This window comes from Acinetobacter junii CIP 64.5 (genome assembly GCF_000368765.1).
Taxonomy (GTDB): domain Bacteria; phylum Pseudomonadota; class Gammaproteobacteria; order Pseudomonadales; family Moraxellaceae; genus Acinetobacter; species Acinetobacter junii.
Window position 1 is genome coordinate 43,756 of sequence record NZ_KB849653.1, and the last position, 57,671, is coordinate 101,426.

The window sequence follows — 57,671 nt, forward strand, 5'->3', positions numbered from 1 at the left end:
GCTGATCTTAATTTTTGCCCAGAGTGGTGCAGTTTAGCCAGACGTTCAAAATCTTGTCTTAGAATGGGTTTGAGTAATTGATGAAATACGGTATTCTGATGTGACAAAACCTGAGTCCTTTATAGTTAAAGTGTTTGTTTGCACTCATATTTTAACTATTTAGACTCAGTTTTTTTTATTTAGAGCAAACTATGGGACAGTAGTGACCATTAGGTCGCTTTTTAGCTATTGCTACCTCGATAAGACAAGGCTTCTGTTAAATGTGAGCTAGATATAATGTCACTCTCAGCTAAGTCAGCAATCGTTCTTGCAACGCGAAGTACCCGATGATAAGCACGAGCCGATAGATTTAATCTTTGTTGTGCTATTTCAATAATTTTTGCAGATCCCTCGTCTAAACGAGCGTGTTGATCCAAAAGTTGAGGTGAAAGCGCTTGGTTTAAGCATTGCTGTCTTTTGATCTGTTGTTGATATGCTTTTATCACTCGATGACGAACAGTTTCAGAGTTTTCTGAGGGTTTTTGGTCTTGTAGCTCTTGAGCTTGCAAGGGTGGAACATCGATATGCAGATCGATTCGATCCAAAAGTGGACCTGAAATTCGATTTTGATAACGTTGAATACTTTCAGGCGAACACTGACAACGACTATCTTGATTAAATGCATATCCACAAGGGCATGGATTCATTGCAGCGATAAACTGAAAATTTGCAGGGAAGGTCATTTGTCTCGCCGCGCGAGAAATTACGATTTCTTTAGACTCTAAAGGTTGGCGCAGAACTTCAAGCACTTTGCGGTCGAATTCAGGTAATTCATCTAAAAACAAAACGCCGCGATGAGCAAGCGTAATTTCTCCAGGTTTTGGTTGAGAGCCTCCACCAACCAAAGCGATCGCAGATGCTGTATGGTGAGGTGCACGAAAAGGGCGTTGACCGAAATGATGTTGAGCATTTGCTACGGAATAGATACTAGCAACCTCTAAATTTTCTTGAGCATTCAAAGGGGGTAAAATTGAAGGCAGTCGAGATGCAAGTAATGTTTTTCCAGTGCCAGGTGGTCCCTTAAAGAGTAATGAATGACCTCCTGCAGCCGCAATTTCTAATGCGCGGCGAGGACGAAGTTGACCTTTAACATCAGCAAGATCGTATTGATATTGTGATAATGATGAAATAGATCGTTGTGGTGCGGCTTTTATTTGGCTACAGCCCGAAAAATGTGCACATACATCTTGTAAATGTTTGGCAGGATAAACTTGAAAGTCTTCTAGTTGATTTGCCTCGTCCACATTTGATTCAGGAAGAACTAAATGATGCTTAGCTTGCTGACAAGCCATAGCAATAGTTAATGCCCCTGAAGTTGGACGTAAATGACCATCCAAAGCAAGTTCACCAATAAATTCAAATCCTTCCGTACAATTTTCAGGAAGCTGACCTGAAGCGATTAAAATCCCCAATGCAATTGGCAGGTCAAGTCGTGACCCATCTTTGGGCAAGTCTGCAGGTGCTAAATTGATGGTTAAGCGTTTGGTTGGGAAAAGAAAACCACTATTAATTATTGCAGATCGAACGCGATCTTTACTTTCTCGGACGGCTGCTTCAGGTAAACCCACGATGGTTAAAGACGGTAGGCCAGAACTAATATGAACTTCGACCTCGATTTGAGGGGCATGTAGCCCCAATAATCCCCTTGTATAAATTTTTGCAAAAGACATTTTATTATTGTTCCATTGTGGTGCTTTATTTTTAATCATTTAAATGTGCAAGTTGCACTGAAAAGGTGCTTATTTTTTGTTCTGCACCATTTCTTCAAGAGTTTTCATCTGTTGTTGTAACTCAGTAAGACGTTGGTTGGCTAAATTGAGGGCAGTTCTTTGACGATCTAGTTCTTGTTTGGAAACAAGATCGAGTTTCTCGATGCTTTCATTTAATAATGCGCGGAGGTTCTTTTCTAAATCTTTTTTAGGTTGATCAATTTGCTGCAAAATCGCTTGTAAAAGAGTTTCAATCATAATGAGCTCAATGAGTTATGTATATTTGCTGCTCAGTGTAACACTGCTTGTCTGAATCCTCTAGACTTGTTGTTGAACGTTGGATGACTGGAGACTTGTTTTAGCTAAACGTTGGCAAATGAAACTTATTTTCGATTGAATATCTACATCTTCAAGGCTAAATAGGTTATAAAGAAAGCTTGTGCCTGATATTTAAAAATCCCCAACCTTTAAATATTGGCACGAAAATTGAACATAAAACCTTACTGGTGAAAATAAGCCGAAGGAAAACAAACATGAAGCTTGTAACTGCAATTGTAAAACCATTCAAATTAGACGACGTGCGTGAAGCGCTCTCTGATATTGGTGTTCAAGGGATTACCGTAACTGAAGTCAAAGGTTTCGGGCGTCAAAAAGGTCACACAGAATTGTACCGTGGTGCAGAGTATGTGGTTGATTTTTTGCCAAAAGTGAAGATTGAAATTGCGATTAGCGATGAAATGGTTGATGCCGTAATCGAATCAATCACTCGTGTCGCAAGCACTGGAAAAATTGGTGACGGAAAAATCTTTGTTACGAATTTAGAACAAGTCATCCGTATTCGTACTGGTGAAACAGGGCCAGATGCTGTCTAAATTGGCATAAAGTTTGCTGAGTTAGAAATAAGAGAAATAGCTCACAAAATAAGGTTGGGGGACACGAATGAAAAAAATGCTTATGGCGCTCAGTCTATCTGGCGCACTCTTAGGTGGTTCGGCTGTTGTTTGGGCAGAAGAAGCTGCTTCAACACCAGCAACAGAACAAACTGTAGCAGCATCTGATACCGTCGCTGAAACAGTAACGACTGTTGTTGCTGAAACTACCGCTCCTGCAGAGGCTGCTCCAGCACCTGAAGAGACACCAACAGCAGATACAGGTGATACCGCTTGGATCCTTGTTTCAACAGCACTTGTTCTGTTAATGACTATTCCAGGTTTAGCGCTGTTTTATGGTGGTATGGTTCGTAAGAAAAACGTACTCAGTACCATGATGTTCAGCCTTTCAGCTGCAATTCTTGTGAGCTTGATTTGGGTGATTGTTGGTTATTCTCTCGCATTCTCTGGTTCAGGTGCCTATGTTGGTGACTTGGCGAAGGCGATGTTAAATGGCGTTGCTTTTGATGCGCTGAGCGGGACGATTCCTGAAAGCTTATTTGTAATTTTCCAAATGACGTTTGCGATCATCACTGTGGCAATTATCAGTGGTTCTATTGCTGATCGTATGAAATATTCTGCGTTCATGGCATTCATCGCAATCTGGGTCATCCTTGTTTACGCTCCAATTACTCATTGGGTTTGGGCTGCAGACGGCTGGTTATTCAAAGCAGGTGCTTTAGACTTTGCTGGTGGTACTGTTGTACATATCAACGCGGGTGTTGCTGGTCTAGTTGCTGCATACATGTTAGGTAAACGTACAGGTCTTGGTCGTGAATCTATGGCGCCACATAACCTTACTTTAACTGTAATCGGCGCGAGCTTGATTTGGGTAGGTTGGTTCGGTTTCAATGGTGGTAGCGCATTAGGTGCGGGTGCTCGTGCAAGTATGGCAATCTTGGTAACTCAAGTTGCTGCTGCCGCTGCTGCATTCTCTTGGTTACTTGTAGAACGTCTAATCCGTGGTAAAGCTTCTGTTCTTGGTGGTGCATCTGGTGCGGTGGCTGGTCTTGTTGTAATCACTCCTGCTGCTGGTTTCGTTGGTGTAGGTGGTGCATTGATCATGGGTCTGATCGGTGGCGTAGTATGTTTCTGGGGTATTACTGCACTGAAACGCTTACTTAAAGCTGATGATGCTTTGGATGCATTCGGTTTACACGCTGTTGGTGGTATCGTAGGTGCAGTACTGACAGGTATCTTCTACAGTGATGAAATCATTAAAGCTGCTGGTGTTGTACTTGCTCCGACATTCGCTGGCCAACTTTGGGTTCAAATTGAAGGTGTATTAGCAACAATGGTATATAGTGGTGTTGTGACTTTCATTATCCTTAAAGTGATTGATCTTGTGATTGGTATTCGTGTAAGCGCTGATGATGAACGTATGGGTCTTGACCTTAGCCAACATGGCGAACGTATCGAATAATTGATCTTTCGAATATCGATAAAAAAGCAGCCCGTAAGGGCTGTTTTTTTATGTCTATGAAAAAGCGTTTATATACTTTTGGTTGTACTGATGCGCTATTGTGGCTCTCTGTTTAGCAATAGCTGAAACTTTGATACACTTGGTTGACGTGAATAACTAATTGCACAACTATGCATTGTCCATTTTGTAACGCCGCTGATAGTAAAGTTATCGATTCCCGTTTGGCTGCCGAGGGTAGTCAGATTCGTCGCCGTCGTGAGTGCGTGGTGTGTGGTGAGCGTTTTACAACTTTCGAAAGTTATGAAATGGTAATGCCGCGGGTTATTAAATCAGATGCGAAAAGTGAGCCTTTTGATGAAGCAAAACTTCGCCGCTCTCTGATGCACGCTTTGCAGAAGCGACCTGTGACTCAAGAGCAAATTGAGACAGTGCTGAGCGACATTCAATCCCAAATTCGCCGTATCGGTGAACGTGATGTCAAATCTAGAACCATTGGTGAAATTGTCATGCAGGCTTTGTTTGCATTGGATCATGTGGCGTATGTTCGTTTCGCTTCTGTATACCAAGATTTCCAAGATGTAGAGGCATTTCGTCGTCAAATCGAGCAAATGCAACAACGTGAAAACGAAGCTTAAGTTAGGGAAATCATGTCCGATTTAATCCAAGATCATCTTTCTGAAAATCAGTACTGGATGCAACAGGCTATTGATCTAGCACGACGTGGTCAGTATTCGACTAAACCAAATCCCAATGTGGGTTGCGTTATTGTTAAAGATGGAAAAATCATAGGTGAGGGTTTTCATCCCAAAGCAGGTCAGCCACACGCAGAAGTATTTGCACTTCGACAAGCTGGAGAAAATGCCAAAGATGCCACGGCATATGTGACTTTAGAGCCGTGTGCCCATTTTGGTCGGACACCACCTTGCGCTGAAGCCTTAGTAAAAGCTCAAGTCAAAAAGGTTGTCGTTGCTTGTTCTGATCCAAATCCTCTGGTTGCTGGTAAAGGTGTCAAAATCTTGCAAGATGCAGGCATAGAAGTGGAAACTGGGATTTGTGATGAAGAAGCCAAAACTTTAAATTTTGGCTTCTTAAAAGCGATGTCGACAGGTTTACCTTATGTACGTTTGAAAATTGCATCTAGCTTAGATGGGCGGACTGCGATGGCATCAGGTGAGTCGAAATGGATTACTGGAACAGCAGCACGTCAAGATGTACAACATTGGCGAGCCATCTCCGCTGCTGTGATTACAGGTATTCAGACCGTTCTGGCAGATGATTGTGAACTCAATGTCCGTTCCTTAGACGGGATTGATCTCAGCTCGGTTGTACAACCTAAACGAATTATTTTAGATCGTCAGGGACAGTTACCCCTGAGTGCCAAGATTTTACAAAATCCTGAAACCGTCATGGTGATGACACCATTTCGTCAAGAACTTGCCGATTTAGGCGTGATACAATTAGCGCCGCAACCATTGAATCAATTATTGCAAACCCTCACTCAGCAATATCAAATTTATGATGTGTTGGTAGAGGCGGGTGCAACCTTATCAACCGCCTTTTTAGAACAAGGTTTGGTTGATGAAATGATTAGTTATGTTGCACCTACTTTACTTGGTCAATCTGCCCGTCCAATGTTCAACGCTAAGTTTAGCAAAATGGCAGAGCAACTTCGTTTTGAGTTGGTCGATGTAACCCAACTTGGGCAAGATATTCGCCTGAGATTGCTCCCTATCCAAGAGATGATATGAATCCAGAACCATCGGTTTATCACAAACGTCGTCATGCAGCACGTACCACTGACGAGTATCTTTTTCATCAGTTAGTTCCATATCTCGGGAATAAGCGTCGACTTCTACATTTGATTTTAGAAGCGCTTGAGATTACGGGCACTCTGAATAGTAAAAAGAAGAATCCACCGATTTTTGCGGATTTTTTTGCAGGGAGTGGTGTTGTTTCTCGTTTAGCCCGCCAAAATGGGTATCGTGTGATTGCTAATGATTGGGAGCCCTATAGTCATGCACTCAATCATGCCATTTTAGCTTGTGTGGATGCACCAGCTTTCAAAGAGTTGGGTGGTTATCAAAAGGCGATTGATTACTTAAACAGGCTCCCTGAAGTCAAAGGCTGGGTGACCCATAATTTATGCCCGCGCAATGATGATATTTACGATCCTTCCCGTGATCGATTGTTCTTTAAACGCCGCAATGGCATGCGTATAGATGCAATTCGACAACAGATTGCTACATGGCAAGCTCAAGGTGCAATTAATGATGTCGAGATGAGTGCTTTGTTGGCGCCATTACTTTATTCAGCCAGTTTTGTGAGTAATACCAGTGGTGTATTCAAGAGTTTCCATCAAGGGTGGGGGGGGAGAACTCAAACTGCACTAGAACGTATTGAATCTTTATTGTGGCTTACCCCAAGTCGCTTTTGTGAAATTGGTGATAGCAAACGACCTGCTGCTGAAATGTGGTGTGTAGATGCTCAGCATTTAGCAAATCAAATGAGTGGTTTTGAGGTTGATGTTGCTTATCTTGATCCTCCTTACAACCAACATGCTTACAGCAGTAATTATCATGTTTTAAATGCTTTGACTTTGTGGGATCAAGTCGATTTGCCATCACCTGATACAAAGGGCTTCAAGAGTGGTATTGATCGAGCATGGCGTAAAGAGCGTCCTAGCCCTTATAACTCTTCGAAGCATGCCAAAGATGCTTATGAGAAGTTACTTGAAACGATTAATGCACGTTATATTTTGACGAGCTATTCAACTGATGGAAATATCGAGCCTAAAGATTTACTTACAGCGAATTTAAAACGCGGCAAAGTAACACTACTGACGCAAGATGTTCCTCGCTATCGAGTTAGTAAACAGCGCCAATCTGAACGTGCGCGTGTACTTGAATTTATTGTCATTACAGATACTCATGCTAAGTCTGGTCCTCCATTAAGACAACTATTAGGGCAGCTTTATCATTTTGCTGAGCTAGGCGGGGTCGATACAACAGGCAACAGCACGCAACTTGCACTATGGTAGGTTCATGCAGACATCATTTTTTATAAAATGGTGTCTGGGCTTTTATATTTTTTATCTTTTTTAATCATTAGAGCTAATATTTAGATTAAGTTATTGTTTTGTATGTGAGTTATAGAGCACTTTTATAAATTCATATTTAATTGTTAATTTTATAAATAATAATCAAAAACAGAAGCTTATATTATTTTCATTTGAACTTGTTGATTTTGTTGTTTGAAAAATATTTTACTTTTTGGTCTAAAAATAACCTTAAAAATATTGATCATTTTCGAAAATGAATATATTTTGCCGAGCTTGATTTAAGGTCATGCTGATCAGTGGCTATGACCAAGTGAGGTTGTTATGAGTCACTCGGAACCTACTTTATGGGGTCAATGTGTCGCAGAGTTTTTTGCTACTGCAATATTTCTATCATTTGGTATTGGTGTTGTGGCTGCACTTAAGCTTGCAGGAGCAAACTTAGGTTTATGGGAAATTAGTATCGTTTGGGGTTTAGCAGTTGCTCTAGCTGTTTATTTATCAGCGGGTATTTCAGGTGCTCATCTCAATCCTGCGGTTACAATCGCTTTAGCTTTATTTGCTGGGTTTGATAAACGTAAAGTCCCTTTTTATATCATTTCACAAGTCGCTGGTGCAGCCTTGGGTGCATTCCTTGTATATGCTTTATACAGTAACTTATTTCTGGACTATGAGCAGACTCATCATATGCTCCGCGGCAGCGTAGAAAGTTTAGAGTTAGCTGGGATTTTCTCAACCTATCCACATCCGTTGTTGTCGATTGGTCAAGCATTCATGGTGGAAATGTTTATCACTATGCTTTTACTTTGGTTAATTATGGCCATTGGCGATGATACCAATGGTTTACCACGTGGAGCTTTAGCACCTATTTTGGTCGGATTGCTTGTCGCTGTAATCGGTGCTTCTTTTGGCCCATTAACAGGGTTTGCAATGAATCCTGCACGTGATTTCGGTCCTAAATTGGTTGCTTACTTTATGGGCTGGGGACCTATCGCTTTTACTGGTGGTCGTGATATTCCATATTTCATTGTTCCTATTTTTGCACCAATTTTAGGTGCGTGTTTAGGTGTATTGGGCTATAAATTTTTCTTTAGCCAATTCCTAAAACATCAGCAAGTCGAAGTCAAAGAAAAGATGAACTCACAAATTTCTGAGTTTCAATAAACCTCATTGAATTGTTCAAAGGTAGTCAAATGACTACCTTTTTTATCTCTGACGATTTGAACTCTGAGTGGCTTGTTATCTCAAGTTCTTTGCTTTAAGGTATCTCATTGACTATGGCGCGTATTGCATAAAGATAGGTTGAAACTCCCATGTTTACAGGCATTATTGAAAGTTTAGGTAAGGTTGAGAGCTTACAAAGTGTGGGCGGCGATGTTCGTTTACGTATTCAAACTGATCTGGATATGTCGGATGTGCATTTGGGGGATTCGATTGCAACCAATGGTATCTGTTTGACGGTGGTCGAATGGGGCGATAATTGGTATGCGGCTGATGTTTCCCGTGAAAGTTTGAATCGTACGACATTGGGGCAGTGGAAAGTTGGTCAAGCGGTGAATGTCGAAAAGGCAATGCTGCCAACGACTCGTTTTGGTGGGCATATTGTCAGTGGTCATGTTGATGGCTTGGGTGAAATTACTTTAGTCCGCCATGATGCTCGTTCATTGTATTTTGAAGTGACTGCACCTGTTGAATTAGCCAAATATTTGGCAGAAAAGGGTTCTGTGACAGTTGATGGGATCAGTCTGACCATTAACCATTTACGCGGCAATATTTTGAGTTTGAATTTGATCCCGCATACGGCTGAACGTACCAATATTGGAACTTGGCAAGTTGGAAGCAAAGTCAATCTTGAAGTTGATGTATTGGCTCGTTATATCGAAAGATTACTACTCGGTGATAAGGCAGCTGAGCAGAAAACTGAATCAAATATCAGTATGGCATTTTTGGCCGAAAATGGTTTCTTGAAATGATTCAAAAAAGCCCAGTTTGAACTGGGCTTTTTATTATTCTTCATCTGAAAATTGACTATTTTTGAGAATGTATTCTATTTCGTCTTGCGCAATCGCATGTAATTTTGCTCTAAAAACTGTGACCGCTTGTTCAATCATACTTTCAGCTTCTAATTCCAGTCGGACACGCACACTTTCAAGCTCAGATTGTATTTGCTCATCTTTAATGACCATGTGTTGGGCTTGAGCATAATCAATACTTGGCTGTTCTGGATTTACTTGATAACGTTCAGTTTGGTCTGCAATTTCTTGGTCAATATGATGACGTAATGCTGCTAAATGTTCAGTTTGTTGTTCGAACTGACGCTCTTCGTCCGCTTGAAGCTGCGCTGCATATGCTGCTTCAGCAGCTCGTTTTTCTTCAAGCGCCTTTTCTAAAGCCAATTGTTTACGGATTCTTGCTTGTTCGATTAATTCTGCTTTGAGATCAGCATATGCTTTTTCAATTCGTTGTGCAGAATTTCGTTGTGCTTGTTCATCATGATGAACCCAAGTTTGGATGGGTGTTTGGGGCAGGAGTAAATCACAGATGCGAGCTAAATCTTCTTGATACGTTTGGCGAACCGCTTCAGGCGTGTTTAACCAGCGTTTTTTAAAGTCTTGACCTACATTTAATGCCACCTGACACTCCTCGAATGACGCTCTAATTTCGGATTTATAATTTAAATGTTCGAGGTGCTATACCTAAACGACGATACATTTTAAATTTTTCTCGACCGATTTGTTTCGCAATTTCATTATTTTCAATAATTTCGATAATGTGTCGAAATTCTTGAGTTTGTTCAAGTGCATGATTGTTAAAATTAAAGACAATCCAATCATTGGATGATGGTAATTCTTCTGAAATACATACGGCACTATTTTCTAAATGAATCCCATGGGGGATAAAACTTGTTGGATCAAAAGTCCAAAGCTTCTCATCAAGTTCGTTCTGCATTTCTGCATTATCGCAATACCACCACACTTTAGGATGTTGGTTCAAAATTTTTCGGCATAAACGACAAGCACTTTCAACTTGTCGCTCAGTACTATTTTCAAATAGATAAAAACTAATTTGAGCTTGAGTTGACATCTAATTACACATATCTGTTTTTTATGGTTGAGTTGATGTATTCACTAGCGAATACATCAATATGCTCAAATAGGGCTAGAAATTTCTCAAGTTTGAATCGTCCAAAGTTATATTCAAGCCCTATTTTTATGACAAAAATAAATGTCACAACATTCAGCTATTTGCTTGAGCACGATTTGCTAAAAATTGCATCAATAATGGAACTGGGCGACCTGTTGCTCCTTTAGCTGCTCCAGATAACCATGCTGTACCAGCAACATCGAGATGTGCCCAGCGATAGTCACGTGTGAAACGTTCGAGGAAACATGCTGCTGTGATTGCCCCACCATGTGGGCCGCCGATATTCGCAATGTCTGCAAAAGGTGAATCTAGCAATTCCTGATATTCTTCCATCACAGGCATGCGCCAAACACGATCGAGTGATTGTTCGCCAGCTTGTAGCAGCTCTTGAGCCAATTCATCATCAGGAGTAAATAAGCCACTTACAACTTTACCTAATGCAACGACACATGCACCTGTAAGTGTTGCAATATCAATCACAAGAGCAGGGTTAAAGCGTTTGATATAGGTGAGCGTATCACATAGAACCAGACGACCTTCTGCATCAGTATTTAAAATTTCTACAGTTTGACCACTCATGGTCGTTACAATATCACCAGGTCGAGTTGCCCGACCTGATGGCATATTTTCCGCTGCGGCAATCGCACCTACCACATGAATTGGTAGCTGTGCTTCACAAAGAGCCTGCATTATGCCAAGTACTGAAGCAGCACCACACATATCAAATTTCATCTCATCCATACCAGCACCAGGCTTCAGTGAAATACCACCTGTATCAAAGGTTACACCTTTACCGACAAGTACGATCGGAGCTTGATCTGTATTGGCTTTGTATTCAAGAGTAATCACTCGACCTGGACGATCAGATCCTTTGCTTACAGCAAGGAACGCATACATCCCAAGGTCAGCCATTTGTTGTTCATCAAGAATGGTAACTTGCAACATATCTGGATATTGCGCAGCAAGAGCCAGTGCTTGATCAGCTAAATATTCTGGGAAGCAAATATTTCCTGGTCGATTACCTAAGTCGCGTGCATAGTTTTGTCCAGACTGAACAGCATGAACTAAGTTGAGTTGTGCATCATCTAATAGAGTTGTTTCAGCAACAAGATGAATGGTTTCTAAGACAAATTCATTTTTTTTGGATTTGAATTCGTCATAACCATAGCCTGCTTGACTTAAAGTGAGTGCGAATAAGGCATGTAAATCTGTTGGCAAAGCAGTGAGATCAATCGTAATTTCTTTAAATTTATTTTGTGACGATTTGATAATGCTTTGTGCGAGTTTTGCTAATTTATTCGGTTTTAACTCGTTACTTTTACCTAAACCAAGCAGTTGGGCATTAGATTGCACTTCTATTTGAGCAATAAGCGGTAAATTCTCGTTAAAGACTGCTTTAAATTGTGTTGCTGAAATAAGATTATCTAGGTTGTTGATTTTATAAGACTTTGTGCCGTGTTGTAATTGCTCTGAATCAACTAAAATCCACAAGGATTCACTAGACGCTTGAGTTGGTAATGCGGTATGAAGTGTAAATTTCATTGTTTATGTAAAACCTAATGAGCAAAAAAGATAGATAAGTCCATTAAACACGTTCAGGTATGAGCTTGCAATCGGCAACATGCGATAGGTTTTATATTTTTAACATTCGGGTAAACTAGCGTTACCCCACGATTGGTCTATTTTTTGGAAGCATTACTTTGATTATTCGGCGTTATCTCGTCAAACAAGTGGTGTCCACTTCTTTGGTTGTAACTGCATTACTTACGCTCATTATCATGGGTGGTCAGTTAATCAAGATTTTTGGACGAGCTGCACAAGGTCGTTTAGATGCTGGCGTTTTGCTGAGTATCATTGCATATCGTCTACCCGAATTTTTGACGTTGATTCTTCCACTCGGTTTCTTTATTGGATTGATGCTGGTATTTGGTCGACTTTATGTTGACCATGAAATGGCGGTGTTAAATGGTAGTGGCGTCAGTCGAAATCAATTGGCAAAATTATTATTACCGATGACCTTCGTTTATTTGCTTGTTCAATCTTTTCTGATGTTTTGGGGATCATCGTCGGGAATCAGAGCTTACGAGAGTTTGATGCAAACTCAAGCAGTGCGAGCAGGTTTTGATTTGGTTCGACCGAAGGAGTTTATTTCTTCTGGGCCATACACCATTTATGCTGGCTCTTTGTCAGAAGATCGCAAAAACTTAAAAGATATTTTCTATTATCAAAAAGCTGAACGTGAAGACAAACCTGATGTCATGATCTTGGCAAAAGAAGCTACACGTGTGGAAATGGCTAATGACACAGCCAATGTGGTGGACCTCGTTCAGGGGCGACGTTACGAAATTTATCCGAATCAGCCACGCTACACTCAAGCAGAATTTCAGTCATATCGCTTACGTTTAGAAAATGATAAAGACATTAAATTTGAAAGTGATGATGTTGAAGCATTATCGATGAGTAAATTATGGCAAAAACGTGATGATTCGGTGGTTCGTAGTGAGTTGGGATGGCGGATATTTGGACCGTTTGTCATCCTTGTTGCTTTGTTGCTTGCCGTAGCATTATCAGAAGTTAGCCCGAGACAAGGTCGTTATTATCGTCTCATTCCTGCGATTTTTATTTTTGCCAGTTTAATTGTATTGATGATTGCAATTAAGACCCGAATTAGTAAAGAAGAGTTAGATATTTGGGCATATCCAGTTGTGCTTCTTGTCTATGCAATTGCAGCAGCGATTTTTGCACGCAAACAGAAATTAGCGCCTAAAATTAAGAAAGGCATTCAGCGAGTGGGGTTATGATGTTAGCACGTCGAATAGTCGCCAAACATGTGACAAAAACCACGGTACTCGCAATGTTGGGAACAACATTGGTGCTTTCCTTTTTACAAGTGTTGTTTACGTATCTAGGTGAGTTAGGCTCACTTAAACCTAATTACAATGCATGGCAGGCATTTTTGTATGTCATGTGGGGTGCGCCTCGATATTTGTATGAAATTTTGCCTGTAGCTGCGTTGATAGGTTCTGTACTTGGTCTGGGGGCATTGGCATCGAACAGTGAACTGATTGTCATGCGCTCGGTGGGTATAAGCCTATGGCGTATAGTTGGCTGGGTTATGCGTTCGGCACTGTTATTAATTGTTTTGTCTTTTGTATTAAGTGAATGGGTTATTCCATATACAAATGAAAAAGCTCAAAGCATTAAAAAACAACGTAGTGTTGCGACTTTAGGTGAAGTAAAAGGATATTGGTCCAGAGAAGGTCAACGTTTTACATATATTGACTATGCAAACTCTCAAGGGCAATTACGCAATATTCAGTCAATTGATTTTGATCAAAATTATCGTCTTCAGTCTTTTATTACTGCTGAGAAAGGTCAGTTTGTGAAAGATGGTCAATGGACTTTACAGGACTCACATCAAGTTGATTTGCTGGCTCAAGGAAATGCGATCAAAACTGATCATGCTGAACAGGCATTAGGTCTCGCTTTGCAGCCGAAATATGTGCACATGGTAACCTTAGATCCTGAAGATTTATCTCCAAGTCAGTTGGTTAGTTTTATGCGCTATTTGGAAGAATATAGCCAAGTACCAAAGAGCTACGAACTGGCTTTCTGGCAGAAAGTATCTTCTCCTTTTGCATTGATTGCACTGGTTTTGATTGCGTGTTCTTTTATTTTTGGTCCATTGCGTCAACAATCGATGGGCTTTAGGCTCGTGATTGCACTTTTTACGGGGTTAGGATTCTTCTATTTACAAGACTTCTTGGGTTATGCAAGTTTAGTCTATGCACCATCACCTGCTTGGTTTGTATTGTTGCCAATTATGCTGATGTTCGGCATCGGTAGTTATTTGCTCTATCGAGCACGTTAACGCAGTATTTGCTTTCCCTATCTTATCGATTGAGCAAAGCCATCCGTCAGGTCATAGAGAATTTTGTCAAATTTCGGTAAACTATGCCGATCAAATGATAGACAAACAGAGAGTCCAATATGACGGATGCAAATGCTGGCAAAATTCCTCACGTTCTTGTAATCATGGATGGTGTAGGACATCGTGAAGCAGTTGAAGATAACGCGTATTTAGCAGCAAAAACGCCAAATCTAACCGCCATGAAAGCGAAGCATCCGAATAGTTTAATCTCTGGTTCAGGTGAAGATGTCGGTTTGCCAGATGGGCAAATGGGTAACTCTGAAGTTGGACATATGAATCTTGGTGCAGGTCGAGTGTTGTACCAAGATTTTACTCGTATTACTAAAGATATCCGTACTGGTGCTTTCTTTGAGCATGAAGTATTGGTTGATGCTGTAGAAAAAGCCAAAGCTGCAAATGGTGCTGTGCATATCATGGGCTTGTTGTCAGAGGGTGGCGTTCATTCACATGAAGACCATATCGTGGCGATGTGTGAGCTTGCACTAAAACGTGGTGCAAAGGTCTACTTACATGCATTTCTCGATGGTCGTGATACGCCACCACGTAGTGCGAAACCTTCATTAGAAAAATTAGATGCTGTATTTGCTCAATACCCAAATCAAGGTCGCATTGTTTCGATGATTGGTCGTTATTTTGCAATGGACCGTGATAATCGCTGGGATCGTGTTGAACAAGCTTATCGTTTAATGACTGAGGGTGAGGCGACTCGTGTTGCTAGCAATGCGGTTGAAGCGTTGGATCTCGCTTATGCTGCTGATGAAAACGATGAATTTGTCAAAGCAACACGTATTGGTGACATTGTTAAAATACAAGATGGCGACAGTATTGTATTTATGAATTTCCGTGCTGATCGTGCGCGTGAAATTACTCGTGCTTTTGTTGAAAAAGATTTTACAGGCTTTACACGTAAAGTAATTCCAGCACTTTCCAAATTCGTTATGCTGACTCGTTATCAAGCAAGTATTGATGCTCCCGTTGCTTATATGCCTGAAGAGTTGAAGAATTCGATTGGTGAATATCTATCAGGGTTGGGTAAGACACAGTTACGAATTGCTGAAACAGAAAAATATGCACATGTTACGTTCTTCTTTAGTGGTGGTCGTGAGGATGAATATGCAGGTGAGAAGCGTATTTTGATTCCATCGCCGAATGTCGCAACTTACGATTTAAAACCTGAAATGAGTGCAATTGAAGTCACTGATGAGTTGGTTAATGCGATCAATTCAGGTGAGTTTGATCTGTTAGTTGTGAACTATGCTAACGGTGATATGGTTGGTCATACTGGTGTGTTTGATGCTGCTGTGAAAGCAGTAGAAACTGTGGACGCATGTTTAGGTCGAGTCTACGAAGCAGTGATGGCAAACAAAGGTCATATGTTAATTACTGCTGATCATGGTAATGTAGAGCAAATGCAGGACTATGAAAGCGGACAGGTGCATACGCAACATACCACTGAGCTGGTGCCATTCATTTATGTTGGACCTACACAAGCAACAATTGCTGAAGGTGGCGTGCTTGCAGATGTAGCACCAACATTGCTTAGTTTGATGAATCTTCCTGTTCCACAAGAGATGCAAGGCAAAAATCTAATTACGTTACAATAAGGTGAGAGAATGACCCCACACAACAACATATATCGCGCATTATTTGCTAGTTTGTTGATGTGTGGGGGATATTCCTCCTTTGCTGCGCCGATCTCACATACGCATGAATGGGATGAGAGTCCTGAATCGCGTAGTGCCGAAGTTCCGATAGAATCAATTCAACAGTTTGTTCAAATCTATAGCATTGTGAAAGACAATTACGTCGATAAAAAATCTGATGATGCTTTGTTCCAACAATCTATACAAGGTCTAGTTAGTGGTCTAGATCGTTATTCTCGTTATCTTTCTGCAGAAGAATATCGCCAACTCATTCAATATACCGAAGGTGATTTAGCATCAGTTGATTTTAATTTGAATTACGACACGCATATCCGTGCATGGCAGATTCAAGATTTAAAAACAGGTTCTGATTCAAATAAATTGGGTTTGCGGAATGGGCAGACAATTTTAAAAATTGATAATCAAGAATTAAAAAATCTAAATCAAGATCAAGTTCTCGGCTTACTTTATGGGTCCATCGGAAGTACAGTACAAATACAAGCTGAAAATAGCACGAGTACTATCATCTTAGTCAGAAACAAAAAAGTTGAAACGGATATCGAACCTGAGTTACTGCACAATCAAGTTTTAGTTTTAAAAATTCGTGTCTTTCAACAAGACACTGCAAATGAAATCAAAAGAATTATTGATGAATATAGTTCAAATCGTTTGAAAGCTGTTGTTTTGGATTTACGTAATAATCCAGGTGGATTGTTATCCGCTGCTGTTGAGTCAGCCGATTTATTTTTAAACCAAGGTTTGATCGTGACGACAAAAAGTCGTTCTGAGGGAGATCAACAATTTCAAGCACTTCCTTCAAATGACTTTCAAAATCTAAAAGTAGGAATTTTGATTAATCATCGTTCCGCATCAGCTGCTGAAGTATTTACTGCTGCATTAAAAGAGCATAAAAGAGCGTGGGTAATTGGTGAAAATAGTTATGGAAAAGGCGTGGTGCAAAAGCTTTTTCCACTTCCTAGCGGAGCCGCCTTACAAATGACTGTTTCTCATTATTATACGCCTGAAGGACATATGATTGAAGGTCAAGGGATTCAACCTCATCAAACCTATCCCTTGTCGCCTGAAACAAGGGAAGATGCATATCTAGAACATGTGGCAGAATTGACTTTAAAAAGCAAAATCTAAAAAAAACCCCAAATTTTATGGGGCTTCTTATTCAGAGATTACTCATCATCCTCAGTATCTAAACCAAACTTTTTCAAACGATAGCGTAAAGATCGGAAGGTCATTCCAAGTTTTTTTGCTGCTAGCGTTCGATTCCAGTGGGTCAGATTTAAAGCATTCAATAATACTTCTTTTTCAATATTTTCTAAATAGCGCTCCAAACCTTCTGGCGGTAATTTTTTAGAGCTTGGGTTTGGACTCGCACTTTGCAGCGTTATTTCACTTTCATCTGACTGAACATAAGCATTTGAAGGAATACTGATTGAGCTACGCAGAGGTGCGGTTTGCAGATGAGCCAAATCAATGGTTTCATCATCACTGAGAGTGATCGCACGTTCAATAATATTTCGAAGTTCGCGAACGTTACCTGGAAAATATTGCTGCAAGAGGAATTGCTCTGCACGTGTGGTGAGGGATTTAACAGGTAACTCCCATTCTTGGCTAATCTTTTGAATAAAATGATTTGCCAGAATTAAGATATCTTGACCACGCTCACGAAGTGGGGGCAATACGATATCCATCACATGAATGCGGAAGAATAAATCTTGCCTAAAGCGACCTTGCTGAACCAAGAGTTCTAAATCTTGGTGGCTGGCACTAATCACACGGAAATCCACATCAATTTCTTGATCTGATCCAACTGGACGAATTTTTTTCTCTTGTACTGCACGTAAAAGTTTTACTTGCATATTTAAGGGAAGTTCTGCGATTTCATCTAAAAAAAGGCTGCCACCGTGTGCAGATAAGATAAGTCCTTGTTTATCTTGTGTTGCACCTGTAAAGCTGCCTTTCTTATGACCGAATAATTCGCTTTCCATTAATTCTGTTGGAATAGCACCACAGTTGATGGCAATGAAAGGTCCTTCGCTGCGATTACTTAAACGATGAACTAAGTTCGCAACAACTTCTTTTCCTGTTCCTGATTCACCTGTAATAAAAACAGGTGCTTGTGAACGGGCAATCTTTTTTAAAGCGATCCGTAATTGTTGAATAGGTGTTGAACGCCCAATCAGCAATTTGTTTTCTAAGGCTGTTTCTACCGCCTCTTGTTCGGGTTGAGGGCGGTTTAAAGCTTTTTGAATCAGTTGATCAAGATGTGTCTGATTCACTGGTTTGCTAACAAAGTCAAACGCTCCAGCTTTCAGTGCTGCAATTGCAATGTCCATATTTCCGTAAGCAGTAAGAACAGCGATGGGTGTGTTTGGATAGTTTTGAGTCACATGTTTAACGAGATCAAGACCATTTCCATCTGGAAGATTAAGATCGGTTAGACATGCATCGTACTGAAACTCGGTAAAGAATTTTTTGGCTTGCTCCACACGATATGCAAGATGAGTTTTGATTCCCATACGTGCGAGCGTCATTTGCATAAGAAGACATAAGTCTTCTTCATCGTCTACGAGTAAGACGAGAGGTTGTTTAGTTGCCATTTCCCCGAAAAACCTAATTTAATCAATGAATTTTTGAGCATTCAATCCTGAAACATGCTCCTTGTTGTTGCTCTATATAATTGAGCTTTGCATGATTTGCCTCACAAAAACTATGAGACAAGTACAATCCTAAACCAGTTCCTTTAATTTCGGTACTAAAAAATGGTTTGAATAACTGAGAAATATCTCTTTTTGCAACGCCTGTACCAAAATCAATCACATCTATTCGGGTGCGACCATCATTTAGATGAATATTCACTTCAATATATTCTGCTTCAGGTGCATTGTGTCTTATAGCATTACAAATAAGATTGATTAATACTTGTCTTAATTGTTTTTCATCAAACAGGATCGTTAAATTTTCAGGCAAACTGAGTTGGATCTTAGATTTAACATCTGCTAAATCTTCATTTAATAATGTTTCAAAAAATTCTGTTAATTGAATAATTTGTGGTTCAGTGGGTTTATTACGTGCCATTCCCAGAGTATCTTGAATGATGCTATCGATCCTTTTTGCCTGTTTGCTAATCATTCGAGATAGCATGTCTTGCTGATGGATATCGCTACCCTTAAGTAATTCATTGGCTTGTACAATAGCTGCAAGTGGATTTCTGATTTCGTGTGCAATACTTGCAGAAAGTTGTCCTAAAGCTGCCAATTTTAATTGTTGAACCTGTTGAGTAAGTTTTTGGGCATCTTTCAGGATCAATAAGAATAGGGGCTGTTCAGGAACAATTAAATGTTTGACTCGAACATTGACCGTGTATGGGCTAAGTTGTGATTCAAAACTAAATTCCTCACCATCTTTTAGCTCACTAAATTTGATCAGCTCAAAAAGATCAGGTTGCCATTTTATTAAAGGTGTTTTCTCAGTAGAAACAGGGACATTAATTCCAAGTAAAGTATTGGCAGCAGGATTACTTAAAACAATATGGTTACTTTCATCTAGAACGAGATAACCATCTTCAATCTGTTCAAGGATGTAGCGGTTGATATTTTGAAGTTGATGAATCTCTATGGATTGATGGAATGTCAACGTCTCTAAAATTTTAAAACGTTGTACTGCAATACGTCCAATCGCATGCACAACAAAGAATAAAAAAGCGAGAAAGATACTATTACTTAAATGATTTAAGTTATTGTAGTTAAAAAAATCGCCAATAAAACGTTGATAAACCACCATAATGACAGCAAAAAGTGTCACGATCAGCGAGAGCTGAGAGTTTAGTAGAATTGCAGAAGAAAAGATTACGATTACGTACAGCAAACTTAATTGTAAGTTTGGCCCCCCCGCAGAGAAAGTAATCAACGCTAAACAAATCACATCAATAAGAAAAATTAAAATGAGCTGTTTAGTGACTTGTACTGGAAGTATTTTGAGTAAAAAAAGCTGGAAAATACTAAATGCAATAAAGCAAATCAGTGTATAGAAATATAAAAAAGGGTAATCATAGTCTGAGGCTAATTGCTCAGCCGTTAATAAATAAATGAGCAAAAGGCTGATAGAGATAATCAGCCGATATCCACTATACCAAATACCAAGCTTATAGACGGTTTGGGAGACGGAAGAGGCTATTTTGCCCAGCATATGTGATCACTTTTCTTAAGGTTTAATAAGACCGTATCGAATCGCTAAGTGTGTGAGTTTGACATCACTATCAATCCCAAGTTTTTCAAAAATACGATAACGATAAGTATTGACAGTTTTAACGCTTACAAACAATTTATCAGCAATTTCCTGAGCACTAATACAGTTAACGACCATCATCGCAACTTGCATTTCACGTTCTGAAAGCGAATCAAATGGGGATTGTTGAGTATCTGAAAGATATGAGCTAGCTAACTGCTCTGCAATATCAGCACTGAAGTATTTACCACGTTGCATGACTTTATTGATCGCTCGAACCATCTCTGAAATTGGTGCACCTTTGGTAATATAACCTTTAGCACCAGCTTTGAGCAGTAGTGATGGGTAGGGTTCTTCTGCTAAACCACTGACAGCAATCACTTTTGTATCTGGTGCTGACTGGAGTAGTCGGCGAGTAGTTTCAACGCCACCAATTCCTGGCATATTGACATCAAGCAACACCACTTGAGGGTGTTTTTGACGAACCAATGCAATTGCTTCCTCGCCAGATTCAGCTTGTCCAATAACATCTACATCTGGATGGTCTTCTAACATACGGCAAATGCCTGTGCGTACGAGTTCATGATCATCAACAACGAGAACAGTGATCAAGAAGACCTCCTTTTTTTTCAAAAAACTGGTTTTTTGTTACATAAAGCAAAATTAGCTTGCAATGAAACGACAAAATTAGCAATCCTATTCTTTGTGATTAGAGAATAGTTGTACACAATTGTGTCTACAAAAGCTTTACCCGATTTGTTCAAATGTAAGGCATAATGATAGTAAGCGCAAATGTACAGCGTCCTGAGTTGAGTATTGTGTCGTGAAAAATTCTAAAAAATCTGTCTTGCATGTGTTAAGCATGTCGATCTTGTTGGCGTGGAGTTCAACAAGTTTTGCTGAATTAGTGAATAATAATTCAGTATCTCCGAGTGCGGGCAGTTCGTCAGCTTCGATTAGTTGGTCTGCAAATGATGTCAGTCAATTTCTGGAAGATGATGAGACTGAGATCAGCCCACAAGGTTCAACTTCAGTCACGACAAGTTTACGAGGGAGTGGCTCTGCTTCCATTACTTCATCAACGGCGCCTCAAAAGAACGTACAAATACGTGACACTTTCGGGTATAGCAATCAACCCTCTGTCAATGCACGTGCAGCATTAGTCATGGATGCACAAACTGGTGAAGTACTGTACAGTAAAAATAGTAGCTTAGCAGTTCCAATTGCATCGATTACTAAAGTCATGACCGCAGTTGTGACAGCTGATGCTCGTTTAGACATGTCGGAAGAGATCACCTTACAACAAATCGATTTCGCTGGTGCTGGTGGTAAGAACTCAAGTTCTACATTGCGTGCCGGGGATACGATGAATCGTGCAGAACTACTGCTTTTCGCATTGATGAAATCTGAGAATCCTGCTGCTGCTGCTTTAGCTCGTACATATCCAGGCGGTCGTTCAGCGTTTGTGGCTGCGATGAATGCTAAAGCAAGACAACTAGGTATGACATCAACGCGTTATGCTGAATCTACAGGCCTTGATCCACATAATGTTTCATCAGCAAGAGATTTAGGTATTTTGGTGAGTGCTGCATCTCAATATGGTTTGATTCGTCAGTTCTCAACAACACCTACTTATGATTTTAATTTAGGCTATCGTGTTTTGAAGTCTAATAATACCAATTCATTAGTACGTAATGGTGGTTGGAATATTAACTTATCAAAAACAGGTTATATCAATGAGGCAGGACGTTGTGTAGTGATGCACACCACAGTTAATTCTCGTCCAGCTGTTGTCGTATTGCTCGGGGCTTCAACTTCTCAAGCACGTACAAATGATGCGACTAATCTATTAAATTGGGTGGCTACCCTACCAAAACGTATTTAGTAGCATTGGATTGTTAAAAGCTCTTCTTTATGAAGAGCTTTTTTATGTCTTTAAAAAATCAGAGAAAGACGACATAACTTGTCTTTTATCAAATAATTATATGTATTATAGGACTTACGCATTGACGGATTCAAAAAAGTACTAAAATACTTTATAAAGTATCTGTGATCAGACGAATTAAACATGCTTCTACAGCAACTTGTACTCTACCCATTTATATGGGCTTTCTCATGACAGAACCGAACTCTATTAGCTGCACACAACTTGCCGAGACTTATAATATCTCGCATGATAGTGTAAATCGCTTTCTAGAGCGTGAAGATTACACACCTCACGACCTATATCAAGAATCAATTCAACATATTGATAATAACAAACTTATAGTCAGTATTGATGATACTGTTTTAGATAAACCATATAGTCAACATATGGACTTAGTTAGCTATTTTTGGTCAGGCAAACACCACCGATCCGTCAAGGGTATTAATCTGATTACCTTGTATGCGACAGATCAAAATGGTCAAAATATTCCAATTAATTTCCGAATTTATGACAAATCTGAAAGTAAAACCAAGAATGATTACTTTATGGATATGTTAAGTGAAGTACTCAGTTGGGGTGCAAAGATTCAATTTATTACAGGTGATAGTTGGTATTCATCGACTGGAAATCTAAAAACCATAAGAAAATATGGTATTCGATTTATGTTTGGTATCGACTGTAACCGTAAGGTTTCCCCAGAAAAAGGACAATGGTTTCAACTGCGTTTATTGCCAGATTTCCATCAGGGTCAAGTAGTCTGGCTCAAAGATTTTGGCTTTGTACAATTATTTAAGACTCAGTTAAAAGAACAGCAGAGGTTTTATATTGTGCATCAAGATGAAGATGATTTATTGTCCTTTGAGGGTTTTCATGAATTACATTCAAGTCATTGGAAAATAGAGCAATATCACCGGGTGATTAAACAGGTTTGTCATATTGAAAAGTTTCAAGTAAGACGATCTAAACTGATTTTGAATCATATTTTTTCAGCCTTGATGGCCTACGTTGAGATACAAAAGAACCATTTTGAGCGGATCTTTGAAAATATATATCGTTGGCAGAAGAAATTATTTAGACCAATGATCAAAAACTTCATTGATGACTTTATTCTCGATAAAAATCATCTGCTACCACAGAGAATCTATAAATAATAGTGCGTAAGTCCTATATTAATAAATCAAAAATAGAGTAATATTTATTCATTACAATAAATGATGACATTCAATCATGAATGCGATGCAACATGCTCGGATTTCCGCAAAACGTTGGGGTGGGGAGCCTGAAGACTACTATGAAATTCATGCTTTTATAGATAGTACCAAAAGCTTATGCAGTGATGCACGACACCGAGTTTTGCATACTTTATGGGGAATAAACTCAGTTGTAGTGCCTATCTTTGGGCATAGTCTAGTGACGAGTACAGGCAAATCTGTTGATGTTAAAGATTTGTGTGAGCGTGATCATTTGTTAGTGGACTATCAACAGCGTTTTATTCCGACCTTACATGATTTTGTAAATGCGATAGATGTAAAGCAATTACCCCAAAACTTTGAACAACATTTAGAACAATTACATCTTAACTATGTAAAGGATAAAACAATTTCGCAAATGATGTTATCGCCATTAGCATTGACGGGTAAATTACATTCTTTATTACTGACACATAATAGCTGGTTTATTTTTGATATCTTACCTCGATTGGGATCACTGCCTAGTTTGGGAAATATTCGTTATAGCCCTGCTGATTTTTTTAATGCGATGCATTTTGAATTGTGGATGGACAATGGGATGGCAATTCCTCTGAGTGCGCAAGCATTACATCAAATAAAACAAACGACTTAACGATATATTTTTAGGGGAATAAAATGAGCACATATGTGATTCGTGCCAAGTATTTTGGTTATAACGATGAAGTTTTCTACGTAGCTGGCAATCGTATTGCGAATGTTTTTGATAATAAGCAACAGGCTGAATTAGCTTATAAAAAACTTGAGATAGATGGAGCACGTGATTTTGCATTATATGAAGTTGAATCTCTTTTTGATGCTGATGAAGCATTATTGCAACAATTAGATGATTTCGTATATTCGCGTTGTGGTGAACATATTTGCGAAGAAGGGGATGTTTCTCACGATGTATTACCTGCAAGTTTAAGTGACGATGATACCTTTGAATTTATTCAGCTTGCTGGAATGCAAAAATTCCAATTGGTTGAATTCGAAAATCAAGTCAAATTTTATGGTTTATGGTCTGTAAAAAAACAACAATGGGTTGAGGAGCATGATGAATGCTTTGCGGGTTTAATATATTCAGAAAATTTAGATGCTTTTAAATCTAAAGTTGAGCATATTTTTGCTGATTATGATTATTCATCAATTGAGCTAAAAGGTAGCTTAGATGAGCTTTCAGCTCAACCGATTTTATTGCAAGCAATGATTAGTACACAATCTGGTTTAAGTTATGATGAAGCAAAACAAACCCTTGTCATTGATGCCTGGCAAGATGAAGCATTGTATGCTGTGAATTCGCTATTGAAGCAGCCTTTGTTTGAAATTAAAGAAATTAATTTAGAAGAAATTCAAAAAATTGAAAAAGACTTAGCGAAACAATACAGCTACGATGAAGATTATGAATATGAAGAATAAAATCATGTTCTAGTTAATAAAAAACCAGTTGCAAGCAACTGGTTTTTTATTACTAAAAATTTATTCTTACATATTTGAAAGAATAGAATCTTTAACTTGATCCATCGTTGCATCGATGGATAACATCACAGCATCCGCACATTGTTTGATTGCTGTATCTGGATCTTTCAAACCGTTACCTGTCACAGTACATACGATCACAGAACCTTCAGCAATTTTACCTGCTTTGATGTCACGAATAGCACCACCGATAGAAGCAGCAGAAGCTGGCTCTACGAAAACACCTTCATACATAGAAAGTAAGCGTTGAGCTTCAAGAATTTCGCTATCTTGAAGTTCATCGAACCAACCTTTCGAATCACGTACAACTGCTTTTGCATGATTCCAGCTTTGTGGATTACCAATACGAATAGCCGTTGCAACGGTTTCAGGACTTTCCACTGGAGCACCACGTAAGAATGGCGCTGCACCAGAAGCTTGATAACCAACCATCGTTGGTAAGCCTTCAGGTTTAGGACCAGTGAATTGATCTGTTGCTGCATCATAGATGACTTGTTCGAACTGATCAGCAGGTTGATTTGCTACTGCTTCTGTATACCCCATCCAGTGTGCAGTGATATTCCCTGCGTTACCTACTGGTAAACAGTGGTAGTCAGGTGCACGCCCTAGAGCTTCAACAATTTCGTACGCAATGGTTTTTTGACCTTGCAAACGGTAAGGATTGATTGAGTTTACGATAGTCACAGGCGCTTGATCTGCTACTTCTTTTACTAGACGCATACCGTCATCGAAGTTACCGCGGATTTGCATGGTGATTGCACCGTACATCATTGCTTGAGCCATTTTACCCATTGCAATTTTGCCTTCAGGAATCAAAACGAATGCTTTAATTCCTGCACGTGCTGCATATGCCGCTGCTGCAGCTGAAGTATTCCCTGTTGATGCACAGATAATTGCCTTCGAGCCTTCTTCAACCGCTTTGGTTACAGCCATCGTCATACCACGGTCTTTGAATGAACCTGTTGGGTTAAGACCTTCGTACTTCACATAGATTTCAACGTCTTTGCCAATAATACGTGGAATGTTCTCTAGTTTAATAAGAGGAGTATTTCCTTCGCCTAAAGAAATTGCACGTGTAGTTGCAGACACAGGTAAACGGTCACGATAACGATCTACAAGACCAGTATAACGATTGGCATTCGACATGATGGTGTTCCAATATGAGGTAGAGCGGGGTGAGGGAAGGCATTTTCCCTCAACCTGATTAACTATCGAGCGATTCTAAACGAATTCTTACGATTTCGCCACGAATAGCTGGTAATGCTTGAATTTGAGCAAGAGCTTCATCCATTTTTGATTCAACAATTGGATCAGTCAAAATCACGATTGGGATGAGGTCTTTAAGGCGAGATTGTTGCATGATCGCATCAATACTAATACCTGAACGGCTGAGAATGCTAGTGACATCAGCGAGCACACCAGTTTGGTCTTCTGCATTTAAACGAATGTAATATCCCGTTGTCATTTCTTCACGGCTTAGGATTGGTACATTTGTAAGCGCTTCGAATGCAAGTTGAGGGATTGTTCCAGCACCGTCTTCGGTGTATGAGATATCTCGAACAATATCAATCACATCTGCTACAACTGCTGAAGCTGTTGGTCCTGCACCTGCACCTGCACCGTAATACAGTGTCGGACCCACCGCATTTGCTTGAACAAGTACCGCATTTTTTACGCCATTCACGTTTGCGATCAATTCTTCAGCAGGAATCAAAGTTGGGTGTACGCGTAACTCAATACCTTTTTCAGCACGACGCGCAATACCTAAATGTTTGATACGGAAGCCAAGTTCTTCAGCATATTTCACATCTTGAGCTGTGATTTTACTAATGCCTTCGGTATAAACCTTATCGAATTGAAGTGGAATACCAAACGCACAAGATGCCAGAATCGTCAGTTTGTGTGCAGCATCAATCCCTTCAACATCAAATGTTGGGTCTGCTTCGGCATAGCCAAGCTCTTGAGCTTCTTTGAGAACATCATCAAATGCACGACCTTTTTCACGCATTTCAGTCAGAATGAAGTTACCTGTACCATTGATGATGCCTGCAAGCCATTCAATATGGTTAGCTGCTAAACCTTCACGGATGACTTTAATAATTGGGATACCACCAGCAACAGCTGCTTCATAAGCAATTTGTACGGCATTGTCTTCTGCTGCTTTGAATAGCTCATTACCATGTTCTGCGAGTAAAGCTTTGTTTGCTGTAACAACTTGCTTGCCATGCTTAATGGCTTCCATGATGACTTCATAAGCAGGATGAATGCCACCCATGACTTCAACGACTACATCAACATCAGGTTGACGCACGATCTCCATGAGATCTGAGCTTTGTTTAATGCCTTCGAGTTGTAGATCTGGACGTGGACGGCGGGTGCCTACGTGTGTAATTTGAATTTCTCGACCAGTACGGCGTTTAATTTCAGCAGCATTTTCTTGTAATAATTTAAGGGCTCCACCACCTACAGTACCAAGACCGAGTATCGCCAGACGAACTGGTTTCACGTCACACTCCATTTTATTCAATCATTTTAATGAAGCTTGATCATAGCTAAAAAAGTGCGCAGACACTAGGGCTAAGATCATCTTTAATCTGTCGCCCAAGTCGCTTTGTGGAGTTGCTGTGAGGATTTATTTTTCGAGTCGTTTAATGATTTCTTCTGGTGTCATATATCCACCAAGATATTCGCCGTCAACGTTATAAATTGCTGGTGTGCCATTAACGCCCATGTTTAAACCTAACTGATATTGATCACGTACAGGGTTTTTACATTCTGCTGCAGTAACAGGAAGACCTTGTGATGCTTGATCAAATGCAGCTTTGCGATCTTCACTACACCAAATTGCTTGCATCGTAGGCATAAACTGCTCACCACGTGGCCATGCGATATAACGAACTTCAATACCTTTGGCATTAATTTCAGGTAAATGTTCATGCAGCTTGTGACAGTACGGGCAGCTTGAATCGGTAAAGACATAAATCACATGCTTAGCTTTACCGCCTTCCGCTGGGTAAACAATTAAATCTTCAGTTTTGAGTGCTGCTAAATGTTTTTTATTTTCTGTAGCTTGCAGAGCTTCGCTAACATTTTGTAGCTGTTTGTCGCCTAAACGGATCACATCGCCTTGGATGATGTATTGACCATCACTAGTGGCATAAACAGAACCCATGCCTTCTAGACTCACCCAGAATAGATTAGGAACTTCTGTTTTTTTAACTGCAATAATTTTAGCGTTGATATTTGCAGTTTTAAGATGTTTTTCTAAGGTTGAGACTAAACGTTGTTGCGCGTTTCGTTCACTTAAGGTTGATGCTTCACCCGTAGCAGGCGCTGTTGCTGTAAGAGCATCTTGTTTTTGCGCTGAATTTTCTTTTGAGCAGGCACTAACTAATAAAGTTGATGCTAATGCACAAGCAAGTGCAAGCTTAGACCGAGTAAACACCATAAAGAACCTTTTTTCTACGTATTCATTTGTATTAAGGGTCTAAGCATAACAAAAAAAACATCTGACTTCGTTAAATCTTGCTTAAGCTTTGTGAACTCAATCAACTTGTTGAACGGGTCATAGATAAACGGTCAGTTTAGCCTCTTGGATGATGTTTGCTATGCAGCTCTTGCATTCGATGTTGAGCGACATGCGTATAAATTTGTGTGGTTGAAAGATCGCTATGACCGAGTAGCATTTGTACTACACGCAGATCAGCGCCGTGATTGAGTAAATGTGTGGCAAACGCATGTCTCAAGGTATGAGGTGATAATTCTGCAGATATATTGGCCTGTAAAGCATAGCGTTTGATCGCGTACCAAAAGTTTTGCCGACTCATGATTCCTCCATGTTGGGTAAGAAATAAATAATCGGTATTACTTTTATAAAGCTGTGGGCGGGATTCTGATAAATATTTCTCGACCCATTCACATGCGTATTGACCTAGCGGGACAAGACGCTCTTTATTTCCTTTGCCTGTAATACGTAAGAAGCCTTGTTTTAAATTTATTAACTCTAAACGTAAATTCAGTAGTTCTGTAACACGTAGACCACAAGCATATAAAACTTCAAGCATGGCTCGATCACGTAAACCCAAAGCGGTACTGATATCGGGTGCATTTATCAGTGCTTCAACATCATGCTCTGATAAATCTTTGGGTAATGCTCGACCAATCTTTGGGGATTGATGTGTCGCAACAGGATTATCATCTCGAAGTTTTTGTTCTCTGAGAAATTTAAAAAATTGCCGTAAAGCTGATAAACACCGAGCAATCGAGCGTGGGCTTTTGCCATGTTTGGTCAGTGCGATCAGTACATCGGCAATATCATTACTTGACCACTCAGTAAGTACCACTGTGTCGTGCAAGTCACTACATTGAATTAAATCAGATAAATAAGCATTACGAGTATGCGGGCTTACTGTTTGTGCAACTAAATAATCACGAAATCCATGTAAAAAACTTAAATGTTCAGGGATTTTTACAGCAGCAGGAATACGAGGTTTTTTATTTAACATAACAGCTTAAATCCTTTCATCTACTGCACTGTAAAAGAAAAAGTATTTGTTGTCGATCTGTGAAAAGACTAAATGCCACTGAGATTGCTTTTGGTAATTATTCTCATTTGCTTGTATACTACGTGCAAAAGAGTTATGGGTTAGAAACGGTGCGATTGTCAGCATTAAAAGTCAAACAAACAGCGAAAATCACGCAAGTGAATCGCCTAGTGAATGATAATGATGAACCAGATCTGGTAGCGATACGTCTTGAGAGTTTGGGTTTTGTGCCTGGCGCACAAGTTCAAGTGATTACCAAAGGTGTTTTTGGTGGTGACCCGATTCTAATCCAAATAGGTTTTACCCGTTTTGCTCTGCGCAAATCTGAAGCCGATAAAATTGAAATTCAGCTGGAAGGAGCACCTACATGAGTGATGCGCTTCGTGTTGCCCTTGTGGGAAATCCAAACTGCGGTAAAACATCTTTATTCAATCATTTAACTGGTACTCGTCAAAAAGTAGCAAACTATGCGGGTGTTACGGTTGAACGTAAAGTCGGACATTTTCAGCTGCCATCAGGTAAAAATGTTCGTGTTCTAGATTTGCCAGGAACTTATAGTTTACAAGCAACTAGTCCCGATGAAGCAATTACCCGTGACGTCTGCCAAGGTAAAATAGCAGAGGAAGGTCAGCAAGACGCTTTCTTGTGTGTGGTAGATGCGACGAACTTAAAACTACATCTTGGTCTCGTATTAGAAATTATTGAGCTTGGTCGTCCGATCCTCGTAGTTTTGAATATGATGGATGAAGCACGTCGTCGTGGTATTCAAATCAATACACAAAAATTATCTCAACGTTTAGGTGTACCTGTGGTTGAGACGGTTGCTGTACGTAATTCAGGAATCGAAAATTTATTACATGCACTTGATCAAGGGAAATATACCGTTCCGCAGACCGAGCTGAGTGGTTTGACTGGTGAGCATCATCAGAAAATTGAAACCATTTTCAAAAAAGATGTCGTGAATTTCGTAGATCAGGAAGATAAGCGTACAGATTTCCTTGATAAAATCTTCTTGCATCCAGTGTTGGGTTTGCTCAGTCTAGCAGTGATGATGTTCATTGTTTTCCAAGCCGTATTCGCTTGGGCGGCACCATTTATGGATGGAATTGAAACATTCTTTGGATGGCTTGGTGAAACATTAGGTACCCATATCAGTCAGCCACTTTTACAAAGTTTAGTGGTTGATGGAATTATTGCAGGTGCTGGTGGCGTAGTGGTGTTTTTGCCACAAATTCTGATCCTGTTCTTCTTCATTTTAGTCTTGGAAGAATCTGGATATCTACCTCGTGCTGCGTTCTTGCTTGATAAATTGATGTTTAAAGCAGGTTTGAGTGGTCGCGCGTTTATTCCATTGCTTTCAAGTTTTGCTTGCGCTGTTCCGGGTATTATGGCTACTCGAAGTATTAGTGATCCCCGTGATCGTTTCACGACGATTATGGTCGCGCCATTAATGACTTGTTCAGCTCGTTTACCTGTATATGCTTTATTGATTGCAGCTTTTATTCCAGCTCAGACCGTTTGGGGAATCTTTAATCTTCAAGGTTTAGTGCTGTTTGGTCTATATATGGCCGGTATTGTTAGCGCATTATGTGTTTCATTTGTGATGAAATTTTTGCAAAAAGATAAATCACAACATGCGCTTTTATTAGAGTTGCCAAGCTATCGTATCCCCGATTTAAAAAGTGTCGGCATTGGTTTATTGGATCGTGGAAAAATCTTCTTAAAACGCGTGGGTGGAATTATCTTCGCGCTTTCGATTTTACTTTGGTTTTTATGTACTTTCCCACAAGCGCCTGAAGGTGCCACTCAACCTGCGATTGATTATAGTTTTGCTGGTATGTTGGGGCATTTAATGCAGCCTATTTTTGCCCCAGTGGGATTCAACTGGCAGATATGTATTGCACTTATTCCAGCGATGGCAGCACGTGAAGTAGTTGTTGCTGCACTGGGAACAGTATATGCCTTATCTGGAGCTGATGATGAAGCTGTTGCCCAAGGCTTGGCTCATTTAATTAGTGCAGATGGAACAGGTTGGTCTTTAGCTACAGGGCTGTCTTTGCTGGTGTGGTTTGTTTATGCGCCACATTGTTTAGCAACTTTGGCAACGGTGCGTAGAGAAACAGGTTCTTGGAAACATGTGGCTGTGATGACCGCATATTTATTTGGTTTGGCTTATTTGATGTCTTTCTTTACTTACCAAATCGCTTCGCGAATTTGGGGCTAGATAGGAGCTGCATATGTTTGAGTATCTGATTATTGCGGTTTTGGTTGGTTGGAGTGCCATAGTTGTCTTTAAAAAGGTATTTCCTCAAACCGCAAATGCTATGTTCATGTCTTTGTCGAATGTATGTCAACATTTTGGTTGGCAACGCTTAGCACTACGATTGAAACCTAAAATGGTTGTTGGATGTGGTGGTGGATGTGGTTGTGCAAGCGATGAAAAGGACAATAAAAAAACTGAAGAGATTCAAGCCGTGAAATGGCGTTAAGATTTTTTGTTTATAAAGCCATCGAATGATGGCTTTTTTACGCACTGACACAAAAAAATGCGAATAAAGATAAAACTGAAAAAGCATTCAAAACAGCAAAGTGCTAACATTTTTGCCATTCTGTGATCTGCGATAAAATGGGGCAAAAATGTTAATACAACGTGGTGGATTAAAAGTTGTTGCTGGCTTGGGTATTTCTGGTGTGTCAGCAGTAAACTTTCTGCATGAACAAGGCTACCAAGTTGCAGTAACAGACTCTCGAGAAACTCCACCAGGTCATGACCAAATTCCTGCTGAGGTGAGAACGAGCTTTGGACGACTCGATACAGAGCTATTACTTCAGGCCGAAGAGATTATTTTAAGTCCTGGCTTAGCACCACAATTACCTGAAATTCAACAAGCCATTGATAAAGGAATTCCAGTTGTAGGGGATATTCAGCTTTTACGCCGTGCAACTGATGCTCCCATTATTGCGATTACAGGGTCAAATGCTAAAAGTACAGTGACAACACTCGTGGGTTTGATGGCTCAGGATGCTGGAAAGAAAGTGGCTGTTGGTGGAAACTTAGGTCGACCAGCCTTAGATTTATTAAAAGATAAACCTGAACTCATCGTTTTGGAGTTATCGAGTTTCCAGTTGGAAACTACTTCGCATTTGAATGCTGAAGTTGCGGTTGTTCTCAATATGAGTGAAGACCACTTGGATCGTCATGGTGATATGTTGGGTTATCACAAAGCCAAACATCGAATTTTCCAAGGTGTTAAAAAAGTCGTTTATAACCGTGATGATAATTTAAGCCGTCCTTTAGTGCCTGATGCAACACCAATGCAAAGTTTCGGTTTGAATGCTCCTGATTTAAATCAATATGGTGTGTTGAGAGATGCAGATGGCACCATGTGGTTGGCACGTGGAAGAGAGCGCATCTTAAAAACCTCTGAGATGTATATTCAAGGAATGCACAATGTAGCAAATGCACTTGCTTGTTTGGCCATTGGTGAAGCAGTTGGATTCCCGTTGCCGAGCATGTTGGAAACATTGAAAACATTCAAAGGCTTGGAACATCGTTGTGAATATGTTCAAACGATTGATGGTGTGCGTTATTACAATGATTCAAAAGGAACAAATGTCGGTGCAACTTTAGCGGCGATTGATGGGCTTGGCGCTGCTATTGAAGTCAATAAAGGCAAATTAGCACTTATTTTAGGCGGTCAAGGCAAAGGTCAGGATTTCCGTCCTTTGCGTAATGCAATACAAAAATATGTGAAATCTGTCATTCTAATTGGCGAGGATGGGCCTGTAATTGAACAAGCGATACAAGGAACAACTGTTATTCAGCACGCGTCTAGCTTAAAAGCCGCGGTCGAGCTTGCTCAGAAAGTAACGCAAGCTGAAGATGTGGTTCTGTTGTCGCCAGCATGTGCAAGTTTTGATATGTTTAAAAGTTATAATGATCGCGGGCATCAGTTCGTGGCATGTGTAAATGCCTTGAGTGAAAATAAAAACTAGGAACAGCGTTATGGCGGATTTGGCTCAAAATACAGTGCAGAAGATTTCTCAAATCTTAAATCGATTGCCGAAGCTTCCAGCAGAAATGACACCACGTAACATTCTGATTTTCTGTGTGGTGTCTTTACTCTGTTTGGGTTCGGTGATGGTGGCCTCTGCTTCCATGCCGTATGCAGAATATATCCATGAGAATCCATTTTATTTTTTGATTCGTCATGGTATTTCGATTGTTGTCGCTGCTGTGGTTGCATTTTTGACTTATCGTGTCTCTTTAAACTTATGGTTTAAAAATGCGTTTCCATTATGGCTGATTACGATCATATTGCTGCTCGCCGTTTTGGTGGTCGGGTCAGAAGTGAATGGCGCACATCGTTGGATTAAAGTTGGTGGTTTCACAATACAGCCAACGGAGATTGCTAAGATTGTGATGGCAATTTTTACGGCAGATTATGTGGTGCGCCGTGCGAAAGAGGTTCGAACGCACTGGAAAGGCTTGCTACGCTTAAGCGGAGTAATGGCACTTACAGTCGGTTTTATCGTTGCTGAGCCTGATCTTGGGGCGACAGCGGTGATAGTTTTAATGATGGTTGGTGTGTTCTTCTTAGCTGGTGCGCCTGCGACTCAGTTCTTGATCATGTTAGGGGCGATTCTTGCAGGAATTACCGCACTGATTTTATTTGAACCATTCCGCTTTCAACGACTTATTTCATTTACCAACCCTTGGGCTGATCCATTAGGTGTGGGTTATCAGTTGTCAAATGCTTTGATGGCATTTGGTCGGGGTGAATGGTTTGGAACAGGTTTGGGGCATAGTGTCCAGAAACTTTCCTATCTTCCTGAAGCACATACAGACTTTATGTTAGCAGTCTTGGGGGAGGAGTTTGGATTCTTCGGTGTAACCACAGTCATGATTCTCTCATTTACCATGCTGGCATGTTGTATTCGTATTGGGCATCGTGCATTGCAGCATAATTATCTGCGCGCAGGTTATTTAGCTTATGGTATCAGCATTATTTTCCTGTTACAGATTTTGGTAAATGCGGGCATGAATATGGGCTTGATGCCAACCAAAGGTTTGACACTGCCGTTTATTAGTTATGGTGGTACATCATTGATGATGTGTGCTGCGATGATTAGTCTGATTTTGAAAATTGACGCTTCAACCCAAGAGCTAAATCCTGTCAAAGAAGAATCGAATTTCTAAATGATTTAGTTTCTGATACAAAAGAGACCCTAATGTATTAGGGTCTCTTTTATTTTATAAATAAGATCCTGTCAAATGAATGCCTTTAGGGATTAAATTTACATCCCATTGCTGTACAGCTTGTTGCAGCATTATTCTAGGTTGATTTAATTCAACATTTGGTTGCCCAAGTGCCAATATGGCTTGCTGTAATAATTCAGAAGCCTTTGATACGTCTAATGCTTGTGCCAAATTTTGCTTAGATAATTTCTGACCTTGACCATTCATAGCAAGGGGTAAATGCATATAACTCAAACTTGGATAGTTCAATATAGAACCAAGCCAGATTTGTCGAGCGGTATTATCTAATAAATCCGCACCGCGAACGACATGCGTAATGCCTTGTAAATAATCATCAACCACAACTGCTAATTGATAACTAATGATGCCATCTCTTCGTTTTAGAACGAAGTCACCAAGATCATCTTTTAGGTTGGAACATTGTCGACCTTGTAATCTGTCTTCAAAACAAATCAGCAGATCATCGACTTTTAAACGAATGGCTTGCTCAGCAAAATCAAGATTTAAATCTCGGCATGTGCCAGCATAGATGTGATTGGAGCCGAGCATTTTTCGGGTGCATTGGCAGGCATATATGGCATGTTGCTGTTTGAGTTGATCGAGTACTTGCTCATAAATAGCTAAACGATCTTTTTGGAAAATAATCTCGGCATCAGGTTCAAATTGAAAGGCATCGATGCAAGATAAAATGTGAGTTTCGCTATTTGGATAAATGCGAGGAATATCGGTATCTTCTATTCGTACTAACCACTTACCATGATTGGCTTTGGTATCACAATAGCTTGCGACAGCAGTCAGTAAAGAACCAAAATGTAAAGGGCCAGTAGGAGAGGGTGCAAAACGTCCGATATAAGACATAAAGATTTATTGTTGTCTAAATAATTAAATCTACACCTAATCCCTCCAATACAAGGAGGGAGATATGCAAAAACAATGGGTTTTTAAAATTCGCAATATTCCTCCCTTTCTAAAGGGAGGTTAGGCGGGATGGTTATCCGTTGTTTTGCTTTTCTTTGATTTCAGCCAAAGTTTTGCAATCGATACATTGAGTAGCTGTTGGACGAGCTTCTAAACGGCGTAAGCCGATTTCGATACCGCAAGTTTCGCAGAAACCGTAATCACCACTTTGGATCGCTTCTAATGATTGCTCGATTTTACGAATCAGCTTACGCTCACGATCACGTGTACGTAATTCAATCGCAAACTCTTCTTCCTGAGTCGCTCTATCATTTACATCGGGTAAAGCTGTTGATTCATCTTGCATTGTGTTGAGCGTACGATCAACTTCTGACATTAACTCTGCTTTCCATGCATTTAAGATTTGGCGGAAATGCTCAAGTTGTCCATCAGACATGTATTCTTCATTTTTTTTCGGCTGATAAGGTTCAATCCCAAACAAGCTCGCAGTTGTACCGCCTTCAGAAGCTTTAGGTTTGGTTTTGCGTACACGTTTTACAGTCGATTTTTGTTCGTCGATCACTGCTGTGTGTTCGTCCAAGACTTGATTTTGGTTGTCATTCGCCATATAGGGCATTCCTCATCTTACACGTACTATCTATACGCAAAAAATATGGTGATATGCAAGTGTTTTTATAGAAACCTAAGATGGTTTTTTCCATCAAGGGTCGACATCATATAGACTTTTTCAGCAAGATGGTAGTCATTACTGTCTAGAATTAGTGATAAATCTAGGATGTGATTTGTAATCAAAAGTTTAGTCGTAACCTAAGACTTCTGAGCTACTCAAGCGTTGAGAATTACTTAGACGATGTACTTGTGTTTCAATCTCGCCATTTGCTTTCAAACGGATATATCGGTAGCCAGGGTGTTCTTCATCAAGTGCAAATTTTTCACTTTTCGGTTTGAACTGAATACATGTAGAAGGGGTCGAAAGGAATTCAACACCTTGCCATGATGTAATAGAGTCTTGATGCACGTGTCCACAAATAATTGCCTTAACATTGCTAAAGAGCTGAATGGTTTCAAGTAAATCAGAGGAATTTTTTAATTTATGCTGATCAATCCATGCAGATTGCATTGCAAAGGGATGGTGGTGACATGCAATTATGACATAACGATCATGTAGTTGAGTCAATAATTTTGGAAGTTGCTGCAATTGGGCATCTGCGATTTTGCCGTCAATACGATTCGGCTGAGCGCTATTTAATAAAATGACATACCAATTTCCAAGCTCAACAACTGTTGGAGCAGTCTTGTCTTGCTCATGGAATGGAAAATGATTGACATCATCGTGATTCCCAGGTGTTTGAAAAAAGGGAATGCTCAAGCTATGCATATACTCGAGATAGCGATGATAGGTGAGTGGCGTCGGGTTCTGAGCTAAATCACCTGTATGAACAATCAAGTCAATCTCAGGGTGTGTTTGACGCATCAAGTCAATTACTGCATGAAAACTTTGTTCGGGTTGCATTCCGACAAATTCTAAATGTGGATATTCAAGTAAATGAGTATCCGTAATCTGGATCATCACAAAATCTTTTTGTGATAATGTTGAGACTTGAAAAGTCACCGCTTTATCCCCTTCAGATTTTTATTGTTGTCGTAAATGCTGAGTAAGCCACTGCAATGCCATAATGACAGGTGCATTTCTCAACCGCCCATTTTTTAATAATAGAGGTGCATCAGAATAATCAAACAAATGAAGTTGAATGTCTTCACCTTCGTCTGGCATTCCAAACACGCCACCTGATGTTGGTAATTCAACATTTGCAACATATAAGTGAAAAATTTCTGAACATGCCCCTGCTGAAGGATAGAAGGTAAATAAATGTTGTAAGTCATGAACTTCACAACCCGCTTCTTCTAAGCTTTCACGGCGAATACATGTTTCAGGTGTTTCATCCCCATCTAAAACACCAGCAATCACTTCTAATTGCCAAGGTGAAACGGTATCGTTTAATGCGCCAATTCGAAATTGTTCGATCAAAGCAAAACGTCTTTGCTGATTATCATATAATAAAACACCAGCCGCTTCGGGACGGTGAATTAATTCACGATGAATAGATGATGAATAATTAGATTTATTAAATAATCTATGTTTTATCGTGACTTTCTCTACCTGAATGAACCCTCGAAATAAGTTCTCTCGAGATTCTATCGAAACGTCGGATGCTGAAAAGCTGGCGTGCTCAAGAATATTCATCATAAATTAGGATGAGATTGTACATATCTCATCCTAACCGAGAATGGTTCGTTGGAAAATCTTTTTTTAGTCGATTTACACTTTGTGGTACAGTTTTTGACCATGTTCCTGATAAGCGGTTTTCATTGCATTGAGACCTGCTTCAACTTCTGCATCTTCATCATTTGATTGATTGGCATTGTGTTGATTTTGCGCATAATCTCGCACATTCTGTGTGATTTTCATCGAACAGAATTTTGGTCCACACATCGAACAGAAATGAGCTGATTTATGAGCTTCTTTTGGAAGTGTTTCATCATGCATGCTACGTGCCGTATCAGGGTCTAAGCTCAGATTAAACTGATCGTCCCAACGGAATTCAAAACGTGCTTTAGAAAGTGCATTATCACGGACTTGCGCACCTGGATGACCTTTGGCTAAGTCTGCCGCATGCGCTGCAATTTTGTAGGTAATGATGCCATCTTTTACATCTTTCTTATTTGGTAAGCCTAGATGTTCTTTAGGTGTAACATAACAAAGCATCGCTGTACCATACCAACCAATCATCGCAGCACCGATTGCTGAGGTAATGTGATCATATCCTGGTGCGATGTCAGTCGTGAGTGGTCCAAGAGTATAGAAAGGAGCTTCTTTACAGACTTCTAGTTGTAAATCCATATTCTCTTTAATCATATGCATAGGCACATGACCAGGACCCTCAATCATCACCTGAACATCATGTTCCCAAGCACGATGTGTCAACTCTCCCAGTGTTTTAAGTTCACTAAATTGCGCTTCGTCATTGGCATCTTGAACACATCCAGGTCGTAGTCCATCACCTAAGCTGAATGAGACATCATAAGCTTTCATGATTTCGCAAATTTCATCGAAATGCGTGTACAAGAAGTTTTCCTGATGATGTGCTAAACACCATTGCGCCATAATTGAACCCCCACGAGATACAATGCCTGTGAGGCGATTTGCAGTCATAGGAACGTAGCGAAGTAAGACACCAGCATGAATGGTGAAATAATCTACACCTTGTTCAGCTTGTTCAATCAAGGTGTCTTTAAAAATTTCCCAAGTGAGGTCTTCTGCAACACCATCCACTTTTTCTAAGGCTTGGTAAATTGGAACAGTCCCAATTGGAACAGGTGAGTTGCGAATGATCCATTCGCGTGTTTCATGGATATTTTTACCTGTCGATAAATCCATAATGGTGTCAGCACCCCAACGTGTTGCCCATGTCATTTTGGCAACTTCTTCATCAATAGATGAGCCAAGCGCTGAATTACCAATATTGGCATTAATCTTCACTAAAAAATTACGACCAATAATCATCGGTTCACATTCAGGGTGATTAATATTTGCAGGGATAATCGCACGTCCTGCAGCAATTTCTTGACGTACAAATTCAGGGGTAATTTCTCTTAAATTTTGTGCACCAAAGTTTTGTCCTGCATGTTGGCGCATATCAACGTCATGACGTTGGCGTTGATTCTCACGAATTGCAATATATTCCATTTCTGGCGTGATAATACCTTGCTTCGCATAATGCATTTGCGTGACATTTTTGCCTGCTTTTGCGCGGCGAGGATTTTGGATATGAGCAAACCGAATATCTGCTGTACGAATATCTTTTAAGCGTGCTTGTCCAAACTCAGAACTCAAGGTTTCTAAAACATCTGTATCATTGCGTTCTTCAATCCATGATTGGCGAACAAGAGGTAAGCCTTTGTTCAAATCAATTTGGACATTTGGATCTGTATAGACTCCAGACGTATCGTAAACCATGATCGGTGGATTATGTTCGCCACCTAAACCAGTAGGAGTATCTGTGAGACTGATTTCTCTGAACGGTACTTGGATGTCTGGGCGTGAACCTTCAACATAGACTTTTTTAGAGGCAGGTAAGATACGGGTTAAATCTTTAGCATCTTGCTCATGTTGAGCAGAAATATCAGCAGGGGAAAGATTCGTTAATTGGTTCATTGCATGATCCTTATGTTTGGCATTAACGAATCAAGCACGACCAAAAACGATGGCGGATTTATCTCTTTGATAAATAAAGGCGAAGTTTTTGCTGGGCTTGATTCCTACGCAGGTGCTAACCTGATCAGGTTCAACGGTACTTGTCTTTAAATTGAGAATTAAGACAATCTCAGCAGTTTGTTAACTGCGCTCCGTCAAGCTAGGCATTTAGACTAACAGATTTTTGCTTTATTGTTGTATCAATTAACACCATTCGTTAATTGCCAAATCCATGCTATTGTCATAAAAGTTTCATCATAGTTATGGTTTAATCACCAATCATTTTTTCCATGTGTCTAGTGGAGGCATCCTGTGTGTCCAAGTAATCCAGTGTTAAGTCACCATATTTCTTCACAATTTAATGAAGACCTACAAGATGTTCATACCAAATTTATGACAATGGGTGGATTAGTAGAGCAGCAAGTTGCTAACTCAATTCATGCTTTATTAGACACAGATGCCAATTTAGCGATTGACGTTCAGTTCAAAGACAACACGGTGAATCAATATGAGCGAGATATTGATGAAGGTTTGACTTTAATTTTGGCGCGCCGTCATCCTGCTGCGATCGATTTGCGTATGGTAATTGCAATGAGCAAAGCCAATACCGACCTTGAGCGAATTGGTGATGAAGCTGCAAAAATTGCACGTATTGCCCAAAATCTTTGTGAAGAGGGTGAGTCACCACGTGGTTACATGGAAACGCGTCATATTGGCAATCAGGTTCGTGTCATGATCCATGATGCATTAGATGCATTTGCGCGTTTAGATGTGGATCAGGCTTTGAAAGTTGTTATGGCTGATGTCGATATTGATCGTGAATATCAATCAGCGACTCGTACACTTATGACATATATGATTGAAGATCCACGTCATATCGCACGTGTTATTAATGTGATGTGGGTGTTACGTTCTTTAGAGCGAATTGGTGATCATGCGCGTAATATTTCTGAGCAAGTGATCTATATGGCGAAAGGTATGGATGTTCGTCATACTAGCATTGAAGAAATTGAGCAAAAAGTAAATCAAAAGTAATTTTGTACACCAAAAAAGATTTAACAGAAAGTGAATTTAATCAAAGTAAATCTGAAGCAGATTTTGATTAAGTTCACTTTTTTTATGAAAAACGGTTTGTTTGGATCATTTTGGGGTGATTTTAAATGATCTGTTATAGTTTTTTTTGAAGGCTTTGTGGCTATATTTAGAATCAGTATTTTTTCAAAATAGTATTTTCAACCTAAAGGCGAGAATGCTATGAGTTTCCTAAAGAAGAAAAATAATGCGAGCTTCGTTTTCTTTATTATCGTTCTATATGCATGTCTTGGATTTGGTTTAGGATTTGTGATTTGGGAGTATTTCCTGCTATCTCCATAAGATTGCAGAAACGAATATGTCACACAGATATTTAGATAGAGTAAATAAAAAAATCCCAGACTTCGGGGGAAAAGTCTGGGAGAGAAATATCATGCATTGTTGAGATATTGGGGGTATCTCTATCTTTCTATAAGTAACTTTAAATAGAATCGTTCAATCTGTCATGTAGACAACTGTGTATACTCTGTAATCCTTTATTACTAGTGTAAAGATCCCGTAAATAAAAATGATAAATCATAAGTGTTTTTAGATCAAAATTTGAACCTATGGTAAAAAATAGCCTGTAATTAAAAAAATCAAAGTCGTCTTGCCAATTTTTAAATAAAAAAAGCAATGATGGAATCATTGCTTTTGATACAAGAAATTTTAAAAATATTAAGCTCCCTTGCTTAACTTGGCAGAGCTTAGCTTTTCGATAAGGGTAGAGAGTTACTCAGCTTATCCTTGTTCAGGCTTCCAGCCTTCGGCTTTTTCTACGCTTTGGTCATTGTTGAAAAATTTCTCGCGTTGTTCCTCGAGGAATTTTTTTGCATCTGGTTCAAATACATTTAAACGTTTTTCGTTAATCAATGTAGTTTGATGTTTTAACCATTCTTGCCAAGCTTGTTTAGATACAGTCTCAAAAAATTCTTGACCCTTTGCACCAGGGAATGGTGCAAAATCTAAACCTTCAAGTTCTTGTTGGTATTTACGGCAAAATACTTGTCTAGTCATGATCAGTCCTTAAGCGTATAGCTGTTCTAAGCGAGTGTGTGCACGAACAATTGCGGCTTCAACTTGTTTAGGTGAAGTTCCACCAATATGGTCACGTGCATTCACTGAAGCTTCTAAAGTCAAAGCTTTGTCAAATACATCTGCTTCAATCAGATCAGAGAATTGTTGTAGCTGTTCAAGAGAAAGCTCAGACAAATCTTTTTCTTCTGCTACGCCAAGAGCAACTGCTTTACCAACAATTTCATGCGCATCACGGAAAGCAACCCCTTTTTTAACAAGGTAATCTGCAAGGTCAGTTGCTGTAGAGAAGCCACGTAAAGCTGCTTCACGCATAACTTCAATATTTGGTACCAGTGCTGGAACCATGTCTGCAAAAGCCATAAGTGAGCCGCGAACAGTATCAATTGCATCAAATAATGGCTCTTTGTCTTCTTGGTTATCTTTGTTGTATGCCAATGGTTGACCTTTCATTAAGGTCAATAAGCTAATTAAGTCGCCAAAAACACGACCAGACTTACCACGAACTAATTCAGGAACATCTGGGTTTTTCTTCTGGGGCATGATTGAAGAACCAGTACAGAAGCGATCAGGAATATTCACAAACTTGAACTGAGCTGAAGTCCATAGAATTAGTTCTTCAGACATACGCGATAAGTGCATCATGATCAAAGATGCCGCGGCATTAAATTCAATCGCAAAATCACGATCTGAGACTGCATCCAGAGAGTTTTCTGAAACGGCTTCAAAACCTAATAACTCAGCGGTATAGGCACGATCAATCGGGTAGGTTGTACCAGCTAAGGCTGCTGAGCCGAGTGGCATACGATTGACACGTTTACGGCAGTCTTGTAAACGTTCGGTGTCACGAACAAGCATTTCAAACCAAGCTAATAAGTGATGACCAAACGTCACAGGTTGAGCAGTTTGTAAATGAGTAAAGCCAGGCATGATGGTATGCGTATTTTGACTTGCTAAACTCAGTAAACCTTTTTGTAAGCGAAGTAATAAGCCTAAAATGTCATCAATTTCATCACGTAGATATAAACGAATATCTGTTGCTACTTGGTCATTACGACTGCGACCTGTATGAAGTTTTTTACCTGTGATGCCAATACGTTGAGTCAGACGAGACTCAATGTTCATGTGGACATCTTCTAAATCAATACGCCATTCAAAATTTCCAGCTTCGATTTCTGCTTTAATCGTGCTTAAACCTTGAATAATGTCATCACGTTCAGCTTCAGTGAGTACACCAACTTTCGCTAACATGGTTGCATGAGCTATAGAGCCCGCAATATCTTGTTTATAAAAACGTTGGTCAAATTGCACAGATGCTGTAAATTCTGCAACAAATGCATCCGTTGCTTCTGAGAAGCGACCGCCCCACATACCAGAGGTTTGATTAGGGCTTGCTGAAGATGAGGATTGAGAAGATGTGGTCATGGCGGCTCAGTAAAATAAAAAAGAGTATAGCAAATCCAAACGCAGATGCCGAAACTCGACGCAAGAAGTTATCGCAATCTCGTCAGATGAATTCATCAGGCACGTATTTTTTTACGAAAATTGGTCAATGGCAACACTTATTAGAACTAATTGTTGCAAGTAATGTATTGGCAATGGTTTTAGCATTGGCGGAAGCTCGCTCTTGGCATGCTTTGGAAGGTATTCGCGTTTTACAATACACCTTTTTTATTAATTGGGTGATTTTATCTTTTTCCGCATTTGTCGATTATTTTCAGGATTTTTTTACTAAGTTAAGTCAAAAGGTCGCTTTGACTTTGGGTTTTGTTGTCCTGCAAATCATTGTGCTGCTTACAACTTGCGCTGTGAATATCATTCAGTTTTGGGCAGCTCGATCTACTGGTTTTTCCGAAGATGTCTTATTTCATGGCGTAAGTTTGCATTTGGGGTATGGTATTTTATTGGGTGCTTTTTGCTTACGTTATTTATATATGCGTGAGCAATGGTTGCGTCAGCAGTACAGTGAGTTAAATGCGCGTATTCAAGCGATGCAAGCACGGATTCATCCACATTTTTTATTTAATAGTTTAAATAGTGTGGTGAGTTTGATTTCAATAGATCCAGATAAAGCTGAAAATATGTTGATCAGTCTTTCTCGATTGTTTCGGGCCAGTTTTCAGGAGTTGAAACTGGTAAGTTTGGAGGAAGAAATTGATCTGTGTAAGCAATATCTCAGTATTGAGAAAATGCGTTTAGGTGACCGATTAACCGTAGAATGGAATATTCAAGCGACACCAATTGAGTTAAAACGAGCGACTATTCCATTATTAACGTTGCAACCTTTGTTAGAGAATAGTATTTTTCATGGGGTGGAAAAAGTTTTACAAGCTTCAACGATTAGCGTATTGGTTGAAATATTGCAAAATCAAGTCACTATAGTCATTACTAACCCCTATTCTCACGATAAAATAAAATCCAGAACAGGGAATGGTATTGCAATAGAAAATGTTGAACAGCGCTTGAAGGCTTATTATGGGCCAGCTGTGAAGTTTCAAGTGTATGGGGGAGTGTCGTTATATACGACTGTGGTGAGTTACCACGATCGAGTAAAATAATAAGTCCAGTTAACCATAAAAAATATGGATGATGTTAACGGTGACAAGGAGGAGAGGATGAAAGTTCTGATTGCTGATGATGAACCTCTCGCAGTAGAGCGTTTATCACGTTTAGTGACCCAGATGGGGCATGAAGTGATTGCGACAGCACATCATGGGCAAGATGTGTTAGATCATATTGAAAATGATTCACCAGATGTTGTTTTATTAGATATTCAAATGCCAGGGATGAATGGATTAGAGTGCGCTGAGCAATTGAGTCACTTGAACCCACGTCCTGCTATTATTTTTTGTACGGCATACGATCAACATGCATTGGAAGCATTTAAATTTCAAGCCCAAGGATATTTACTCAAACCTGTAGCCCAACAAGATTTACAGCAGGTTTTTGATAATTTAACTCAACTTACCCAAGCTCAAATGACGGGTTTAAAACAACAAGATCATATGTACGATACTAAAACTCAACGTCACCAAATTGCTGCGAAAACTTATCGTGGGGTCGAACTTATCCCTGTAGAAAATATTTATTATTTTTTGGCGGATCAGAAGTATGTCACCGTGCGCCATAAAAATGGCAGTGTATTGATAGACGAAACATTAAAAGATTTAGAGCATGAGTTTGCTGACCGCTTTATTAGAATCCATCGTAATGCGCTTGTTTCACTAGATTATTTAGAAGGTTTAGAGCTGGTTGCTGCTGGACAATACCAAGTTCGATTACGTGAACTTGAGGAGCGCTTGTCGGTGAGTCGTCGTCATTTACCAAGTCTAAGAGAGTGTATGCATCAACTATAATTTGTTGAAGCTAAGCTTGTTATGATCACTTTTTGCTTTTTTTACTTGCATTTTTAAATGATCAAGTTAAGTTTGGAGCAATTGCTTTGATCAATACTTAACTTAGATTTATGAAAACTCTAAAAATTGCAACTCGACAAAGTCCTCTTGCACTTTGGCAAGCTGAGCATATTCGTGCTCGTTTAAATGAACTTTATCCTGATTTAATGGTTGAATTGGTTAAGTTTGTGACTCAAGGTGATAAGATTTTAGATACACCTCTGGCAAAAATTGGTGGGAAAGGATTATTTGTAAAAGAGTTGGAAGCAGCACTATTGGATGGGCGTGCTGATTTAGCTGTACATTCAATGAAAGATGTGCCGATGCATTTACCTGAAGGTTTAACGCTTGCAGTGATCTGTGAACGCGAAGATCCTCTAGATGCTTTTGTATCGAATCAATATGCTCATTTTGATGAGTTACCGCATGGTGCGAAAGTAGGGACCTCAAGTCTACGCCGTAAATGTCAGATACTTCAGCAACGCCCTGATTTAGAAATTATTGATCTACGCGGTAATGTCGGAACACGTTTATCTAAACTCGATGATGGACTGTATGATGCGATCATTTTAGCGAGTGCAGGTTTAAAACGCTTAGGTTTGGCAGAGAGAATTCGTCATTGTCTCGTACCTACATTGAGTTTGCCTGCAGTAGGGCAAGGTGCTTTGGGTTTGGAATGTCGCGCAGATGATCAAGAATTACTGGAATTAATCTCTCCTCTTCAACATGAAGTAACTTCAATTTGTGTACGTGCAGAACGTGCTTTTAATGCCTATCTTGAAGGTGGATGCCAAGTTCCGATCGCTGGTTATGCGACAATTACTCAGAATCAACTTCATATCGAAGGTCGAGTCGGTAGTGTGGATGGAAAGACGCTATTAAAAGAACAATTGTCAGGAGCATTGGGTGAGGGTGAGCGATTAGGTGTGGTTTTAGCTGAAAAACTATTGGCACAGGGTGCAGGCGAGTTACTGAAAGCCTTATATTAAAATGTTATTCATTAATACGCGACCTGAAGATCGAGCACATTCATTAAATCAAGCTCTGATTCAAGAGGGGATACAGGTTGAATCCTTGCCCTTACTTGAGTTGGTTGCTGAGCCATTTACAACAGATTTGATGCAGTTGTATGATCAACTCAAGGCTTCGCAAGTGATCGTTGTGGTTAGTCCAACTGCTGTTGAGATTGGTATGCTGTATCTCAAGAATAGTGGGATTGATTTAGATCAACTTAAACATATTCAATGGATCGCGGTTGGGCAAGCCACAGCAGCAGCGCTAAAAACCTTTGGGATTGATAGTCTTGTTCCTGATGTGGAAAGTTCAGAAGGGATGTTGCAGCTACCGATACTTAGAGAACGTGTTGACTTAAATACAGTCGCCTTTTGGCGTGGGCATGGCGGACGTCAATTTATGATGCAACATTTGCAACAAAAAGGCGTTAATATTCTCAACTTTATCCTTTATCGTCGCCAATGCCCTGAACTAAGTTGGACTAAATTTCCTAAACTCGTATCTCAATTGGTATCACAACAACCAGTTTTTGTGTTGATTAGTAGTGAAGCAAGTTGGAGAAACTGGCAAAAGCTTACCGCACAGATTAGTAAAGAGTTGGATTGTATTTATTTAGTACTTGGTGAGCGTTTAGCTCAGGTATTGTGTCAAACGCAAAATCAAGTAGATTCTATGTTGAAATATATTCAGTTAGAAACATTAGCACCATTAGAAATTATTCATTCTATTCAAGGCTGGCAAGGACAATCATGAGAAAAATTGCTTATTTCATATTGGTTCTGGGTTTGGTGTGGTTGGCGAAACTCAGTTATGATGTTGCGCAATATTCTCAAACAGTTCCTCAGCTTCAACAGCAGTTGGTTCAATCACAGCAACAATACTCTTTGTTAAATGACCAATTAGTGGGTTTGCAACGACAACTGCAAGACAAAAACACCTCAAATAACAATAATAAACTTGTAACTACACCGATAACGATTGATGGTATTGCTCCCGCCGTTGTAATCAAGCAAAAACTACAATTAGTGCAGTTTGCTGTAGATCAGCAACAATTCATTTTTGCGCTAGAACAGTTGAATCAGTTGCAACAACAAATGGCTCAACATCAAGTTTCACCAGCATTGCAGCATGGTCTTATCAAAGCGATGGAACAAGATAAGCAAAACATTCAACAATATGTATTGCTGCAAACTCAGCAGCGTCAGCAGTTTGATACGTTATTGCAGTATTTAGATCAGCAGCTTCAGCAAGAAATGCAGAAACCCGATATTCGACTGCAGAAAAACAGTGAACGTTCATGGTGGCAATGGTTCAAATTTGAAAAGGTGCAACGCACTCCACCGGACTTAATTCAACGAAGTATTTTACTAAAAGAGGCTCAATTAAGATTATTACTTGCAGAGCAAGCATTGCATTTAAATCAAGCCACTGAATATCGCAAGTCAATGCAAGAAGTTATGTTGCTTTTAGAGGATTTGCCAGATCGTAGTAGTCAGCAAATGAAACTACGTGTGGAGAAAATGCTTAATCTTCCAGTCGTTCCTGCTCCGAAACTAATGACTCTCGGTTTGCTAGGGTAGTCCGATATGAAGCATTTATTGAAGATATATTTCCTTGCAATCCTTAGCTTATTCGCTATTTTTTCAGTCTTTAGCTATGGTTACGGTAGTGGTTACGCTTATATCTATTGGCGGGACTGGCAGTTTCAAAGTAGCTTTTGGGGATTAGTAACTTGCTTTATTTTTGTGAGTTTCATCGCTCAGGCAGGATGGTTATTAGCAAAAAGATATCTCGCACAACAGCAAAGACAGAAAGATACAATTCTTCGATTTAAAGATTTACATCCTTATGAGCAGCTTGGCATCGTTTGGTTATTAGATGCTGCCAAAGATCAGCAAGTGTTCATTGAGCGAGTTTTCACACAGTCAGGTTTACTGAGTAATATCGTTGATGCTCAATTTGATTATCGCAATGGTGATTATGAAACGGCATTAATGAATCTAGAAAAGTCAGCTCCTATGGCTTTTGAACTTGCTGAATTGCTTAGAGTGGATATTTTTCTAGAGCGACAAGAAACAGAAAAAGCACTAACACATTTGGAATTTCTCGCACAACATCAACTATCCCCTTGGCTAAGCGAAATTGAAACAGCATATCAGCAAAAAATAACCAGTTTGTGGGGTAAATTGGCCTTACAAAAGCCATGGGTATTTTTACAAAGTACTCAACATGGGCTGCTAGATGCAGAACATCGTGATCTTTGGTTGCAGCAATTATTAATTCAATTTGATCAAGCTACTGTAGATGATTTGGGTGCACTTCAACAACGTTACATGATGCTGCATTCAGAAATCAAAGCACGACCTTATACCAGTAAAGTACTTTGGTTAAAATTATTGGCTCGAATGCCTGAAATGAGTGTTCAACACGAGGAGCTTGCCTTACATCTATTGCAAGAGCATTTTGATCCTGAAGTATTTTATTTGTGGTTTCAACAACAGCTACTTAAGCAAATTCCTGATTATGCTTATGTTGAACAACGAATTATGGAGTTGGAGCAAAAATATACCAGCGTTCCAATGCTGGCTTTTGCAAAATGGCATATATTTATGGCGACAGATCGCCAGACTGATGCAGCACAATTGTTGAATTTATATCCTGATAATATTTTAATGAGTTATTTAAGGATTAAATCCACCTTGGGTGATGATTCTGATTTAATCAGACAGTTGAATTTAATCTTTGAAAATGATGTTAATTTTCTTAACTTTAAGATATGAGTGAAATAATGAAAGAGCTGTCTGTCTATCCAGTAATTCTTGAGCAAGCTGTTGCATGGGGGGATATGGATGCTTTTGGACATGTAAATAATGTTCAATATTATCGATATATTGAAAGTGCACGAATTGCTTATTTAATGAAATTAAATATATTCGATGAGGATATATTGACGGTTGTTGCTTCGAGTCAATGTAAATATTTAAGCCCAGTATTTTATCCTGATGTGCTGCATATTGGTGCAAGAATTGAAGAGTTAAGAAATAGTGCGTTTAGAATGCATTATGTTCTATGGAGTCGTGATCAAGCTCAAGTGGTTGCAACTGGTGAGGCCGTCATGGTGTGTGTTGGCAAACATGATTCAAAGAAAATTAATATACCTACCGAGATTCGTAATCGTATTATAACGTTGGAATCAAGTGTTGGACATCATATTGAATAATATGTAAAGACAGTTATGTATAATTTTATCTAAGTCATATTTATTGAGTTGTATCGAGGTGCAATTCAATAGACTTCTTGCAAAAATCAAAAAACGATCAACGTTTTGTTTGTTTTTTATCCACATTAAAAAGTCATGTTCTACTATCATCAGTACATGAAATATGAAAAAGTAAAGATGCTATCAAATAGTCAGTTTAAACGACTGATTGGAATACAACCCTCAACCTTTTTAGAAATGCTTGAAGTATTAGAGTCAAGCCAAGTCAATACTCAACGAGGTAGACCTTCGAGTCTTTCACTTGAAGACCAACTGTTAATGACGCTAAGTTATTGGCGTGAATATCGCACGCTCTTTCATGTTGCTATGAGTTATGGAATCCACGAATTAACTGCGTCCAGAATTATTCATAAAATAGAAAATATTTTAATAAAATCTGATAAATTTCATTTGCCTAAGAAACTACCGCATGGTGCAGGGATAGATTGGAATGTTGTTATTGTCGATGCAACTGAAATGACAATTGAGCGTCCAAAAAAAAACAGAAAAGACTCTACAGCGGTAAGAAAAAACGACATACGATCAAAGCTCAACTCATCATTCATTATGAAACGATGCAGATTATTTCATTAGGTCTTACACATGGGAGTACACATGATTTCCAGTTGTTTAGGGCTCAACGTAAAAAGCAGAGATATCAAGCCTTTATGCTGATTGATAAAGGTTATTTAGGTTTAAATCGTTTGGGGATAAAATGCCTGATGCCATTCAAGGCAAGTAAAAAGAAGCCGTTAACTTTATTACAGAAGCAAATAAATCGGGAAATTAGTAAATGTCGTATTCGAATTGAACACGTCAATGGAAAATTAAAGACCTTTAGAATTCTGGCTACACGTTATCGAAATAGGCGTAAACGCATGGGTTTACGTCTGAATTTAATTGCTGCAATTTACAACATGGAGTTGGTTAAAAAATGATTTTTGCAAGAGGTCTAATAAATTTTTTAAAATAAAGCTTACTTATAAATCTAGATTAAGTTTATTTTAAGGTGGGTTTTGAATTGATATTTTAAGAAATAATAACAATAAAATATGAAGTTAAAAGAATGGTAAAATGTGCTGTAATATTTGATGTGAACAAAGTTTCTTTGTTTTATTGTAAATAATAGCTGATTTAAGTGAATGCTGTGATTAAGTTGACTATTTTAATATTGATTATCTAATTACATATAAATTAATATTGAGTTGAATTTTTAATTCATTTTATTTTTTGAGTGATATATTTCCCTTTTGAGTTGGAGTGGTTCTAATGAAACCAGATATTAGTGATTTATCTGTTGAAGATCTCAAGCGTTTGCAAGCTGAAGCTGAAGCTTTAATTGCAAGCAAAAAAGATCAAGCAATTGAAGATGCTTATAATCAAATTATTGCGATTGCTGAAAACGTTGGATACAGCGTTGAAGAGCTTTTGGAGCTTGGTGAGCAAAAACGTAAGAAAACAACCCGTAAAGCTGTTGAGCCGCGTTACCGTAATAAAAATAATGCAGAAGAAACTTGGACAGGTCGCGGTAAGCAGCCACGTTGGTTAGTTGCAGAATTAGAGAAAGGTGCAAAACTTGAAGATTTCTTAATCTAAGTCAAGTTTTAAAGTCATCGTATTGTCATAAGGTGATTTTATTCTTTATTAAAAAGCCAGGCTTAAAAAGCTTGGTTTTTTTATATGAGAGAATTGGCGATGTTGAAAAAGTATGCATAATGTCAATCAGAGGGCGAGTGTCTCGACAAGGATGATATTTTGCGTGTTGGTAAGGGTGGAATGAAGAAAAAAACAAAACAATGGAGATGGTGGATTTTCGCCGTTTTTGCATTCTTAATTTTTATTATTTTACAAATTCCAGCAACATGGTTAATTGCTAAGTTTTCTAAAGATAATCAAATATTACATAATGTTAGTGGCAATATCTGGCAGGGGCAGGCGGATTGGCAGCGTGGTCAACTGCGAGGAACTGTCCATTGGAAAACTAGACCTCTAGATTTATTGTTATTACGTGTTGGTGCAAATCTCGATATACACAGTGGAAATACCCAATTTAATGGTGTTTTTGGTTATGGTTTTGGTAAAAAAATCATGATCAAGAATCTTCAAGGTGAAGTTTCACCTGAAACCTTAAAGTATTTTGCAAATTGGCAGTGGCCTGAGAACGCGATTCAATTAAAAGATGTTCAGTTAAATTATCAAAAAGAAAAAGGATTTAGTGCTGCGGAAGGGCAGCTAAACTGGGGTGGTGGTGAATTGAATTATACATTCGGTCAACGTCAAGATCGTATGAATATGCCTTCATTAATGGCTGAAATAAAAGATGAAAATGGTCAGCTACAAGTAGATGTACGTGATCAGCGTAGTCAAAAAATGGCAAATCTAAGTCTAGACCCTAGTTTGATGCTTGATGTGCAATTGACGCAACGAATGCTTTTGAATATTCCATCATATGAAGGAAAAGCTGGTTTAGACACTTACGTGATTAGCTCACGTCAACCACTCATGCAGGGTGGCTTCTGATGAAACAATTTGCTCAAAAGATTCAACAATTGAGATGGCAGAAATTAGACAAGCTAGGTGCGTTGGTGTTGGTAATATTAGTGCTATGGCTATGTTGGAAGTTGGCTTCTTTATTTTGGTTTGTTGTCGCACCGCCGCAGCCGATGCAGTTTGATCGAGTTGAGTTGGGTTCGCAGCAAGCTCAAGTACCCAACATTAGTTCGTTTGCATTATTTAACGAACCCGCAGCAGTTTCTGCTCAAGATAATGTTAATTTAGAGTTGCAGGGTGTTTTGCTAGGTTATCCAAGTTATTTATCCTCTGCTGTCATTAAACTCAATGATGTTGCTGAACGTTATCGTGTCGGTGAGACGATTGGCTCAACGTCCTACCAACTTGCAGAGGTTTATTGGGATCATGTGATTCTTAGGCAAGGAAATGGTGCTACACGAGAAGTTAAATTCAAAGGTCTAGAAAACGGCTTATATCAACCGATAGCACCCGTTTTAAATGAAAGTATGAATAATCAGCCAACTCAAATGCAGCCCCAAGCACCTTCTCAAAGTTCTCCGCAATCTGCTTTAGGTCAAGCGATACAGCAGATGCAAGATAACCGAGAGCAGTATTTAAAAAATATGGGTGTGACTGGCGGCGGTTCAGATGGTTATGAAATCTCTGATCGAACACCATCGAACTTGAAAAACACATTAGGTTTGCGCTCAGGTGATCGTATTCTTTCGATTAACGGTCAAACTGTTGGGCAAGGGCTAAGCGAAGTACAATTATTAGAGCAAGTACGTCGTGAAGGGCATGCCAAAATAGAAATAAAACGTGGTGATCAAGTGATGACCATACAACAAAGTTTTTAGTGATAACACGTCACCACATAAGTTAGGAATAAGTGCAGGTTATGGCTTTTTTAAATCATCAACGTCCACTTTGGGCATTACTTGCCGCAGCACCTTTAGCCGCGTCAATCAGTACCCATGTGCAAGCACAAACATGGAAGATCAATTTACGTGATGCGGACTTAACAGCATTTATTAATGAAGTTGCAGATATTACGGGGAAAAACTTTGCGGTTGATCCTCGTGTACGTGGTAACGTCACGGTGATTTCAAATAAGCCTTTAAATAAATATGAGGTTTATGACCTATTTTTAGGTGTTTTGAATGTTAACGGTGTTGTGGCTTTACCATCGGGAAATACTGTAAAACTTGTTCCTGATAGCAATGTGAAAAATTCTGGTATTCCATATGATTCGCGCAGTCGTGCGGGTGGAGACCAAATCGTTACACGTGTGATTTGGCTGCAAAATACTAACCCTAATGATTTGATTCCTGCACTTCGTCCTCTAATGCCGCAATTCGCGCATTTAGCTGCTGTAGCAGGAACAAATGCGTTGATTGTTTCTGATCGTGCTGCAAATATTTATCAGTTAGAAAATATTGTACGTAATCTTGATGGTACAGGCCAGAATGATATTGAAGCGATTAGTTTGCAATCAAGCCAAGCAGAAGAAATCATTGGTTTACTAGAAACAATGAGTGCAACCGGCGCATCTAAAGATTTTATTGGCTCACGTGTACGCATCATTGCGGATAATCGGACTAATCGCATTTTGATTAAGGGTGATCCTGATTCGCGTAAACGTTTACGTCAAATGATCGAAATGTTAGATGTGCCTTCGGCAGATCGTTTGGGCGGTTTGAAGGTTTTTCGTTTGAAATACGCCAGTGCAAAAAACTTAGCTGAAATTTTGCAAGGCTTAGTCACAGGTCAATCGGTTTCATCATCTTCAGCATCAAATAATGCAGGCTCATCAAATAACCCAATCAATAACCTTGTTTCAAACAATCAAAGCTCAAATTCAACATCTGGATCATCTTCCTCGATTTCCACGCCTTCAATTAATTTGAATAGCGGCTCAAATAATCAAAATGCAGGTGTTTCAAGCTTTAATGGTAATGGTGTTAGCATTATTGCGGACAGTACGCAGAATGCATTGGTCGTTAAAGCGGATCCTCAGTTAATGCGTGAAATTGAGGCAGCGATTCAGCAATTAGATATACGTCGTCAACAGGTGCTGATCGAAGCGGCAATTATTGAAGTTGCTGGTGATGATGCAGATCAATTGGGTGTTCAGTGGGCATTAGGTGATATAAGTAGCGGTATTGGATTAATAAACTTTACTAATGTTGGGTCTAGTTTATCAAAACTAGCTGCTGGATATCTGACAGGTGGAGCGGCTGGTTTGGGTTCTGCGATTGGGGCTGGTTCTTCGATTGTGGTGGGTGACTATAAAGAGGGTGCGAATGGTTCGCGTAAGCTTTATGGTGCTTTGATTCAGGCGCTAAAAAGTAACACGAAATCCAACCTTCTTTCCACACCCTCTATTGTGACGATGGATAATGAGGAAGCCTATATTGTTGTGGGTCAGAATGTACCATTCGTAACTGGTTCTGTGACGACTAACAGCACAGGTGTGAATCCATACACCACTGTTGAACGTAAGGATGTGGGTGTAACGCTAAAAGTTGTACCGCATATTGGTGAAGGTGGTTCTGTTCGGTTAGAGGTTGAGCAAGAAGTCTCTGCTGTACAGGAAAGTCGCGGTCAAGCAACGGATTTGGTGACCAGTAAGCGTGCCATCAAAACTTCGGTTTTAGCTGATCATGGCCAAACGGTTGTTCTGGGTGGTTTGATTTCCGACAATTCAATCCATTCGAGACAAGGATTGCCTGTCTTAGGTGATATTCCTTATCTTGGTCGATTATTCCGTGCAGACAGTAAAACCAATGAAAAACGTAATCTCTTGGTTTTCATTCACCCAACGATTGTTGGTGATTCGGATGATGTGCGTCGAATTTCTCAACAACGTTACAATCAGCTTTATAGCTTGCAGCTAGCTATGGATAAAAATGGTAATTTTGCTAAGTTGCCTGAAAATGTGGCTGATATTTATCGTCAACAACCGTTAAATACTACGTCACCGTATCAAAAGGTTCCAACAGCAACACAAACTCAAAGCAGTGTCGTAACTACGCCTGTAGCGACTATTGAACCTCAGGTGCAACAGCAAACTATTCAGCTGCCAGCAAAATCGACTGAGCGTAGTAAGAATACAGTGACAACTACGACGATTCGTTCGGCATCTTCACAGTAGATGCACAGAAGACCTTATGTCACAATGTTAAAATTGAGAGAAATTTTATAAGGATATGCATCTATGACTTGGAAACTACAAGCCATTACGGGTGAATTTACGGGACAAGAGATTAGCGTAGAGCGTGATATGTTAGTTGGTCGTCATCAAGATGCTGACCTTTTGTTGCAATCCGCCGATATTTCTCGTCGACATGCTGCCTTGTTGTTGAAAGATCATCAGCTTTGGGTTCAAGATTTGAATTCTTCAAATGGCACATTTATCAATGATTTGAAAATTGAACAAGAAACAGAGTTGCATGATGGGGATATTTTGCAATTTGCGAGCTTTATGTTTTCTGTACTTGCACCTGTTGATGCTGAATTGCCTGAAATTGAAGCAGAACCAGTGCCATCAATATCATACGACCAAGGCATGCCAAGTATAGCTGAACGTGCTGTCGAAACTCCAATTAGTCGTGATGGAATGCCGCAGCAAGTTGCGATTCCAAAGCCTGCGCCGATACCACAAGGTGTTGATGTGCAGTCGACTTTAGAACAACAACCTATTCCATTTGAAGAGACTGTATCACGAGTGGCACAAGAAGTTGAGCAACAGAAAAATGCATCTGTAGGTTTGATTTCAATTATCGTGCTGATCATTTTGGCTGTGATTGCTTGGCTGTTCTTTAAATAATTACGCGAAGCTTTTACAATCAGGGCATACCATGAGCGTATGCCTTTTTTATGTCGAGTAAATTTATGCTAATTGCACAGTTAGAGCGTCGTAGCCTTATTCTTTTTGATCTCGATGGAACACTTGTTGATTCTGCAGCAGATTTGTACCGTGCGATGAATCTCAGTTTGGAAAAGCTAGGATTTCCATTAGTCACGGAAGCACAGATTCGAGCTTGGGTTGGAAAAGGCGCTGCAAAGTTGTGTGAAAAGGTGCTTGATCATTTATTTGGAGATGTTCATCCAGAGCAACTCAATCATTTGCTTGATACATTTGTTGAAATCTATGCACAGGAATTATGTGTCGACACGAAAGTATATGCAGGGGTGTTGGAATTTTTACAGTATTGTCAAACACATCAAATAACGATGGCATGTGTAACCAATAAGCCTGAACACTTGGCTCGAGGTATTCTCGATGTTTTGGGATTGAGTGCTTATTTTAAAATGGTAATTGGAGGTGATAGCTTGGCTGAGCGCAAACCACATCCATTGCCATTGTTACATTGTATGCAGCAGCAAAATGCTCTGGCTTCTGAAACCTTGATGATTGGCGATTCAAGTAATGATGTTGAAGCGGCAAGACGTGCAGGTATAGATTGTATTGTGGTCAGCTATGGCTATAATCATGGAGAAAGTATCTATGACTGCCAACCACAACAAGTGATAGATAGTTTGGCAGAATTGGTAGATGAAGATCAGGTGAGGAGAAGGGCATGAAAATGAGTATGGTTTTTCGATGGCGGGATTAAAGCAGCATTAAAACTAAACGCAGATTAAATCGAAACCATAGAGAATATTCATGACGACCTTAGTACAATTCGAACAGTTAAAATCTTTAGGCTACAACACTATTCCTGTATACCGTCAACGTTTAGCGGATACCGAAACTCCGCTTTCTGTTTTCGCGCGCTTCAAAGAACACAAACAAGCATATTTGTTTGAGTCTGTTGAAGGTGGGGAGAACTGGGCGCGTTATTCCATGATTGGGTTGGGAGAGTCGACAGTTTTTTCTTGCAATGCAGGAATCTTGACTATTCAACAGTTGGATGGTTCTGTTATTCAACAAGAATGTAGTGATCCATTTCAATATATACGTGATTTTCAAAAACAATTTAAAGTGCCGACTCAAAATGAGTTGCCCGATTTGCCAAGCTTTACTGGCGGTTTAGTTGGTTATCTTGGTTATGATGCAGTGCGTTATATTGAACCTAAACTTAAAAATGTACCAACAGCCGACCCTGTGTCTTTACCCGATTTATGGTTAATGCTATCTAAAACAGTTATTGTTTTTGATAATTTGAAAGATACGTTATTTTTGATTCATCATGCTGATGTGAATCAAGAAAATGCCTATCAACAAGCACAACAAAAATTAGATCAACTTGAACAATTACTTGCAATACCTGTAAGTCTGCAAGCAAAGCCGCATTCTGCTCCTCATTTTGAATCTATTACAGGTAAAGAGAAGTTCCTTGCAACCGTTGAGAAGGTAAAAGAGTACATTCGTGCTGGTGATGTGATGCAGGTGGTACCTGGTCAGCGTATGGTTTCTGATTTTGATGGTGAAGCATTACAGGTTTATCGTGCGCTCCGTCATTTAAACCCTTCACCTTATTTATTCTTGGTACAAGGACAAACACTGACGGATCAGAAGCCTTTTCATATTGTTGGTTCATCTCCTGAGATTTTGTCTCGTTTGGAGAATGGTATCGCAACAGTACGTCCTTTAGCAGGCACTCGACCACGTGGAAAAACTAAAGAAGAAGATTTGGCTTTAGAGCAAGATTTATTG

Annotated in this window: 57 protein-coding genes and 1 riboswitch (1 of these 58 running past the window's edge); of the genes, 37 read left to right on the forward strand and 20 right to left on the reverse strand. The window is 39.5% G+C overall.

From position 1 onward, the window contains the following. The 3 genes from F948_RS16280 to F948_RS00215 all read right to left on the reverse strand — a co-directional run. Positions 1–107, reverse strand: a 107-nt coding sequence (locus tag F948_RS16280) for a DUF4372 domain-containing protein (RefSeq protein WP_004958461.1), incomplete at its 3' end; no start/stop codon positions are given. A gap of 114 nt (positions 108–221) precedes the next feature. Continuing rightward, on the reverse strand, positions 222–1,709 hold the full coding sequence (locus tag F948_RS00210) for a YifB family Mg chelatase-like AAA ATPase (RefSeq protein ID WP_026057411.1): 1,488 nt from the start codon (positions 1,707–1,709) through the stop codon (positions 222–224). A 69-nt stretch (positions 1,710–1,778) separates the two neighbouring features. After that, a complete protein-coding gene (locus tag F948_RS00215) occupies positions 1,779–2,006 on the reverse strand; it encodes an accessory factor UbiK family protein (RefSeq protein ID WP_004958469.1) in 228 nt (75 codons plus the stop codon). Positions 2,007–2,281: 275 nt separating this feature from the next. Here F948_RS00215 and glnK point away from each other — a divergent pair, with 275 nt between their 5' ends. The 7 genes from glnK to F948_RS00250 all read left to right on the forward strand — a co-directional run bounded on the left by glnK (position 2,282) and on the right by F948_RS00250 (position 9,128). Further along, positions 2,282–2,620, forward strand: a complete 339-nt coding sequence (gene glnK / locus F948_RS00220; RefSeq protein WP_000780326.1) for a P-II family nitrogen regulator — start codon at positions 2,282–2,284, stop codon at positions 2,618–2,620. 67 nt (positions 2,621–2,687) lie between these two features. Next, positions 2,688–4,100: an ammonium transporter gene (locus F948_RS00225; protein WP_004958473.1), complete on the forward strand. Its 1,413-nt coding sequence runs from the start codon at positions 2,688–2,690 to the stop codon at positions 4,098–4,100. 170 nt (positions 4,101–4,270) lie between these two features. Continuing rightward, entirely contained in the window at positions 4,271–4,735 is a 465-nt protein-coding gene (gene nrdR / locus F948_RS00230) for a transcriptional regulator NrdR (protein ID WP_004958476.1), read from the forward strand. A gap of 12 nt (positions 4,736–4,747) precedes the next feature. Then, positions 4,748–5,848, forward strand: a complete 1,101-nt coding sequence (ribD, locus tag F948_RS00235) for a bifunctional diaminohydroxyphosphoribosylaminopyrimidine deaminase/5-amino-6-(5-phosphoribosylamino)uracil reductase RibD (RefSeq protein ID WP_004958479.1) — start codon at positions 4,748–4,750, stop codon at positions 5,846–5,848. Further along, positions 5,845–7,137 carry a DNA adenine methylase gene (locus F948_RS00240; RefSeq protein ID WP_004917048.1) on the forward strand — a complete coding sequence of 431 codons (1,293 nt, stop codon included), beginning with the start codon at positions 5,845–5,847 and terminating at the stop codon, positions 7,135–7,137. Before ribD ends, F948_RS00240 begins: the two co-directional genes overlap by 4 nt. A 342-nt stretch (positions 7,138–7,479) precedes the next feature. Then, positions 7,480–8,319 carry an MIP/aquaporin family protein gene (locus tag F948_RS00245; RefSeq protein ID WP_004958482.1) on the forward strand — a complete coding sequence of 280 codons (840 nt, stop codon included), beginning with the start codon at positions 7,480–7,482 and terminating at the stop codon, positions 8,317–8,319. Between the two features lie 149 nt (positions 8,320–8,468). Further along, complete coding sequence (locus F948_RS00250; protein WP_004958486.1) at positions 8,469–9,128, forward strand: riboflavin synthase; 660 nt, start codon at positions 8,469–8,471, stop codon at positions 9,126–9,128. A gap of 33 nt (positions 9,129–9,161) precedes the next feature. On the opposite strand, the gene blhA is transcribed toward F948_RS00250, so the two are convergent. From blhA to F948_RS00265, 3 genes are all read right to left on the reverse strand, one after another. Continuing rightward, positions 9,162–9,788 (reverse strand): cell division protein BlhA, encoded by a 627-nt coding sequence (blhA, locus tag F948_RS00255; protein ID WP_004917039.1) that lies wholly within the window; start codon positions 9,786–9,788, stop codon positions 9,162–9,164. A 34-nt stretch (positions 9,789–9,822) separates the two neighbouring features. Continuing rightward, positions 9,823–10,239: a DNA polymerase III subunit chi gene (locus tag F948_RS00260; protein ID WP_004917037.1), complete on the reverse strand. Its 417-nt coding sequence runs from the start codon at positions 10,237–10,239 to the stop codon at positions 9,823–9,825. Positions 10,240–10,392: 153 nt separating this feature from the next. Continuing rightward, positions 10,393–11,841, reverse strand: coding sequence for a leucyl aminopeptidase (locus F948_RS00265; protein WP_004958489.1), 1,449 nt, complete (start codon positions 11,839–11,841; stop codon positions 10,393–10,395). 158 nt (positions 11,842–11,999) lie between these two features. Here F948_RS00265 and lptF point away from each other — a divergent pair, with 158 nt between their 5' ends. From lptF to F948_RS00285, 4 genes are all read left to right on the forward strand, one after another. After that, entirely contained in the window at positions 12,000–13,100 is a 1,101-nt protein-coding gene (gene lptF, locus F948_RS00270; protein ID WP_004917030.1) for an LPS export ABC transporter permease LptF, read from the forward strand. Beyond that, entirely contained in the window at positions 13,100–14,170 is a 1,071-nt protein-coding gene (lptG, locus tag F948_RS00275; protein ID WP_017397484.1) for an LPS export ABC transporter permease LptG, read from the forward strand. The genes lptF and lptG overlap by 1 nt, the downstream gene beginning before the upstream one ends. Positions 14,171–14,289: 119 nt before the next feature. Next, positions 14,290–15,834, forward strand: a complete 1,545-nt coding sequence (gene gpmI / locus F948_RS00280) for a 2,3-bisphosphoglycerate-independent phosphoglycerate mutase (protein ID WP_004958494.1) — start codon at positions 14,290–14,292, stop codon at positions 15,832–15,834. A gap of 9 nt (positions 15,835–15,843) precedes the next feature. Next, on the forward strand, positions 15,844–17,019 hold the full coding sequence (locus F948_RS00285; RefSeq protein ID WP_004957321.1) for a S41 family peptidase: 1,176 nt from the start codon (positions 15,844–15,846) through the stop codon (positions 17,017–17,019). A gap of 38 nt (positions 17,020–17,057) precedes the next feature. On the opposite strand, the gene F948_RS00290 is transcribed toward F948_RS00285, so the two are convergent. Genes F948_RS00290 through gacA form a run of 3 tightly spaced genes read right to left on the reverse strand, consistent with a single transcriptional unit; the run spans position 17,058 to position 20,727 of the window. Further along, complete coding sequence (locus tag F948_RS00290) at positions 17,058–18,488, reverse strand: sigma-54-dependent transcriptional regulator (protein WP_004958496.1); 1,431 nt, start codon at positions 18,486–18,488, stop codon at positions 17,058–17,060. Positions 18,489–18,510: 22 nt separating this feature from the next. Further along, positions 18,511–20,076 carry a sensor histidine kinase gene (locus F948_RS00295; protein ID WP_004958498.1) on the reverse strand — a complete coding sequence of 522 codons (1,566 nt, stop codon included), beginning with the start codon at positions 20,074–20,076 and terminating at the stop codon, positions 18,511–18,513. A gap of 15 nt (positions 20,077–20,091) precedes the next feature. Then, positions 20,092–20,727: a response regulator transcription factor GacA gene (gene gacA / locus F948_RS00300; protein ID WP_004917018.1), complete on the reverse strand. Its 636-nt coding sequence runs from the start codon at positions 20,725–20,727 to the stop codon at positions 20,092–20,094. Positions 20,728–20,938: 211 nt separating this feature from the next. On the opposite strand from gacA, the gene pbpG reads away from it, so the two are divergent. The 4 genes from pbpG to F948_RS00320 all read left to right on the forward strand — a co-directional run bounded on the left by pbpG (position 20,939) and on the right by F948_RS00320 (position 24,687). Beyond that, positions 20,939–22,000 (forward strand): D-alanyl-D-alanine endopeptidase PBP7/8, encoded by a 1,062-nt coding sequence (gene pbpG / locus F948_RS00305; RefSeq protein ID WP_004958501.1) that lies wholly within the window; start codon positions 20,939–20,941, stop codon positions 21,998–22,000. Positions 22,001–22,164: 164 nt separating this feature from the next. Continuing rightward, positions 22,165–23,193 carry an IS701 family transposase gene (locus tag F948_RS00310; protein ID WP_080632264.1) on the forward strand — a complete coding sequence of 343 codons (1,029 nt, stop codon included), beginning with the start codon at positions 22,165–22,167 and terminating at the stop codon, positions 23,191–23,193. A 76-nt stretch (positions 23,194–23,269) separates the two neighbouring features. Next, the gene (locus F948_RS00315; protein WP_004958507.1) at positions 23,270–23,884 is read left to right on the forward strand and encodes a DUF6915 family protein; all 615 of its coding nucleotides are present in this window, start codon (positions 23,270–23,272) and stop codon (positions 23,882–23,884) included. 23 nt (positions 23,885–23,907) lie between these two features. Next, a complete protein-coding gene (locus tag F948_RS00320; RefSeq protein WP_004958508.1) occupies positions 23,908–24,687 on the forward strand; it encodes a hypothetical protein in 780 nt (259 codons plus the stop codon). Positions 24,688–24,753: 66 nt separating this feature from the next. Here the strand turns inward: F948_RS00320 and thrC are convergent, their stop codons facing one another. From thrC to xerD, 4 genes are all read right to left on the reverse strand, one after another. Next, the gene (thrC, locus tag F948_RS00325) at positions 24,754–25,893 is read right to left on the reverse strand and encodes a threonine synthase (RefSeq protein WP_002048893.1); all 1,140 of its coding nucleotides are present in this window, start codon (positions 25,891–25,893) and stop codon (positions 24,754–24,756) included. Between the two features lie 58 nt (positions 25,894–25,951). Further along, the gene (locus F948_RS00330) at positions 25,952–27,253 is read right to left on the reverse strand and encodes a homoserine dehydrogenase (protein WP_004917010.1); all 1,302 of its coding nucleotides are present in this window, start codon (positions 27,251–27,253) and stop codon (positions 25,952–25,954) included. Positions 27,254–27,379: 126 nt separating this feature from the next. Beyond that, a complete protein-coding gene (locus tag F948_RS00335; RefSeq protein ID WP_004957350.1) occupies positions 27,380–28,195 on the reverse strand; it encodes a DsbC family protein in 816 nt (271 codons plus the stop codon). 136 nt (positions 28,196–28,331) lie between these two features. Continuing rightward, positions 28,332–29,252, reverse strand: coding sequence for a site-specific tyrosine recombinase XerD (gene xerD / locus F948_RS00340; protein ID WP_004958513.1), 921 nt, complete (start codon positions 29,250–29,252; stop codon positions 28,332–28,334). Positions 29,253–29,401: 149 nt separating this feature from the next. Here xerD and F948_RS00345 point away from each other — a divergent pair, with 149 nt between their 5' ends. The 5 genes from F948_RS00345 to ftsW all read left to right on the forward strand — a co-directional run bounded on the left by F948_RS00345 (position 29,402) and on the right by ftsW (position 34,491). Beyond that, positions 29,402–29,662 carry a FeoA family protein gene (locus F948_RS00345; protein ID WP_020899909.1) on the forward strand — a complete coding sequence of 87 codons (261 nt, stop codon included), beginning with the start codon at positions 29,402–29,404 and terminating at the stop codon, positions 29,660–29,662. Continuing rightward, entirely contained in the window at positions 29,659–31,515 is a 1,857-nt protein-coding gene (feoB, locus tag F948_RS00350) for a ferrous iron transporter B (RefSeq protein ID WP_004958518.1), read from the forward strand. Before F948_RS00345 ends, feoB begins: the two co-directional genes overlap by 4 nt. Before the next feature lie 13 nt (positions 31,516–31,528). Further along, positions 31,529–31,780: a DUF6587 family protein gene (locus tag F948_RS00355; protein WP_004958521.1), complete on the forward strand. Its 252-nt coding sequence runs from the start codon at positions 31,529–31,531 to the stop codon at positions 31,778–31,780. A 148-nt stretch (positions 31,781–31,928) separates the two neighbouring features. Further along, complete coding sequence (murD, locus tag F948_RS00360) at positions 31,929–33,287, forward strand: UDP-N-acetylmuramoyl-L-alanine--D-glutamate ligase (RefSeq protein ID WP_004958522.1); 1,359 nt, start codon at positions 31,929–31,931, stop codon at positions 33,285–33,287. A gap of 10 nt (positions 33,288–33,297) precedes the next feature. After that, positions 33,298–34,491: a putative lipid II flippase FtsW gene (gene ftsW / locus F948_RS00365; RefSeq protein WP_004916997.1), complete on the forward strand. Its 1,194-nt coding sequence runs from the start codon at positions 33,298–33,300 to the stop codon at positions 34,489–34,491. 54 nt (positions 34,492–34,545) lie between these two features. Here the strand turns inward: ftsW and gluQRS are convergent, their stop codons facing one another. From gluQRS to thiC, 5 genes are all read right to left on the reverse strand, one after another. Continuing rightward, positions 34,546–35,409, reverse strand: a complete 864-nt coding sequence (gluQRS, locus tag F948_RS00370) for a tRNA glutamyl-Q(34) synthetase GluQRS (RefSeq protein WP_004958525.1) — start codon at positions 35,407–35,409, stop codon at positions 34,546–34,548. A gap of 133 nt (positions 35,410–35,542) precedes the next feature. Then, positions 35,543–36,076, reverse strand: coding sequence for an RNA polymerase-binding protein DksA (gene dksA, locus F948_RS00375; protein ID WP_004916993.1), 534 nt, complete (start codon positions 36,074–36,076; stop codon positions 35,543–35,545). Positions 36,077–36,265: 189 nt separating this feature from the next. Beyond that, entirely contained in the window at positions 36,266–37,081 is an 816-nt protein-coding gene (cpdA, locus tag F948_RS00380; RefSeq protein WP_004958529.1) for a 3',5'-cyclic-AMP phosphodiesterase, read from the reverse strand. Between the two features lie 21 nt (positions 37,082–37,102). Next, positions 37,103–37,714 carry an NUDIX domain-containing protein gene (locus tag F948_RS00385; RefSeq protein ID WP_005403538.1) on the reverse strand — a complete coding sequence of 204 codons (612 nt, stop codon included), beginning with the start codon at positions 37,712–37,714 and terminating at the stop codon, positions 37,103–37,105. A 75-nt stretch (positions 37,715–37,789) separates the two neighbouring features. After that, positions 37,790–39,685 (reverse strand): phosphomethylpyrimidine synthase ThiC, encoded by a 1,896-nt coding sequence (gene thiC, locus F948_RS00390; protein WP_004916989.1) that lies wholly within the window; start codon positions 39,683–39,685, stop codon positions 37,790–37,792. An 84-nt stretch (positions 39,686–39,769) separates the two neighbouring features. After that, positions 39,770–39,889, reverse strand: a riboswitch (TPP riboswitch). Between the two features lie 147 nt (positions 39,890–40,036). On the opposite strand from thiC, the gene phoU reads away from it, so the two are divergent. Together phoU and F948_RS16285 are read left to right on the forward strand one after the other, a co-directional pair. Continuing rightward, complete coding sequence (phoU, locus tag F948_RS00395; protein WP_004916988.1) at positions 40,037–40,759, forward strand: phosphate signaling complex protein PhoU; 723 nt, start codon at positions 40,037–40,039, stop codon at positions 40,757–40,759. A gap of 219 nt (positions 40,760–40,978) precedes the next feature. Next, positions 40,979–41,098 carry a hypothetical protein gene (locus F948_RS16285; protein WP_004916987.1) on the forward strand — a complete coding sequence of 40 codons (120 nt, stop codon included), beginning with the start codon at positions 40,979–40,981 and terminating at the stop codon, positions 41,096–41,098. 438 nt (positions 41,099–41,536) lie between these two features. Here F948_RS16285 and F948_RS00400 read toward each other — a convergent pair whose 3' ends face one another. Both F948_RS00400 and argH read right to left on the reverse strand, forming a co-directional pair. Then, on the reverse strand, positions 41,537–41,812 hold the full coding sequence (locus F948_RS00400) for an oxidative damage protection protein (RefSeq protein WP_004916986.1): 276 nt from the start codon (positions 41,810–41,812) through the stop codon (positions 41,537–41,539). Positions 41,813–41,821: 9 nt separating this feature from the next. After that, positions 41,822–43,255 (reverse strand): argininosuccinate lyase, encoded by a 1,434-nt coding sequence (argH, locus tag F948_RS00405; RefSeq protein ID WP_004957372.1) that lies wholly within the window; start codon positions 43,253–43,255, stop codon positions 41,822–41,824. Here argH and F948_RS00410 point away from each other — a divergent pair. The 15 genes from F948_RS00410 to trpE all read left to right on the forward strand — a co-directional run. Beyond that, positions 43,246–44,388 carry a sensor histidine kinase gene (locus F948_RS00410; RefSeq protein ID WP_005403540.1) on the forward strand — a complete coding sequence of 381 codons (1,143 nt, stop codon included), beginning with the start codon at positions 43,246–43,248 and terminating at the stop codon, positions 44,386–44,388. The genes argH and F948_RS00410 overlap by 10 nt on opposite strands. Positions 44,389–44,445: 57 nt before the next feature. Beyond that, on the forward strand, positions 44,446–45,186 hold the full coding sequence (locus F948_RS00415) for a LytR/AlgR family response regulator transcription factor (protein WP_004916982.1): 741 nt from the start codon (positions 44,446–44,448) through the stop codon (positions 45,184–45,186). Between the two features lie 110 nt (positions 45,187–45,296). Beyond that, entirely contained in the window at positions 45,297–46,214 is a 918-nt protein-coding gene (gene hemC, locus F948_RS00420) for a hydroxymethylbilane synthase (RefSeq protein ID WP_004958533.1), read from the forward strand. A 1-nt stretch (position 46,215) separates the two neighbouring features. Then, positions 46,216–46,992 (forward strand): uroporphyrinogen-III synthase, encoded by a 777-nt coding sequence (locus F948_RS00425; protein WP_004958535.1) that lies wholly within the window; start codon positions 46,216–46,218, stop codon positions 46,990–46,992. Next, positions 46,989–47,819 (forward strand): hypothetical protein, encoded by an 831-nt coding sequence (locus tag F948_RS00430; RefSeq protein WP_004958538.1) that lies wholly within the window; start codon positions 46,989–46,991, stop codon positions 47,817–47,819. Before F948_RS00425 ends, F948_RS00430 begins: the two co-directional genes overlap by 4 nt. 6 nt (positions 47,820–47,825) lie before the next feature. Further along, positions 47,826–49,019: a hypothetical protein gene (locus F948_RS00435; RefSeq protein ID WP_004958540.1), complete on the forward strand. Its 1,194-nt coding sequence runs from the start codon at positions 47,826–47,828 to the stop codon at positions 49,017–49,019. Between the two features lie 8 nt (positions 49,020–49,027). After that, complete coding sequence (locus tag F948_RS00440; RefSeq protein WP_004958542.1) at positions 49,028–49,459, forward strand: acyl-CoA thioesterase; 432 nt, start codon at positions 49,028–49,030, stop codon at positions 49,457–49,459. Positions 49,460–49,615: 156 nt separating this feature from the next. Next, a protein-coding gene (locus tag F948_RS16835; protein WP_409360446.1) for an IS5 family transposase occupies positions 49,616–50,436 on the forward strand; the annotation gives its coding sequence in 2 pieces (ribosomal slippage) (positions 49,616–50,006 and positions 50,006–50,436; 822 coding nt in all). Positions 50,437–50,767: 331 nt separating this feature from the next. Continuing rightward, positions 50,768–51,094 (forward strand): H-NS histone family protein, encoded by a 327-nt coding sequence (locus F948_RS00455; protein WP_004958548.1) that lies wholly within the window; start codon positions 50,768–50,770, stop codon positions 51,092–51,094. A 180-nt stretch (positions 51,095–51,274) separates the two neighbouring features. Continuing rightward, entirely contained in the window at positions 51,275–52,018 is a 744-nt protein-coding gene (gspN, locus tag F948_RS00460; RefSeq protein WP_005403545.1) for a type II secretion system protein N, read from the forward strand. Next, positions 52,018–52,866 (forward strand): type II secretion system protein N, encoded by an 849-nt coding sequence (locus F948_RS00465; RefSeq protein ID WP_004957388.1) that lies wholly within the window; start codon positions 52,018–52,020, stop codon positions 52,864–52,866. The genes gspN and F948_RS00465 overlap by 1 nt, the downstream gene beginning before the upstream one ends. A 41-nt stretch (positions 52,867–52,907) precedes the next feature. After that, positions 52,908–55,163, forward strand: coding sequence for a type II secretion system secretin GspD (gene gspD / locus F948_RS00470; RefSeq protein WP_004958549.1), 2,256 nt, complete (start codon positions 52,908–52,910; stop codon positions 55,161–55,163). Positions 55,164–55,226: 63 nt separating this feature from the next. Further along, on the forward strand, positions 55,227–55,838 hold the full coding sequence (locus F948_RS00475; protein ID WP_004958551.1) for an FHA domain-containing protein: 612 nt from the start codon (positions 55,227–55,229) through the stop codon (positions 55,836–55,838). 65 nt (positions 55,839–55,903) lie between these two features. Beyond that, complete coding sequence (locus tag F948_RS00480; protein ID WP_004958553.1) at positions 55,904–56,596, forward strand: phosphoglycolate phosphatase; 693 nt, start codon at positions 55,904–55,906, stop codon at positions 56,594–56,596. An 82-nt stretch (positions 56,597–56,678) separates the two neighbouring features. Continuing rightward, positions 56,679–57,671, forward strand: the 5' portion of a protein-coding gene (gene trpE, locus F948_RS00485) for an anthranilate synthase component I (protein ID WP_004958556.1). 501 nt of this gene lie beyond the right edge of the window; the window shows 993 of its 1,494 coding nt (coding positions 1–993); it begins with the start codon at positions 56,679–56,681; the stop codon falls past the right edge of the window.

Excerpts from the sequence above, each read along its gene's own strand:
- F948_RS00455 (WP_004958548.1), top strand. The coding sequence starts at position 50,768 with ATGAAACCAGATATTAGTGATTTATCTGTTGAAGATCTCAAGCGTTTG.
- murD (WP_004958522.1), top strand. The coding sequence starts at position 31,929 with ATGTTAATACAACGTGGTGGATTAAAAGTTGTTGCTGGCTTGGGTATT.
- glnK (WP_000780326.1), top strand. The coding sequence starts at position 2,282 with ATGAAGCTTGTAACTGCAATTGTAAAACCATTCAAATTAGACGACGTG.
- gspD (WP_004958549.1), top strand. The coding sequence starts at position 52,908 with ATGGCTTTTTTAAATCATCAACGTCCACTTTGGGCATTACTTGCCGCA.
- F948_RS00440 (WP_004958542.1), top strand. The coding sequence starts at position 49,028 with ATGAAAGAGCTGTCTGTCTATCCAGTAATTCTTGAGCAAGCTGTTGCA.
- xerD (WP_004958513.1), bottom strand. The coding sequence starts at position 29,252 with ATGTTAAATAAAAAACCTCGTATTCCTGCTGCTGTAAAAATCCCTGAA.
- F948_RS00400 (WP_004916986.1), bottom strand. The coding sequence starts at position 41,812 with ATGACTAGACAAGTATTTTGCCGTAAATACCAACAAGAACTTGAAGGT.
- nrdR (WP_004958476.1), top strand. The coding sequence starts at position 4,271 with ATGCATTGTCCATTTTGTAACGCCGCTGATAGTAAAGTTATCGATTCC.
- F948_RS00320 (WP_004958508.1), top strand. The coding sequence starts at position 23,908 with ATGAGCACATATGTGATTCGTGCCAAGTATTTTGGTTATAACGATGAA.
- F948_RS00355 (WP_004958521.1), top strand. The coding sequence starts at position 31,529 with ATGTTTGAGTATCTGATTATTGCGGTTTTGGTTGGTTGGAGTGCCATA.
- argH (WP_004957372.1), bottom strand. The coding sequence starts at position 43,255 with ATGACCACATCTTCTCAATCCTCATCTTCAGCAAGCCCTAATCAAACC.
- thrC (WP_002048893.1), bottom strand. The coding sequence starts at position 25,893 with ATGTCGAATGCCAATCGTTATACTGGTCTTGTAGATCGTTATCGTGAC.
- ftsW (WP_004916997.1), top strand. The coding sequence starts at position 33,298 with ATGGCGGATTTGGCTCAAAATACAGTGCAGAAGATTTCTCAAATCTTA.
- F948_RS00260 (WP_004917037.1), bottom strand. The coding sequence starts at position 10,239 with ATGTCAACTCAAGCTCAAATTAGTTTTTATCTATTTGAAAATAGTACT.
- F948_RS00210 (WP_026057411.1), bottom strand. The coding sequence starts at position 1,709 with ATGTCTTTTGCAAAAATTTATACAAGGGGATTATTGGGGCTACATGCC.
- gspN (WP_005403545.1), top strand. The coding sequence starts at position 51,275 with ATGAAGAAAAAAACAAAACAATGGAGATGGTGGATTTTCGCCGTTTTT.
- F948_RS00475 (WP_004958551.1), top strand. The coding sequence starts at position 55,227 with ATGACTTGGAAACTACAAGCCATTACGGGTGAATTTACGGGACAAGAG.
- F948_RS00225 (WP_004958473.1), top strand. The coding sequence starts at position 2,688 with ATGAAAAAAATGCTTATGGCGCTCAGTCTATCTGGCGCACTCTTAGGT.
- F948_RS00245 (WP_004958482.1), top strand. The coding sequence starts at position 7,480 with ATGAGTCACTCGGAACCTACTTTATGGGGTCAATGTGTCGCAGAGTTT.
- F948_RS00215 (WP_004958469.1), bottom strand. The coding sequence starts at position 2,006 with ATGATTGAAACTCTTTTACAAGCGATTTTGCAGCAAATTGATCAACCT.
- gluQRS (WP_004958525.1), bottom strand. The coding sequence starts at position 35,409 with ATGTCTTATATCGGACGTTTTGCACCCTCTCCTACTGGCCCTTTACAT.
- F948_RS00415 (WP_004916982.1), top strand. The coding sequence starts at position 44,446 with ATGAAAGTTCTGATTGCTGATGATGAACCTCTCGCAGTAGAGCGTTTA.
- F948_RS00295 (WP_004958498.1), bottom strand. The coding sequence starts at position 20,076 with ATGCTGGGCAAAATAGCCTCTTCCGTCTCCCAAACCGTCTATAAGCTT.
- feoB (WP_004958518.1), top strand. The coding sequence starts at position 29,659 with ATGAGTGATGCGCTTCGTGTTGCCCTTGTGGGAAATCCAAACTGCGGT.
- dksA (WP_004916993.1), bottom strand. The coding sequence starts at position 36,076 with ATGGCGAATGACAACCAAAATCAAGTCTTGGACGAACACACAGCAGTG.
- F948_RS16285 (WP_004916987.1), top strand. The coding sequence starts at position 40,979 with ATGAGTTTCCTAAAGAAGAAAAATAATGCGAGCTTCGTTTTCTTTATT.
- F948_RS00410 (WP_005403540.1), top strand. The coding sequence starts at position 43,246 with ATGTGGTCATGGCGGCTCAGTAAAATAAAAAAGAGTATAGCAAATCCA.
- thiC (WP_004916989.1), bottom strand. The coding sequence starts at position 39,685 with ATGAACCAATTAACGAATCTTTCCCCTGCTGATATTTCTGCTCAACAT.
- gpmI (WP_004958494.1), top strand. The coding sequence starts at position 14,290 with ATGACGGATGCAAATGCTGGCAAAATTCCTCACGTTCTTGTAATCATG.
- hemC (WP_004958533.1), top strand. The coding sequence starts at position 45,297 with ATGAAAACTCTAAAAATTGCAACTCGACAAAGTCCTCTTGCACTTTGG.
- F948_RS00435 (WP_004958540.1), top strand. The coding sequence starts at position 47,826 with ATGAAGCATTTATTGAAGATATATTTCCTTGCAATCCTTAGCTTATTC.
- F948_RS00265 (WP_004958489.1), bottom strand. The coding sequence starts at position 11,841 with ATGAAATTTACACTTCATACCGCATTACCAACTCAAGCGTCTAGTGAA.
- F948_RS00250 (WP_004958486.1), top strand. The coding sequence starts at position 8,469 with ATGTTTACAGGCATTATTGAAAGTTTAGGTAAGGTTGAGAGCTTACAA.
- F948_RS00465 (WP_004957388.1), top strand. The coding sequence starts at position 52,018 with ATGAAACAATTTGCTCAAAAGATTCAACAATTGAGATGGCAGAAATTA.
- F948_RS00425 (WP_004958535.1), top strand. The coding sequence starts at position 46,216 with ATGTTATTCATTAATACGCGACCTGAAGATCGAGCACATTCATTAAAT.
- F948_RS00315 (WP_004958507.1), top strand. The coding sequence starts at position 23,270 with ATGAATGCGATGCAACATGCTCGGATTTCCGCAAAACGTTGGGGTGGG.
- F948_RS00240 (WP_004917048.1), top strand. The coding sequence starts at position 5,845 with ATGAATCCAGAACCATCGGTTTATCACAAACGTCGTCATGCAGCACGT.
- ribD (WP_004958479.1), top strand. The coding sequence starts at position 4,748 with ATGTCCGATTTAATCCAAGATCATCTTTCTGAAAATCAGTACTGGATG.
- F948_RS00335 (WP_004957350.1), bottom strand. The coding sequence starts at position 28,195 with ATGGTGTTTACTCGGTCTAAGCTTGCACTTGCTTGTGCATTAGCATCA.
- F948_RS00480 (WP_004958553.1), top strand. The coding sequence starts at position 55,904 with ATGCTAATTGCACAGTTAGAGCGTCGTAGCCTTATTCTTTTTGATCTC.
- F948_RS00385 (WP_005403538.1), bottom strand. The coding sequence starts at position 37,714 with ATGAATATTCTTGAGCACGCCAGCTTTTCAGCATCCGACGTTTCGATA.
- F948_RS00290 (WP_004958496.1), bottom strand. The coding sequence starts at position 18,488 with ATGGCAACTAAACAACCTCTCGTCTTACTCGTAGACGATGAAGAAGAC.
- F948_RS00430 (WP_004958538.1), top strand. The coding sequence starts at position 46,989 with ATGAGAAAAATTGCTTATTTCATATTGGTTCTGGGTTTGGTGTGGTTG.
- F948_RS00285 (WP_004957321.1), top strand. The coding sequence starts at position 15,844 with ATGACCCCACACAACAACATATATCGCGCATTATTTGCTAGTTTGTTG.
- lptG (WP_017397484.1), top strand. The coding sequence starts at position 13,100 with ATGTTAGCACGTCGAATAGTCGCCAAACATGTGACAAAAACCACGGTA.